This window comes from Pseudomonas sp. DE0010 (assembly GCF_007680745.1).
Classification (GTDB): domain Bacteria; phylum Pseudomonadota; class Gammaproteobacteria; order Pseudomonadales; family Pseudomonadaceae; genus Aquipseudomonas; species Aquipseudomonas parafulva_B.
The window spans coordinates 1-57,671 of sequence record NZ_VEJQ01000017.1 but is presented as its reverse complement, the minus strand read 5'-3'; the positions used below and the strand labels follow the sequence as shown (position 1 = coordinate 57,671).

At 62.2% G+C, this 57,671-nt stretch carries 42 protein-coding genes (1 of these 42 running past the window's edge); 26 read left to right on the top strand and 16 right to left on the bottom strand.

Annotated elements, in window-relative coordinates; translation table 11 throughout:
- On the bottom strand, window positions 1-1,656 hold the 5' portion of the coding sequence (locus FS767_RS14200) for a molybdopterin-dependent oxidoreductase (RefSeq protein ID WP_144966359.1). Its footprint begins 453 nt before the window's first position; only the first 1,656 of its 2,109 coding nucleotides appear in the window; it begins with the start codon at window positions 1,654-1,656; its stop codon lies off the left edge, out of view.
- A 369-nt stretch (window positions 1,657-2,025) separates the two neighbouring features.
- Between FS767_RS14200 and argF the strand changes: the two genes are divergently transcribed.
- Both argF and FS767_RS14190 read left to right on the top strand, forming a co-directional pair.
- Window positions 2,026-2,946, top strand: coding sequence for an ornithine carbamoyltransferase (argF, locus tag FS767_RS14195; protein ID WP_058605178.1), 921 nt, complete (start codon window positions 2,026-2,028; stop codon window positions 2,944-2,946).
- The gene (locus tag FS767_RS14190; RefSeq protein ID WP_058605179.1) at window positions 2,943-4,052 is read left to right on the top strand and encodes an ABC transporter ATP-binding protein; all 1,110 of its coding nucleotides are present in this window, start codon (window positions 2,943-2,945) and stop codon (window positions 4,050-4,052) included. The genes argF and FS767_RS14190 overlap by 4 nt, the downstream gene beginning before the upstream one ends.
- 80 nt (window positions 4,053-4,132) lie before the next feature.
- Here FS767_RS14190 and ybaK read toward each other — a convergent pair whose 3' ends face one another.
- Window positions 4,133-4,603: a Cys-tRNA(Pro) deacylase gene (gene ybaK / locus FS767_RS14185; RefSeq protein WP_144966357.1), complete on the bottom strand. Its 471-nt coding sequence runs from the start codon at window positions 4,601-4,603 to the stop codon at window positions 4,133-4,135.
- A 298-nt stretch (window positions 4,604-4,901) separates the two neighbouring features.
- Between ybaK and FS767_RS14180 the strand changes: the two genes are divergently transcribed.
- The 4 genes from FS767_RS14180 (at window position 4,902) to glpD (ending at window position 9,917) form a co-directional block, all read left to right on the top strand.
- Entirely contained in the window at window positions 4,902-5,753 is an 852-nt protein-coding gene (locus FS767_RS14180) for an MIP/aquaporin family protein (protein ID WP_144966355.1), read from the top strand.
- A 48-nt stretch (window positions 5,754-5,801) separates the two neighbouring features.
- Window positions 5,802-7,301: a glycerol kinase GlpK gene (gene glpK, locus FS767_RS14175; protein ID WP_144966353.1), complete on the top strand. Its 1,500-nt coding sequence runs from the start codon at window positions 5,802-5,804 to the stop codon at window positions 7,299-7,301.
- 128 nt (window positions 7,302-7,429) lie between these two features.
- Window positions 7,430-8,185: a DeoR/GlpR family transcriptional regulator gene (locus FS767_RS14170; RefSeq protein ID WP_144966351.1), complete on the top strand. Its 756-nt coding sequence runs from the start codon at window positions 7,430-7,432 to the stop codon at window positions 8,183-8,185.
- 202 nt (window positions 8,186-8,387) lie between these two features.
- On the top strand, window positions 8,388-9,917 hold the full coding sequence (gene glpD, locus FS767_RS14165) for a glycerol-3-phosphate dehydrogenase (RefSeq protein ID WP_144966349.1): 1,530 nt from the start codon (window positions 8,388-8,390) through the stop codon (window positions 9,915-9,917).
- Window positions 9,918-9,945: 28 nt separating this feature from the next.
- On the opposite strand, the gene FS767_RS14160 is transcribed toward glpD, so the two are convergent.
- Window positions 9,946-14,004, bottom strand: a complete 4,059-nt coding sequence (locus FS767_RS14160) for an NEL-type E3 ubiquitin ligase domain-containing protein (protein WP_256674271.1) — start codon at window positions 14,002-14,004, stop codon at window positions 9,946-9,948.
- 383 nt (window positions 14,005-14,387) lie between these two features.
- Here FS767_RS14160 and FS767_RS14155 point away from each other — a divergent pair, with 383 nt between their 5' ends.
- The 7 genes from FS767_RS14155 (at window position 14,388) to metR (ending at window position 21,935) form a co-directional block, all read left to right on the top strand.
- Entirely contained in the window at window positions 14,388-15,305 is a 918-nt protein-coding gene (locus FS767_RS14155; RefSeq protein ID WP_144966345.1) for a glutamate/aspartate ABC transporter substrate-binding protein, read from the top strand.
- Between the two features lie 142 nt (window positions 15,306-15,447).
- Window positions 15,448-16,194, top strand: coding sequence for an amino acid ABC transporter permease (locus FS767_RS14150; protein WP_058605186.1), 747 nt, complete (start codon window positions 15,448-15,450; stop codon window positions 16,192-16,194).
- Window positions 16,195-16,866: an amino acid ABC transporter permease gene (locus FS767_RS14145; protein ID WP_023535230.1), complete on the top strand. Its 672-nt coding sequence runs from the start codon at window positions 16,195-16,197 to the stop codon at window positions 16,864-16,866. It abuts the gene before it with no gap.
- Entirely contained in the window at window positions 16,863-17,597 is a 735-nt protein-coding gene (locus tag FS767_RS14140; protein WP_058605188.1) for an amino acid ABC transporter ATP-binding protein, read from the top strand. Before FS767_RS14145 ends, FS767_RS14140 begins: the two co-directional genes overlap by 4 nt.
- 73 nt (window positions 17,598-17,670) lie before the next feature.
- A complete protein-coding gene (locus FS767_RS14135) occupies window positions 17,671-19,575 on the top strand; it encodes an ATP-binding protein (protein ID WP_144966343.1) in 1,905 nt (634 codons plus the stop codon).
- A complete protein-coding gene (locus FS767_RS14130; RefSeq protein WP_144966341.1) occupies window positions 19,572-20,900 on the top strand; it encodes a sigma-54 dependent transcriptional regulator in 1,329 nt (442 codons plus the stop codon). The genes FS767_RS14135 and FS767_RS14130 overlap by 4 nt, the downstream gene beginning before the upstream one ends.
- Before the next feature lie 117 nt (window positions 20,901-21,017).
- On the top strand, window positions 21,018-21,935 hold the full coding sequence (metR, locus tag FS767_RS14125) for a transcriptional regulator MetR (RefSeq protein WP_023535218.1): 918 nt from the start codon (window positions 21,018-21,020) through the stop codon (window positions 21,933-21,935).
- On the opposite strand, the gene FS767_RS14120 is transcribed toward metR, so the two are convergent.
- Entirely contained in the window at window positions 21,919-22,332 is a 414-nt protein-coding gene (locus FS767_RS14120) for an NUDIX domain-containing protein (RefSeq protein WP_144966340.1), read from the bottom strand. The genes metR and FS767_RS14120 overlap by 17 nt on opposite strands.
- Before the next feature lie 132 nt (window positions 22,333-22,464).
- Here FS767_RS14120 and FS767_RS14115 point away from each other — a divergent pair, with 132 nt between their 5' ends.
- The 5 genes from FS767_RS14115 (at window position 22,465) to FS767_RS14095 (ending at window position 33,104) form a co-directional block, all read left to right on the top strand.
- On the top strand, window positions 22,465-26,805 hold the full coding sequence (locus FS767_RS14115) for a DNA glycosylase AlkZ-like family protein (protein WP_144966338.1): 4,341 nt from the start codon (window positions 22,465-22,467) through the stop codon (window positions 26,803-26,805).
- A gap of 29 nt (window positions 26,806-26,834) precedes the next feature.
- The gene (locus tag FS767_RS14110) at window positions 26,835-28,454 is read left to right on the top strand and encodes an FMN-binding glutamate synthase family protein (RefSeq protein ID WP_144966336.1); all 1,620 of its coding nucleotides are present in this window, start codon (window positions 26,835-26,837) and stop codon (window positions 28,452-28,454) included.
- 125 nt (window positions 28,455-28,579) lie between these two features.
- On the top strand, window positions 28,580-31,729 hold the full coding sequence (locus tag FS767_RS14105; protein WP_144966334.1) for a transglycosylase domain-containing protein: 3,150 nt from the start codon (window positions 28,580-28,582) through the stop codon (window positions 31,727-31,729).
- 84 nt (window positions 31,730-31,813) lie between these two features.
- Complete coding sequence (locus FS767_RS14100; protein WP_058605194.1) at window positions 31,814-32,350, top strand: PadR family transcriptional regulator; 537 nt, start codon at window positions 31,814-31,816, stop codon at window positions 32,348-32,350.
- On the top strand, window positions 32,343-33,104 hold the full coding sequence (locus FS767_RS14095; protein ID WP_144966332.1) for a siderophore-interacting protein: 762 nt from the start codon (window positions 32,343-32,345) through the stop codon (window positions 33,102-33,104). Before FS767_RS14100 ends, FS767_RS14095 begins: the two co-directional genes overlap by 8 nt.
- A gap of 98 nt (window positions 33,105-33,202) precedes the next feature.
- On the opposite strand, the gene FS767_RS14090 is transcribed toward FS767_RS14095, so the two are convergent.
- On the bottom strand, window positions 33,203-33,826 hold the full coding sequence (locus FS767_RS14090) for a Pr6Pr family membrane protein (RefSeq protein WP_058605196.1): 624 nt from the start codon (window positions 33,824-33,826) through the stop codon (window positions 33,203-33,205).
- Window position 33,827: 1 nt separating this feature from the next.
- A complete protein-coding gene (locus FS767_RS14085) occupies window positions 33,828-34,049 on the bottom strand; it encodes a VF530 family DNA-binding protein (RefSeq protein WP_027915371.1) in 222 nt (73 codons plus the stop codon).
- A gap of 160 nt (window positions 34,050-34,209) precedes the next feature.
- On the opposite strand from FS767_RS14085, the gene FS767_RS14080 reads away from it, so the two are divergent.
- From FS767_RS14080 to cmoB, 7 genes are all read left to right on the top strand, one after another.
- Window positions 34,210-36,255, top strand: coding sequence for a TonB-dependent receptor (locus tag FS767_RS14080; protein WP_144966330.1), 2,046 nt, complete (start codon window positions 34,210-34,212; stop codon window positions 36,253-36,255).
- Window positions 36,256-36,494: 239 nt separating this feature from the next.
- Entirely contained in the window at window positions 36,495-37,829 is a 1,335-nt protein-coding gene (locus FS767_RS14075) for a carbohydrate porin (RefSeq protein WP_144966328.1), read from the top strand.
- A 27-nt stretch (window positions 37,830-37,856) separates the two neighbouring features.
- The gene (locus tag FS767_RS14070; protein ID WP_144966326.1) at window positions 37,857-40,268 is read left to right on the top strand and encodes a glucose/quinate/shikimate family membrane-bound PQQ-dependent dehydrogenase; all 2,412 of its coding nucleotides are present in this window, start codon (window positions 37,857-37,859) and stop codon (window positions 40,266-40,268) included.
- 134 nt (window positions 40,269-40,402) lie between these two features.
- Entirely contained in the window at window positions 40,403-42,823 is a 2,421-nt protein-coding gene (lon, locus tag FS767_RS14065) for an endopeptidase La (RefSeq protein ID WP_144966324.1), read from the top strand.
- A 110-nt stretch (window positions 42,824-42,933) separates the two neighbouring features.
- Window positions 42,934-43,326, top strand: coding sequence for a protease inhibitor I42 family protein (locus tag FS767_RS14060; protein ID WP_144966323.1), 393 nt, complete (start codon window positions 42,934-42,936; stop codon window positions 43,324-43,326).
- Window positions 43,327-43,463: 137 nt separating this feature from the next.
- Complete coding sequence (gene cmoA / locus FS767_RS14055; RefSeq protein WP_058639311.1) at window positions 43,464-44,207, top strand: carboxy-S-adenosyl-L-methionine synthase CmoA; 744 nt, start codon at window positions 43,464-43,466, stop codon at window positions 44,205-44,207.
- A complete protein-coding gene (cmoB, locus tag FS767_RS14050) occupies window positions 44,204-45,160 on the top strand; it encodes a tRNA 5-methoxyuridine(34)/uridine 5-oxyacetic acid(34) synthase CmoB (protein WP_144966321.1) in 957 nt (318 codons plus the stop codon). The genes cmoA and cmoB overlap by 4 nt, the downstream gene beginning before the upstream one ends.
- A gap of 8 nt (window positions 45,161-45,168) precedes the next feature.
- Here the strand turns inward: cmoB and pdxJ are convergent, their stop codons facing one another.
- The 10 genes from pdxJ to rpoE all read right to left on the bottom strand — a co-directional run bounded on the left by pdxJ (window position 45,169) and on the right by rpoE (window position 55,088).
- Window positions 45,169-45,891, bottom strand: a complete 723-nt coding sequence (gene pdxJ / locus FS767_RS14045; protein ID WP_205885257.1) for a pyridoxine 5'-phosphate synthase — start codon at window positions 45,889-45,891, stop codon at window positions 45,169-45,171.
- Between the two features lie 60 nt (window positions 45,892-45,951).
- Window positions 45,952-46,635 carry a DNA repair protein RecO gene (gene recO / locus FS767_RS14040; RefSeq protein ID WP_144966317.1) on the bottom strand — a complete coding sequence of 228 codons (684 nt, stop codon included), beginning with the start codon at window positions 46,633-46,635 and terminating at the stop codon, window positions 45,952-45,954.
- A gap of 81 nt (window positions 46,636-46,716) precedes the next feature.
- A complete protein-coding gene (gene era / locus FS767_RS14035; protein ID WP_058605208.1) occupies window positions 46,717-47,619 on the bottom strand; it encodes a GTPase Era in 903 nt (300 codons plus the stop codon).
- The gene (gene rnc, locus FS767_RS14030; protein WP_023535270.1) at window positions 47,612-48,301 is read right to left on the bottom strand and encodes a ribonuclease III; all 690 of its coding nucleotides are present in this window, start codon (window positions 48,299-48,301) and stop codon (window positions 47,612-47,614) included. The genes era and rnc overlap by 8 nt, the downstream gene beginning before the upstream one ends.
- A gap of 157 nt (window positions 48,302-48,458) precedes the next feature.
- On the bottom strand, window positions 48,459-49,313 hold the full coding sequence (gene lepB, locus FS767_RS14025; RefSeq protein WP_023535203.1) for a signal peptidase I: 855 nt from the start codon (window positions 49,311-49,313) through the stop codon (window positions 48,459-48,461).
- Window positions 49,314-49,318: 5 nt separating this feature from the next.
- The gene (gene lepA / locus FS767_RS14020; RefSeq protein ID WP_023535281.1) at window positions 49,319-51,118 is read right to left on the bottom strand and encodes a translation elongation factor 4; all 1,800 of its coding nucleotides are present in this window, start codon (window positions 51,116-51,118) and stop codon (window positions 49,319-49,321) included.
- A 182-nt stretch (window positions 51,119-51,300) separates the two neighbouring features.
- Window positions 51,301-52,686: a DegQ family serine endoprotease gene (locus FS767_RS14015; RefSeq protein WP_371921595.1), complete on the bottom strand. Its 1,386-nt coding sequence runs from the start codon at window positions 52,684-52,686 to the stop codon at window positions 51,301-51,303.
- A 226-nt stretch (window positions 52,687-52,912) separates the two neighbouring features.
- A complete protein-coding gene (locus tag FS767_RS14010; protein ID WP_144966315.1) occupies window positions 52,913-53,872 on the bottom strand; it encodes a MucB/RseB C-terminal domain-containing protein in 960 nt (319 codons plus the stop codon).
- A 12-nt stretch (window positions 53,873-53,884) separates the two neighbouring features.
- A complete protein-coding gene (locus FS767_RS14005; protein WP_023535291.1) occupies window positions 53,885-54,475 on the bottom strand; it encodes a sigma-E factor negative regulatory protein in 591 nt (196 codons plus the stop codon).
- 31 nt (window positions 54,476-54,506) lie between these two features.
- The gene (rpoE, locus tag FS767_RS14000) at window positions 54,507-55,088 is read right to left on the bottom strand and encodes an RNA polymerase sigma factor RpoE (protein WP_003252049.1); all 582 of its coding nucleotides are present in this window, start codon (window positions 55,086-55,088) and stop codon (window positions 54,507-54,509) included.
- A gap of 433 nt (window positions 55,089-55,521) precedes the next feature.
- Here rpoE and nadB point away from each other — a divergent pair, with 433 nt between their 5' ends.
- Window positions 55,522-57,126, top strand: coding sequence for an L-aspartate oxidase (gene nadB / locus FS767_RS13995; protein ID WP_144966313.1), 1,605 nt, complete (start codon window positions 55,522-55,524; stop codon window positions 57,124-57,126).
- Window positions 57,127-57,671: the final 545 nt, after the last annotated feature.

Sequence of the window (57,671 nt, the reverse complement as noted above, 5' to 3'; positions counted from 1 at the left end):
CTCGACGGTTTTGCTCGCCGTGCCCAGGCGATGGGTAAGGTTGGCCTGCAAGGGGCCCAGGTCCAACCCATGAGGGTGTGCATCGAGGGTTTCGAGAGACAGCTGCCAGGGCGTCGCCTGTCCATAACGCCCAATGCGCAAGGCTTTGTCGATCATCTGCGCTGGCGCTACGGTCGGCGGCAGCTCACGCCCGGCACGGCGCGCATACGCCTTGGCCAGGCCGACGAAGATTTCCCAGTCGTGCAGGGCGCCCTCGGGCCTGGGCAAAATCGCTCGGTTGAACCGGCTCACATTGCGCACCGCCAGCAGGTTGAAGGTGGTGTCGTAGTGATCGTTTTCCAGGGCTGAAGTCGATGGCAGGATCAGATCGGCATGGCGCGTGGTTTCGTTGATGTACAGGTCGATGCTGAGCATGAAGTCGAGCGCCGACAGTGCCCTGTCCAATTGCTGCCCGTTGGGCGTCGACAGTACGGGATTGCCCGCGACCGTGACCAGGGCGCGGACCTGCCCCTCACCCGGGGTCAGCATCTCCTCGGCAAGCGCCGCCACCGGCAGTTCTCCGGCGTACTCTGGCAGGCCCGAGACCCGACTCTGCCAGGCGTTGAAGTGGCCACCCGAAGTGCTCGCCACCACGTCCACCGCAGGTTCGGTGCACAGTGCCCCGCCCTTGCGATCAAGGTTACCGGTGACCAGGTTGATCAGTTGCACCAGCCAGTGACAGAGCGTGCCGAACACTTGGGTCGATACCCCCATGCGCCCGTAACACACCGCCTTGTCGGCGGCGGCGAAATCACGCGCCAACTGGCGAATGGCCTGCGCCGGGATGCCGCACAGGCCGCTCATGGCCTCGGCCGTCATGGGGGCCAGGGCGGCGCGGACATCGGCCAGCCCTGTAATCGGCAGATGCGAGCCGCGTGCCAGGCCCTCCTCGAACAGGGTGTTGAGCAGCGCGCACAACAAGGCCGCGTCGCCGCCCGGCCGAATGAATAAATGGTTGTCTGCGATGAGCGCAGTTTCAGTGCGCCGCGGATCGATCACCACCAGACGTCCGCCCCTGGCCTGCAAGGCCTTGAGGCGTTTTTCCACATCGGGAACCGTCATGATGCTGCCGTTCGAGGCCAAGGGGTTGCCGCCCAGCACCAGCATGAAATCGGTGTGGTCGATGTCCGGAATCGGCAGGAGCAGCCCATGGCCATACATCAGGTGGCTGACCAGGTGCTGGGGCAGTTGGTCCACAGATGTGGCGGAATAGCGATTGCGGGTCTTCAACAGCCCTAAAAAGTAGTTGCCATGGGTCATCAACCCATAGTTGTGCACACTCGGGTTGCCTTGATACACGGCAACCGCATTGTTGCCGTGGGCCTGCTGCACGCGCCAAAGGCGCTCGGCGGCCAGCTCAAATGCCTCCTCCCAGCCAATCGCCTGCCACTGGTCGCCCACGCGCCGGTGGGGTTGGCGCAGCCGGTCAGGATCATTCTGGATATCCTGCAGTGCCACCGCCTTGGGGCAGACATGGCCGCGGCTGAAGGGGTCCTGAGGATCGCCCTTGATGGACTCGATCCGGGCAGGTTCGCCAGGCGAGTGGCTCAGCACGATGTTCAAACCACAAATGGCTTCACACAGGTGACAAGCACGGTGGTGCAGGGTACGGGTCATGGCCGCATGCCTCATTGTATTGATGGCTCGACTATGGACTCAGCCCTGTACAGGAGCCAGCGTGCTTTGCGGTGTGAATTGGTCTTTATCACTCATACGGCAGGCCCTGCCTGTTTGCCAATGTGCCCTCAAGCCGTGTACAAACAGCCGTAGCAAATAAAACACAGCGATACAGTGCCCTGCGAAACCCCTTGCAACATCGCCGGGGGTGCCAAGTGGTTTCACCCCTTGGTTTCAGGCGACATTTAATTATAGTATTGCGCCTTTCCCTATTCGTCCGCCCCGTGCGGCTTACGCCGCAGGTCACCGCCGTTGTCAAAAAAAACCGCACGGTCGGCCTGCATACTGTTGCAGATAAGGTAGTCAATCATGAGCGCTAGGCACTTTCTCTCCCTGCTGGACTTCACCACCGACGAATTGCTCGGGGTGATCCGCCGCGGCATCGAGCTGAAGGACCTGCGCAAGCGCGGCGTGCTGTTCGAGCCGCTGAAGAGCCGTGTGCTGGGCATGATCTTCGAAAAATCGTCGACCCGTACCCGCGTATCGTTCGAAGCCGGGATGATCCAGCTTGGCGGCCAGGCCATTTTCCTGTCCCCGCGCGATACCCAACTGGGCCGGGGCGAGCCGATCGGCGACAGCGCCATTGTCCTGTCGAGCATGCTCGACGTGGTGATGATACGGACCCACGCCCACAGCACCCTGACCGACTTTGCCGCCAAGTCCCGCGTACCGGTGATCAACGCCCTGTCGGACGAGTCGCACCCCTGTCAGCTTCTGGCCGACATGCAGACGTTCCTTGAGCACCGTGGGGCAATCGAGGGCAAGACCGTCGCGTGGATCGGCGACGGCTTCAACATGTGCAACTCGTACATCGAAGCGGCCCGGCAGTTCGGTTTCCAGCTGCGCATCGCCTGCCCCGAGGGGTATGAGCCCGACCCACGGTTCCTGGCCATCGGCGCTGAGCACGTGCAGATCGTGCGCGATCCCCGTGAAGCGGTAAAAGGCGCCCACCTGGTGACCACCGACGTCTGGACTTCCATGGGCCAGGAGGAGGAAACTGCTCGTCGCCTGGCGCATTTCGCGCCGTACCAGGTCACCCGCGACATGCTCGACCTGGCAGCACCCGACGTCTTGTTCATGCATTGTCTGCCCGCCCACCGTGGCGAGGAAATCAGCCATGATCTGCTCGATGACCCCCGTTCGGTCGCCTGGGATCAAGCTGAGAACCGTCTGCATGCACAAAAGGCACTTCTGGAATTTCTTGTCGAACCGGCTTACCACCACGCATGAGTCAACCTCTACTGCTCAACCTGCGCAACCTTGCCTGCGGCTATGGCGACCAGCGCATCGTCCAGAACCTGAACCTGCATCTGAATGCAGGCGACATTGGCTGCCTGCTGGGCTCGTCCGGCTGCGGCAAGACCACGACCTTGCGGGCCATCGCAGGTTTCGAGCCGGTGCACGAAGGCGAAATCCAACTGGCCGGCAACGTCATTTCCAAGGCCGGTTTTACCCTGGCGCCGGAGAAGCGCCGCATCGGCATGGTCTTTCAGGACTATGCCCTGTTCCCCCATCTGACGGTGGCGCAGAACATCGCCTTCGGCATCGCCAAGCACCCGCGCCAGGCGGCGGTCATCGACGAGATGCTGGACCTGGTCAAGCTGGGTGGGCTTGGTGGCCGTTACCCTCACGAGCTGTCCGGCGGCCAGCAGCAGCGGGTGGCACTGGCACGGGCGTTGGCGCCAGAGCCGCAATTGCTGCTTCTGGACGAGCCGTTTTCCAACCTTGACGTGGAGCTTCGTCGCAGGCTCAGCCACGAGGTGCGGGATATCCTCAAGCAGCGCGGCACCAGCGCCATCCTGGTCACCCATGACCAGGAAGAAGCCTTCGCGGTCAGCGATCAGGTTGGGGTGTTCAAGGAAGGCCGGCTTGAGCAGTGGGATACACCCTACAACCTGTACCATGAACCGCAGACACCTTTCGTGGCCAGTTTCATCGGCCAGGGCTATTTCATCCGTGGCCAGATGACCAGTGTGGAAGCCGTCAGCACCGAGCTGGGCGAGCTGCGAGGCAACCGCGCCTATCGCATGGCTGCCGGCAGCTCGGTGGATGTGTTGCTACGTCCGGATGACATCGTGCATGCCCCCGACAGCCCGTTGCGCGCAGTGATCGTGGGCAAGAGTTTTCTCGGCGCCTCGACCTTGTACCGCCTGCAACTCCCCACCGGCAGCCAGCTCGAAGCGATCTTCACCAGCCATGTGGATCGTCAGCCAGGAGAAGAGGTGGGCATCGCAGTAAAAGCCGATCACTTGGTGGTGTTTCCGGTGCCAGGCAGCATTGCAACCCAGACGGTGCAGCAGGCAACAGGCGTTCGTCGCCACAGTGGGCCGAACTGACGCCAGGCCCGGGCTACGTCTTGAGCGGGCCCGCTACCGGCTCAACCCGAGCCGGTAGCAAGGATGAATGGGCACTTGCATCACGCTCTGCCAATGCTGGCAAAGGTGGCCTGGGTATGCTCGGCCAGGGTCGTTGCCGCCAGTTCCACCTCCAGCCCACGCCGTCCAGCGCTCACATGGATAGTCGCAAAACGCTGCGCCGCCTCGTCGATGAAGGTGCGCAGACGTTTCTTTTGCCCTAGCGGGCTGATTCCTCCTACCAGATAGCCTGTTGCCCGCTGCGCCTTGACCGGGTCGGCCATCTCGCACTTTTTCACCCCCGCCGCATGCGCCAAGGCCTTGAGATCAAGCGTACCCACCACAGGCACCACCGCCACCAGCAACTCCCCTTTCTCGCTACAAGCCAGCAGCGTCTTGAATACCTGCTGCGGGTCCAGGCCGAGCTTATCTGCAGCTTCCAGTCCATAGGACGCTGTCTTGGGGTCATGCTCGTAGCTGTGAACGTGATAGTGCGCGTGATGCTTTTTCAGCAGGTCCAGAGCGGGCGTCATACGAAGTTCCGGTGTAAGACAGATCGGCAGCTACTTTAGGTCAATTCCCACATCCCAGCCAAGAAGCCCGTGCGCCCCGCTCTACAATGGGGCGTCACGCTGGCGACCGTTGCCCAAAACGTGACTGACCGTTCACTTTCGACCTTTGACATCAGCGTTTCTTGTCTATATTTTTTCGTTTCTGAATGCCGGGGGTGCACCGTCACGGTGCACCTCATTTCCGCCCAGGACCATCCGGAAGGTCCGGGCCTTGCTGTCGAGCCCCGCGCGACTCACAACAAAAACAACGAGGTCATACATGACAATTGCCCAAGGCCAACCCACGCTGTCCAGTCAGTGCCTGGCCGAATTCCTCGGTACTGCGCTGCTGATCTTCTTCGGTACCGGCTGCGTCGCCGCGCTCAAGGTCGCAGGCGCAAGCTTCGGACTCTGGGAAATCAGCATCATTTGGGGGGTGGGCGTCAGCATGAGCATCTACCTCACCGCCGGGATCTCCGGTGCTCACCTGAACCCTGCCGTCAGCATCGCGCTGACCCTGTTCGCCGGCTTCGAGCGGCGCAAGCTGCCTTTCTACATGCTTGCCCAAGTGTGTGGTGCCTTCAGCGGCGCGGCGCTGGTCTACACCCTCTATAGCAGCCTGTTCTTCGATTTCGAACAAGCGCACGCCATGCTGCGCGGTAGTGAATCCAGCCTGGACCTGGCAGCGGTTTTCTCGACCTATCCCCACCCTTCCTTGTCTACGGCGCAAGCGCTGCTGGTGGAGGTGGTGATCACGGCGATCCTCATGGCCGTCATCATGGCCCTGACCGACGATAACAACGGCCTGCCCCGCGGCCCGATGGCGCCGCTGCTGATCGGCCTGCTGATCGCGGTGATTGGCAGTGCCATGGGGCCCTTGACTGGCTTCGCCATGAACCCGGCACGCGACCTGGGCCCGAAAATCATGACGTTCCTGGCAGGCTGGGGCGAAATCGCCTTTACCGGCGGCCGAGCTGTGCCTTACTTCCTGGTGCCGATATTCGGCCCTATCATCGGCGCCTGCCTGGGTGCTGCCACCTACCGTGGCTTGATTGCCCGCAATTTGCCCGCAGCTCCAACGCCCACGCCTGCGGCAAGCGACGGTCGCCAAGGCGATACGCAAGTCAACTGAGCACGGCAGACAGACCCGCCACGACCCCTATTTTGCAAGGCCAACACCATGACAGACACTCAGGACAAGCAGTACATCATCGCCCTGGACCAGGGCACCACCAGTTCGCGTGCGATCATCTTTGACCGCGACGCCAATGTGGTCGGCACCTCCCAGCGTGAGTTCGTCCAGCATTATCCGCAGGCAGGTTGGGTCGAGCACGACCCCATGGAAATCTTCGCCACCCAGAGTGCGACCATGGTCGAAGCACTGGCCCAAGCTGGCATCAGCCATGCCCAGGTCGCGGCCCTGGGTATCACCAACCAGCGCGAGACCACCGTTGTCTGGGACAAGGAGACTGGCCGCCCGGTGTACAACGCCATCGTCTGGCAATGCCGGCGTAGCACCGAAATCTGCGCCCAGCTCAAGCGCGACGGCTTTGAGGACTACATCCGTGAAACCACGGGCCTGGTCACCGACCCGTACTTTTCCGGTACCAAGCTCAAGTGGATCCTGGACAATGTCGACGGTGCCCGGGAACGCGCCGAACGTGGAGAGCTGCTGTTCGGCACCGTCGATACCTGGCTGATCTGGAAGTTTTCCGGCGGCAAGGTGCATGTCACCGACTACACCAATGCCTCGCGAACCCTCATGTTCAACATCCACACGCTGCAGTGGGATGAAAAGCTGCTCGACATCCTGGGCATCCCTGCGCAAATGCTGCCAGAGGTGCGCTCCTCCTCCGAGGTCTATGGGCATACCAAAAGTGGCATTGCCATCGCCGGCATCGCCGGGGACCAGCAATCGGCCCTGTTCGGGCAGATGTGCGTGGAACCGGGGCAGGCGAAGAACACCTATGGCACTGGTTGTTTCCTGCTGATGAACACGGGCGACAAGGCCGTCACTTCCTCCCATGGCCTGCTGACCACCATCGCCTGTGGCCCGCGCGGTGAAGTGGCCTATGCCCTGGAGGGGGCCGTGTTCAACGGCGGCTCGACGGTCCAGTGGCTGCGCGATGAACTGAAGATCGTCAATGACGCGTTGGATACCGAGTACTTCGCCAGCAAGGTCAAGGACAGCAATGGCGTCTACCTGGTGCCTGCCTTCACTGGCCTTGGCGCCCCCTACTGGGACCCTTATGCCCGCGGCGCGCTGTTTGGCCTGACCCGCGGCGTCAAGGTGGATCACATCATCCGCGCAGCACTGGAGTCCATCGCCTACCAGACCCGCGACGTGCTCGATGCCATGCAGCAGGATTGCGGCCAACGCCTGTCTGAACTGCGGGTTGACGGCGGCGCCGTGGCCAACAACTTCCTGATGCAGTTCCAGGCCGATATCCTCGGCACGTGCGTCGAGCGTCCCAAGATGCGCGAGACCACGGCGCTGGGTGCAGCCTACCTGGCGGGCCTGGCTTGCGGTTTCTGGAGCAGCCTGGACGAATTGCGCAACAAGGCAATCATCGAGCGGGAGTTCAGCCCGCAACTGGATGAAGCGCAAAAAGAGAAATTGTACGGTGGCTGGAAAAAAGCCGTCGATCGCACCCGCGATTGGGAAGACCACGACGTCTGATCACCGTAGGCAATGGCGCAGTCCGCTTCAGGGTCTGCGCCGGATCCACCCTTCGGACTCCACGCTGGTCGTCATCCCCGTCCTACGGCATCATTGCAGCATTTGTCAGGCTGCTCCGAAGGACGTCCATGAATTTGCCTCCACGCCAACAACAAATCCTCGAACTGGTCCGCGACCGCGGCTACGTCAGTATCGAGGAAATGGCGCAGCTGTTCGTCGTTACCCCGCAGACGATCCGCCGCGACATCAACCAACTGGCAGAGCTCGACCTGTTGCGCCGTTACCACGGGGGCGCAGCCTACGATTCAAGCGTTGAGAACACGGCGTATGCCATGCGCGCCGACCAGATGCGTGATGAAAAGCAGCGCATCGCCGAGGCTGTCGCTCGGCAGGTGCCCGATCATGCCTCGCTGTTCATCAATATCGGCACCACCACCGAATCCATCGCGCGTGCCTTGCTCAACCACAGCCAACTCAAGGTCATCACCAACAACCTGCACGTCGCTTCCATCCTGGCGTCCAAGGATGACTTCGAGGTCCTGGTGGCAGGCGGTACCGTGCGCCGTGACGGCGGCGTCGTAGGCCAGGCCAGTGTCGACTTCATCAATCAGTTCAAGGTCGATTACGCCCTGGTCGGTATCAGCGGCATCGATGAAGACGGGAGCCTGCTGGATTTCGACTATCAGGAAGTGCGCGTATCCCAGGCGATCATCGCCAATGCTCGGCAGGTGATCCTGGCTGCGGACTCCAGCAAGTTCGGGCGCAATGCCATGGTGCGCCTGGGCGCCATCAGCCTGGTCGACTGCCTGGTGACTGATCAGACCCCAACCCCTGCCCTGGTACAACTGCTCAATGACCACAAGGTGCGTGTCGAAGTGGTTTAGGTTGACTCCACCGGCGCTGCCACCGTGGGTGTGTCACAAGCCCGCGCCCCTACGGGCTTTTTCGTTAATGTTCATTTGCTTGTCACCTGATCAGTATTTTCTATGAATACGGACTGGCGAGTCGCGTTCGCTTGCGCTAGTATTTTCGGAAACGAACATAAATGTTCACTTTCGATGCAAATTGCTCCAGGAGGCCTCCCCTGTGTCCCAGCCCGATTCGACCAGCGCTCCCGTCGCCGATTGCTATGACCTGGTGGTGATAGGCGGTGGCATCAACGGTGTGGGCATCGCCGCCGACGCTGCTGGCCGCGGCCTGAAAGTCTTTCTGTGTGAAAAAGACGACTTGGCGCGGCACACCTCGTCGGCCAGCAGCAAGCTGATTCACGGTGGTCTGCGCTACCTTGAGCATTACGAGTTTCGTCTGGTACGCGAGGCCCTGGCCGAACGCGAAGTCCTGTTGGCCAAGGCACCGCACATTGTTAAACCCATGCGTTTCGTGCTGCCCCACCGCCCCCATCTGCGCCCTGCCTGGATGATCCGTGCTGGCCTGTTCCTGTACGACCACCTGGGCAAGCGCAAGCGCCTGGGCGCCTCGCGCAGCCTGCGATTTGGCGCGGGCTCCGCGCTCAAGCCGGCCATCACCCGCGGTTTCGAATATGCCGACTGCTGGGTTGACGACGCTCGCCTGGTGGTCCTCAACGCCATGGCCGCCCGTGAACATGGCGCGCATATTCACACCCAGACACTGTGCCTGGGCGCCAGGCGTGTCGGCGCCATCTGGGAAGTGGATGTGCAGCACGCCGACGGCAGCACCCGGACGGTGCGGGCCAAAGGGCTGGTGAACGCCGCCGGCCCATGGGTTGCGCAGTTCATCAAGAACGACCTGAAACTGGACGCTCCTTACGGCATTCGCCTGATTCAGGGAAGTCACCTGATCGTCCCCCGGCTGTATGAAGGCGAGCACGCTTACATTCTGCAGAACGAAGACCAGCGCATCGTTTTCTGCATTCCGTATCTTGATCGTTTTACGCTGATCGGCACCACTGACCGTGAATACACAGGCGACCCTGCCAAGGTGGCGATCACCGATCAGGAAACCGACTATCTGCTGAAGGTGGTCAACGCCCACTTCAATCACCAGCTGCAGCGCGGTGACATCTTCAGCACCTATGCAGGCGTTCGCCCCCTGTGCAATGACGAGTCGGACAACCCGTCTGCCGTTACCCGTGACTACACCTTGGCACTGTCCGGCGCCCACGGTGAAGCCCCCCTGCTCTCGGTCTTCGGTGGCAAGCTCACCACCTACCGCAAGCTGGCTGAATCGGCCATGGCCGAACTCAAGCCGTTCTTCAGCCAGATGGGCGGCAGTTGGACAGCCGAAGCAACCCTGCCGGGCGGTGAGAACATGACCACGCCGCAGGCACTTGAAGAAGCCTTGCTTGCTCGGCATACCTGGCTCGCCCCGGCCATTGCCCAGCGCTGGGCACGCACCTATGGCAGCCGCGTCTGGACACTGTTGGCAGGCGTCGAAGGCCCGCAGGACCTGGGTCAGGCCATTGGTGCGGGGCTCTTTGCCCGCGAGGTGGATTACCTGTGCGAGCATGAGTGGGCAACCTGCCTTGAAGATATCCTGTGGCGTCGTACCAAGCTTGGGCTGTTTACCACGGAGGCGGAACAGAACACGCTCGCCCAGTACCTGGAAAAGGCAACGCAGCGCAGCCACGCCGCCTGACCCAGGTGCGCCGCCTGTCAGCCCATGCTCACAGGCGGTTGTAGGCCTCAATGGCGAGCTCATGGTAAAGCGCCTGCTCCTGGGCATCGAGTTCAGCCTTCAAGGCAGCAGCTTGCTGTAGATAGCCCTGCTCCCCGTGCTCGCCGGCGGTGCGCTCGGCGGCCTCAAGCCGTTCGTGAAACGGTGCCGCTAGCGCCTCGAAACGTTCGCGATAATAGCTGCGCACAAACGACTGCCAGAACTCGCGTTGCGCCAGCGCTGCGGCCAGCACATCCAGACTTTCGCCCGCCAGTACCTGGTCTGCGGCCAGCCTGACCTGCCGACTGCTGACATCGCTGAATTCCGGGTAGTTCATGTAGCTCGGCTGAGCCGGCAACCCCAAGCGACTCGCCAGATTGACCCGATAAGCCAGGTACACCTCGATGTCATCCACCATCGCATAGGGATCGCGTCGCATTTGCTCGATGTGCCGAGCGGCGATGCTATCCACTTGGTCCAGGCGGTACAGCGAACGACCAAGTCGCAAGAGTTCGCGCTCAGTCTGCCCGGCACTCGCCCCAGCCGTATGTATGGCGATATGCGCCCTCACCTCCAGTTGACTGAGCAGCAACAACAAGCGGTCTTCGCAGGTCTGTGGACCTTGGGTCTGAAGGTAGACCGATTCGCGGACATCCGTACTTTCAGCACACAACTCCAGAATGCGCCATATGCGTGCGCGGTAGTACTGCGGTCGCTCGTCGAAATCGTCAGACTCGGCAAAGTCGGCGAGGAATCGGAAGAGATCGGCCGACCCCTCATCGTCGAGCAGTGCGCTCCAGATGCGTTCATAGCGATGGCGTGTCGCTGGCTTGGCCGGCCCAATCCAGCTGTCTCGCAGCTCGTCGTCAATGGACAACTGGACATGGTTGCGCGGGGCGAGCGAGCCCTCGTTTGCAGTGGCGAGTGCTTGCTGACTGGCTTCGTCCAACGGATTGTCGTGCAGGGACAGTTGCTGGATACGGTCACCAAGTATCTGCAGATGCTCATTGACCTCACGAATCTGGTTTTCCCGGATGTCCATCAGGCCGCGCCACAGCAATTGATGGCGCTGCGGGATGTTCATCAGGCCCGTGTTGCGCAGTGAAATCGTACGTAGATGACGCAGGGCAGACAGGTTCGGTACTCGGCCGATCGGATTACCGCTCAAGCTAATGTGCTCCAGGTGGGTCAGCCTGCTCAGCACCGTCTCGCTGTCGAGTTGCAGTACGATCCGATTGTCATCAAGGCGCAGTATTCGCAACTGCTCCAGATCACCGAGGCTGGCCGGCAGCTGCGTCAACTGGTTGCCGCGCAAATCGAGCACCTGCACGTGCGGGAAACGCTTGAGAAATTCGTCGCTGACATGGGTAAGCGCCAGGTTGCGCAAGGCCAATTGCCTTACGTGATTGAAATCGATGTCATCAGGCAGGCCAGGTAGCGTGCCCACCTGCTCACCCTCTATCTGCAGCACATACTCATCGTTCTCGGACGCGACCGTCTTGCGTCGCCAAGCGCGTCGAATGTGGGTGGCCACCCTGCGTCGGCGGCGCCCCTCAATGAAGCCATTGCCCTGGCGCTCCCAGGAGGCGAGGGAGTGACGCAGACGTGCCAGCCGCCCTTCGAGATCGCTCAGGTGATCCCATAGATTAACGTCGTGCTCGGTCAACTGCGCCAGGTAAGCGTCCATCTGGCTCTCGGTCAGTGTCGGGTAGATGCGGTGTATGCCCCGGCGCAGTGCTTGCCGACTGCTCTCGCCCCGCCCGCTGAGGGGATAACCGATACGACCATCCTGGAGTCGGCCAGGCGGGTTGAAGCGACCACCCAGCGCTGTCATGCCCAGCGACTGGGCCGTTTTGCCCCGGTCGGCAGCCGCCTTGTGCAGCAGGTTTTCCCCTAATTCGGCTGTGGAAACCGATGAGCCGCCGAAAGCGGTTTTCTGGGATTCATCCAAGGTTTGCAGCAAACATGCCAGCAGCCCTTGGTCGCCGGCCTGTATAGGACGTGCCTGCAACTGATATCCCCCACTGGTCTGCACGATCACCTCGGTGCGCTGTGCGCCAGCCGGGCCGTGGGAGGCCACCAGCTGGCCCTGAGCCTCCCCCAAGCGTACTTCGATACGTGTCGACTTGGGCCATGGGGATGCTTCATCGATCAGCGCCAGCGCCAGGCGCAGTGTGTCCAGGTTGGCGGCATGCTCATGTTCGAACCCCAACAGCGCGCGATCGATGCGGCTTTCACGCACGGCCCAACGCGCTCGCTCAGCAAGCGGCAGGGGTACCTTGCCGCTCATCAGCGTCGCCAGTTGTTCGGTGGTCGCGCATTCCACGATTTCTTGCGCCAGTGGCACTGACAGGCCGGTGAAGTCGCGAGTGAGCGTATCCACGCCAACGCCTGGCTCGCCCACTGAAAGCGCCAGCGCTTGCTCGACCAACGGCTCGGATGTCGGCCCTTGGCCATGCAGCAGATGCCGTGCCTGCGCCTCCCTGAGCCGTGCTGGCGCCGGCTCCCCGTGCAAACGCAAGCTGCGCAAGTGTTCAGGCGACAGACCCGTGACCTGCATCAGCGCGTCGGCATCCAGGTTGGATACCTGCTCAAGATCGGCGCCAAAACTGCGCATCAATTCACCCGGATGCTCCAGGTTGTGGGCCGACACCGGCATCTTTTTCAGACGCAATCCCCTGTTGCCCACCATGACCGGCGTGAGACCGTCTACCAAACCGATGCGTTCGAGCGTGCCGCCGATCGAGGATTGCGCAGCACCCAGCACCGCGCCGGTGGCCACGACCTGCGCCACATTGAACACATGGGCCAGCGCTTGCTGCCTGTCGCCAATCTGCCAGGCCTCATAACCGTCATAGACTTCGCGCGCGACGTCCACGGCTGCGGCTACGCATAAGACTTCGCCCAAGCCGGGAACGAACAGCGCGGCCAGGGTGAGTACATCGAGGCCCGCCCCTTTCAAGGCAGCGATGCGCTCGTGCCGCTCAAGTTGGGTCAAGTCGCCCGTAGGGACGGCCAGCACTCGGGCATCGTCGATCATTGCATCGAGCAAGCGCTTGCGCAGGGAGGCAAAGACAGAGCCTTCTATTGCGAAATGTCGGCCATCGATAGCCAGCGGTGCAGATCCATCAGGGGATTTTTTCAACTGCGCCAACTGGGCCAGGAACGCGGGCCGCTCGCGCTGGGCAATCAAGCTGGCGAAATACTGTGTGTATCTACGCTCCCGCAGCCGCTTGCCGAGATGCTCGTACAACCCGGTCCAGTCCGCATGCCGCCCGATGGGCTCGGCCGGGTCATCGGAAAACCAGCTTATCAAGCCGTGCATGGGCCCATTGGCCGCTGCGCGAAGCTCAATGACCAGGCAACGCTGAACGGGCTTGCCCAGGACAAATAGCTCGAACGGCTGGAACCCCTGAGTCACGGCCGGTACGGTCGGCTTCTGGGCTATCAGTGGCAGAAGTGCCAGGTAGTCTTGCTCGGTCAACTGCCCTTTGAGCCTGGCCATCCTGACTGCAACATCGAGTGCCGCACGTAGACGCTCCTCGAAAATCTGTTCTACCGCACGCTGGCCAAAATCGGCGGGTGCCGGGGGGCGCGCCTTGGGGAACAAGCACGTACGCAGCTGCTGCTGGTACTGCCCGCCCAGGTCCAACTGCCGGCAGAGGCGAGCAAACGCTTCGAAGGAGAGCGGCAGTACAGTGCCGTTTGCCTCTTGCAAGTGAGCGCGCCGGTGCAGGCCGGGAAAGGTCTCGCTTTCATGAAAGTTATGCAGCGCGGCCACCAGCAGCGATTCTTTGCTGTAAAGCGCCCTCATGGGGGTCTGTAGCCGAGGCGCGGCACTGGGCATCGCAACCTTGTCATGCAGCGCTACCTGGGCGGTGTCTATATTCACCTCACCCAAGCCCCTGGCTCGCAGCGCCTCCTGAAGTAAAGGGCGCGCGAAGGTCTCCAGCCCGGGCAGCGTTTTCAAACGCGCCTTGACCGCCTCGCTCGACAACTGTTCAAGATCGAGCGCCCGGTGGAATGTGCTCAGCAGGTCTGGGTCAGCGCTGGTTAGCCAAGCCGGCAAGGCGTTCGCCACAAATGCATCAACGCAAACGTGAGGTAGTGCATTATCTGCCACGGATCTTCCTCTAGTCTGGAAAATGGCGCAGCAGAACATCGGGCTGTCATGGGCAGGTGTTACATATGGCTAGGTGTACAAAGGTGAGCACTCATTCGGATAACCGAACATAAAAATGAGGGTCATTCGAATTTCCGACCCTGTTGAAAAACTCGAATTAGTTGAACAAGGCTAACGCCCTCGCTTTCAGCGGGGCTAACATGCTTCACGGACCTTGGCACGACTTCTGCTCATATTCATTCAACCGGATGCAACAGCTGCCGTATCCGTTGAACGAAAGAGTCCGCCAACGGCTCCATAAAAAAAACAAACACGTCGAGGAAAATTTGATGCGTATCGTTCGTCAATTGCTGGGCGCCGCCATCGCGGCTGCTGTAATCGCTTCGCCGGCCATGGCCGAAGAACTCACCGGCACCCTGAAGAAGATCAAGGATTCAGGCACCATCACCCTGGGCCACCGCGACTCCTCCATCCCGTTTTCCTACTTGGCTGGCAAGCCAGAGCCTGTAGGCTACTCCCACGACATCCAGCTGGCCGTCGTCGAGGCCCTGAAGAAGCAACTGGGTACCGACATCAAGGTCCGCTACAACCTGGTCACCTCCCAGACCCGCATCCCGCTGGTGCAGAACGGCACCGTCGACCTGGAGTGCGGCTCCACCACCAACAACGTCGAGCGTCAGCAGCAAGTCAGCTTCTCGGTGGGTATCTTCGAGGTTGGCACCCGTCTGCTGACCAAGGTCAAGGACGGTCAGCCGTCCTACAAGGACTTCGCAGACCTGGCTGGCAAGAACGTAGTGACCACCGCAGGCACGACCTCCGAGCGCATCCTCAAGGCCATGAACGCCGACAAGCAGATGAAGATGAACGTGATCTCCGCCAAGGACCACGGTGAAGCCTTCAACATGCTCGAGAGCGGCCGCGCCGTGGCCTTCATGATGGACGACGCGCTGCTGGCTGGCGAAATGGCCAAGGCTCGCAAGCCGTCGGACTGGGTCATCACCGGTACGCCGCAATCTTATGAAATCTACGGTTGCATGGTGCGCAAGGGTGATGAGCCCTTCAAGAAGGCCGTGGATGACGCGATTGTTGGCTACTTCAAGTCCGGTGAAGTCAACAAGAGCTACGACAAGTGGTTCCAACAGCCAATCCCACCAAAAGGGCTGAACCTGCAGTTCCCGATGAGCGACGAGCTCAAGAAGCTGATCGCCGAGCCGACCGACAAGGCGGCGGACGAGAAGAAATCCTGACCCCCAGCCTGGAGCCTGCCGCGCTGCAAGGCGCGAATTAAACCGGCAGGCTCCCCGTTAGTGTCTAACCTTTCATCCGAGGGCAGTTTGCCCTCGGAAGCTGGAAGGTGCCCGTGAAACAATCGTCTGAGGGGAAATCCCGATGAATTACAACTGGGACTGGGGCGTATTCTTCAAGTCCACTGGCGTGGGCAGCGAAACCTATCTGGACTGGTACATCACCGGCCTGGGGTGGACCATCGCCATCGCCATTTCCGCCTGGATCATCGCCTTGCTGCTGGGGTCGATCCTGGGCGTGATGCGTACCGTGCCGAACCGGCTCGTTTCCGGTATCGCCACCGCTTACGTCGAACTGTTCCGCAACGTGCCTTTGCTGGTGCAGCTGTTCATCTGGTACTTCCTGGTGCCGGACCTGCTGCCAGAGGGGCTGCAGGAATGGTTCAAGCAGGACTTGAACCCGACTACGTCGGCCTTGATCAGTGTGGTCGTGTGCCTGGGCCTGTTCACCGCCGCACGGGTTTGCGAACAGGTACGCACCGGCATCCAGGCCCTGCCACGTGGCCAGGAATCGGCAGCGCGGGCGATGGGCTTCAGCCTGTCGCAGATCTACACCAATGTGCTGCTGCCACAGGCCTTCCGCATCATCATCCCGCCACTTACCTCCGAATTCCTGAACGTGTTCAAGAACTCCTCGGTGGCGTCGCTGATCGGCCTGATGGAACTGCTGGCGCAAACCAAGCAGACCGCCGAGTTCTCGGCCAACCTGTTCGAAGCGTTCACCTTGGCCACGTTGATCTACTTCACCCTCAACATGGGCCTGATGCTGCTCATGCGCGTCGTCGAGAAGAAAGTGGCCGTACCTGGCCTGATCTCTGTAGGGGGCAAGTAAATGGACCTGGATTTCAGCGAAATCATCCCCGCCCTGCCCGCCCTCTGGGATGGCATGGCCATGACCCTGCAACTGATGGTGATGGGCGTCATCGGCGGCATCGTGCTGGGCACCCTGCTGGCGCTGATGCGCCTGTCGTCAAATAAACTGCTGTCCAGGTTGGCCGGCGCCTACGTCAACTATTTCCGCTCTATCCCCTTGCTGCTGGTGATCACCTGGTTCTACCTGGCGGTGCCGTTCGTGCTGCGCTGGATCACCGGACAGGACACGCCTGTGGGGGCCTTCACCTCCTGCGTGGTCGCCTTCATGATGTTCGAGGCGGCCTACTTCTGCGAAATCGTGCGTGCCGGTGTGCAATCGATCTCCAAAGGCCAGATGGGCGCAGCCCAGGCATTGGGCATGACTTATGGCCAGACCATGCGCCTGATCATCCTGCCCCAGGCGTTCCGCAAGATGACACCGTTGCTGCTGCAGCAAAGCATCATCCTGTTCCAGGACACGTCCCTGGTCTACACGGTAGGCCTGGTCGACTTCCTCAACTCGGCACGCTCCAACGGCGACATCATCGGGCGCTCCCATGAGTTCCTGATCTTCGCCGGCGTCGTGTACTTCATTATCAGCTTCTCCGCTTCGTGGCTGGTCAAGCGCCTGCAAAAAAGGATCACCGTATGATTTCCATCAAGAACGTCAACAAGTGGTACGGGGACTTCCAGGTGCTGACCGACTGCAGCACCGAGGTCAAGAAAGGTGAGGTGGTGGTGGTGTGCGGGCCTTCGGGGTCGGGCAAGTCCACCCTGATCAAGTGTGTGAACGCGCTGGAGCCTTTCCAGAAAGGTGACATCGTGGTCGACGGCACTTCGATCGCCGATTCCAAGACCAACCTGCCCAAACTGCGCTCGCGCGTGGGCATGGTCTTCCAGCATTTCGAGCTGTTCCCCCACCTGACCATCACCGAAAACCTGACCATTGCCCAGCGCAAGGTATTGGGCCGCAGTGAAGCCGAAGCCACCAAGAAGGGCCTGGCCCTGCTCGACCGCGTCGGCTTGAGTGCCCACGCCAAGAAGCACCCCGGTCAGTTGTCCGGCGGCCAGCAGCAACGGGTCGCCATCGCGCGGGCATTGTCCATGGACCCGATCGTCATGCTGTTCGACGAACCCACTTCGGCCCTGGACCCGGAGATGGTCAACGAAGTGCTGGACGTGATGGTCGAGCTTGCCCACGAAGGCATGACCATGATGTGCGTGACCCACGAAATGGGCTTTGCCCGCAAAGTGGCCAACCGCGTGATTTTCATGGACAAGGGGCACATCATCGAGGATTGCCAGAAGGAAGACTTCTTCGGCAACCCCGAAGGCCGTCACGAACGCACCCAGCACTTCCTGAGCAAGATCCTTCAGCACTGATCCTGCCTCATCGAGCCGCTCGGCCCCGCCGCCCTACCGGGCAGCGGGCGCTGGCCGTGACGAGGTCACTGTGATGAAATGCGACCCCTCGCTCTTGTTACCTGCCAAGCCTGCCGTGAAAGCCCGCCTTGTTCGCCAACTGCTGTTACCCCCGCTGGTCATCCTGCTGATGATCGGGCTGGGCATGGCCGGGTTCCTGATCAGCGAGAGCAACGGCATACGCGTGCTCAGTGAAAATGGCGAGCGCCAGTTGGAATTGCATGCGCGTACGGTCGAAAGCGAGATCAGCAAGTACACCTACCTTCCCAGCCTGCTGGAACTCGAAGACAGCGTGTCGCACCTGCTGACCGACCCTGATGGTGGCTCACGGCAAACCGTCAACGAATACCTCGAAGGCCTCAACCGGCGCAGCCGCAGCCGTGCGATCTTCGTGCTCGATACCCAAGGGCGGGTGCAGGCCACCAGCAACTGGCGCGATACCGACTCGTTCCTGGGCGAGGACCTGTCGTTTCGCGCGTATTTCCAGACCGCCGTGCGTGGCGAACCTGGGCGCTTCTACGGCATCGGCAGCACCACGGGCGAAGCCGGCTACTACCTGGCCCATGGGCTCGAGGAGCACGGCAAAATCATCGGCGTGGCCGTGATCAAGGTGCGTCTCGATACCTTGGAGGAACGTTGGCAGCGCGCCCGCCTGGAAGCGTTCGTCAGCGACGAGAACGGGATCATCATTCTTTCCAGCGATCCGGCTCGACGCCTGAAGTCGGTGCGTCCACTGACCCCGCAAACCAAGGAGCGCCTGGCGCGCAGCCTGCAATACTACTGGTGGCCGCTTAATGAGCTAGAACCGCTGGGGCGCGAGACCCTGGCCGACGGGGTAGAAAAGCTGACCTTCCCGGCCAACAGCGAAACGGCCCAGGGCAACCCCCATGAGGTGGCCTACCTGGCCCAGACACGTCGCCTGGTCGATACACCCTGGCACTTCACGCTGCTCACGCCGCTTCAGGACCTGCGCCGCGAGTCCATGGTGCAGGGCATCCTGGTCGGTGTGGCGTTTGCCTTGCTGACCATTCTGGGCATCGCCTGGAACGAGCGACGCAAAGTCATCGCTACCCGCCTGGCAGCCCGCGAGGCGCTGGAGCAAGCCAATAGCCAGCTCGAGCGCCGCATCGCCGAGCGTACGGCCGACCTGCGGGCCAGCAACGAACGGCTCAAGGGGCAGATACGCGAGCGCCGTCATGCCGAGCAGACCCTGCGCCAGGCGCAAGACGAACTGGTTCAGGCTGGCAAGCTGGCAGCCATCGGGCAGATGTCCACCAGTATCGCCCACGAACTCAATCAACCCTTGGCGGCGCTGCGTACCTTGTCGGGCAACACCGTTCGGTTCATCGAACGCGGCGCACTGGAGACCGCCAGTACCAACCTGCGTACCATCAATGGCCTGGTCGACCGCATGGGCCGCATCACCGCCAGCCTGCGTTCATTCGCCCGACGCAGTGACGACAGCGGCCAGGCCGCGGTGGCCAAGGCGGTCGAAGCCAGCCTGCAGGTGCTGGCAGAACGGATCAACAGCAGCCACCTGCAGGTGCACCGCCATTACCAGGACCTGCAGTTGGCCATCGACCAGACCCGGCTGGAGCAGATCCTGGTCAACCTCATCGGCAACGCCTTGGATGCCATGGCTGTCCAGCCTCAACCAGCCTTATGGCTCGAAGGTGAACTGCAGGGGGACAAATACCGCTTGCAGGTGCGCGACAACGGCCATGGCATCGATCCAGAGGCACGCAAGCATCTTTTCGAACCGTTCTTCACCACCAAGCCGGGCGACAATGGCCTTGGCCTGGGCCTGACCCTTTCGGCCAGCCTTGCTGCGGCCGCCAAGGGCAGCCTCAGTGTCGAGCACCCTGCCAGCGGCGGCACAGCTTTCGTGCTGATCCTGCCCTTGGCCTCCACCCCCAGCGAATCGGCAGACTCTCCATGACCCAAGTGCCCCTTACCGTTCTGATCGTCGAAGACGACCCCCATGTCCTTCTTGGCTGCCAGCAGGCACTGGCGCTGGAGGACATCGGTTGCGAAGGCGTAGGCAGTGCCGAACAGGCGCTCGAGCGCATTGGCGATGACTTTGCCGGCATCGTGGTCAGCGACATTCGCCTGCCGGGTATCGACGGCCTGGAACTGCTCAACCGTCTCAAGGCGCGTGACCGCAGCCTGCCGGTGGTATTGATCACCGGGCACGGTGATATCGACATGGCCGTCGGCGCCATGCGCAACGGCGCGTATGACTTCATGGAAAAGCCCTTCTCCCCCGAGCGGCTGGTCGATGTGGTGCGCCGTGCGCTCGAGCAACGCGGCCTGTCCCGCGAAGTCTCGGCGCTGCGCCGCCAGCTTGCCGGACAGAGCAGCCTGGAGGGGCGCATCATCGGTCGTTCGCCCGCCATGCAGCACCTGCGCGAACTGATCGCCAACGTGGCCGATACCTCCGCCAATGTGCTGATCGAGGGTGAGACAGGCACCGGCAAGGAACTGGTGGCCCGCTGCCTGCACGACTTCAGCCGTCGCCAGGGCCAGCCCTTCGTGGCATTGAACTGCGGTGGCTTGCCGGAGAACTTGTTCGAAAGCGAGATTTTCGGCCATGAAGCCAACGCCTTCACCGGTGCTGGCAAACGGCGTATCGGCAAGATCGAGCACGCCAACGGCGGCACGCTGTTTCTCGATGAAGTGGAAAGCATGCCGATCAACCTTCAGATCAAACTGTTGCGGGTGCTCCAGGAGCGCACCCTGGAACGGCTCGGCTCGAACCAGAGCATTCCAGTGGATTGCCGGCTCATCGCGGCGACCAAGGCCGACCTCGACAGCCTGGGTCAGAGCGGGCAGTTTCGCAGCGACCTGTATTACCGCCTGAACGTGGTGACCCTCGAACTGCCACCGCTGCGCGAACGCCGCGAAGACATCCTGCAGCTGTTCGAACACTTCCTGCAGCAATCGGCGCTGCGGTTCGACCGGGAGACGCCCACCCTGGACAGCCAGACACTGTCACGGCTGATGGCCCATGACTGGCCGGGCAACGTGCGCGAACTGCGCAATGTGGCCGAACGCTATGCACTAGGGCTGCCCGCGTTCAAGAAAGGCCCCACGGGCACCAGCAGCCAAGGGCTGGGCTTTGCCGAGGCCGTGGAGGCCTTCGAGCGCAACCTGCTCAGTGACGCCTTGCAGCGCACCGGGGGCAACCTGAGCCAGGCGAGCCAGGAGTTGGGCATGGCGAAGACCACGTTGTTCGACAAGGTCAAGAAATACGGTCTGGGTTGATGGACCGAGGCGCCGCAATGGATCAGTCAATGGGCAAGGCACAGTCGACAGCGGCGGTAACATGAGGGAAACTCAACTCCAAGATATTTACCCTCAGCCCTACCCTCGGAGTTAGCTGTGCTGGAGATCCGCCACCTGAAAACCCTTCATGCCCTGCGTGAAGCAGACAGCCTGGTCGAAGCGGCCGAGCGGCTGCACCTGACCCAGTCGGCCTTGTCCCACCAGTTCAAGGAACTGGAAGAGCGCCTGGGCCTGACGTTGTTCGTGCGCAAGAGCAAGCCCATTCGCTTCACCAGCGCCGGGCTGCGCCTGCTGCAACTGGCCGACGCCACGCTCCCCCTGCTGCGTGGCGCCGAGCGGGATATCGCCAGACTGGCCGGGGGCACTGCCGGTCGCTTGCATATGGCCATCGAATGCCACAGCTGCTTCCAGTGGCTGATGCCCACCATCGATCAGTTCCGTGATGCCTGGCCTGAAGTGGAGCTGGACCTGGCCTCAGGCTTCGCGTTCGCGCCCCTGCCCGCCTTGGCCCGTGGTGACCTGGACCTGGTGGTGACCTCCGATCCCCTGGACCTGGCCGGCATCACCTACGTTCCCCTGTTCACCTACGAAGCCATGCTGGCGGTGGCCAACCAACATCCGTTGGCCAGCAAACCCTACATGGTGCCCCAGGACCTGGCAGACCAGACGCTGATCACCTACCCGGTGGAGCGTGACCGTCTGGACATCTTCACCCGCTTCCTGGAGCCAGCCGACATCGAGCCTGCGGCAGTACGCACCTCGGAGCTAACGGTCATGATGATGCAGTTGGTGGCCAGCGGCCGCGGCGTGTGCGGCATGCCCCATTGGGCCTTGCACGAATACAGCTCGCGCGGTTACGTCAAAGGCAAGCGCCTGGGCGAAAAAGGCCTGTTCGCGACACTCTACGCAGCCGTGCGCACCGACATGCTAGATGCACCCTATATGCGCGATTTTCTGCTGACGGCCAAAGACACTTCATTCGCCACCCTCGACGGGGTCAGTGCGGTGCGCTGAGCAACTGGCGGTACAGTGGCAGGATCAGGTCACGGGTCAGGGGCGCCAGGGGCATTTCTGGCGTCTGGTCAGCGGCCAACCAAGTGATCTCCTCGATTTCGGCCGCCGGCACTACCGATGCCGCGCAGTCCACCCGGAACAACTCGGCCTGCACCTCGAACCCTGGCTCATTGGCTGCCGGGGCGCTGAACTGACCAAGGCGCACGGCCTTGGCGGGGTCGATCTGCAGGCCCAGTTCCTCGTGCAGCTCACGGGCCAACGCTTGAACCGGGGTTTCTCCGGCATCGATCTTGCCGCCCGGCTGCATGAATGCCTGAGTGCCGCGCTTGCGCACCAGCAGCGTGCGACCTTGCGAGTCCAGCAATAAGGCGGCGGCAATGCGGATGATATTGGCCATGGGTGATCTCCCTGAAAATGGGCGGCGAGCATCCCATGCCTCCCCAGTCGTGACAAGGCCACTGCCAGGTTTGGACGTGGGCAGACGAATGGCCACTTGCCAACCCGGCCGGGACCCTTCATAACCTTCCCAATGACGCTTCCTGCCGCCAACCATCCCGTATTCGAGCTGTTCCATCCAGGCGTTGCGGCCTGGTTCTCAGGCCGTTATCCGTCGGTGACCGATGCCCAGGCTCAGGCCTGGCCGCTCATCCAGGCCGGTCAGTCCGTGCTGCTGGCAGCGCCGACCGGCTCAGGCAAGACGCTCAGTGCGTTTCTGGCGGTGCTCGACGGGCTGTTTCGCCAGGGGCTGGAGCAGGGCGGCACATTGCCCGCCCACACGCAGGTCGTCTACGTATCGCCCTTGAAAGCCCTGTCCAACGACATCCGTTTGAACCTGCAAATACCGCTGGAGGGCATCGAGCGCACGCTCCAGGCGCAAGGGCACGCAGCCCCCACCATCACCACGGCGGTGCGCACTGGTGATACGCCCCAGAAAGAACGCATCGCCATGCGCAAGCAGGCACCGCATGTTCTGGTCACGACCCCTGAGTCCCTGTACGTGCTGATGGGTTCGGCCTCTGGACGTGAAGGCCTGCGTACGGTGCACACCGTCATCGTCGATGAGATCCATGCCCTGGCCGGCAACAAGCGCGGTTGCCACCTGGCGCTGACCCTCGAACGCCTGCAAGCGTTGTGCGACCGTCCGCTGCGACGCATCGGCCTGTCTGCTACCCAGCGTCCGGTCGAGCGGGTGGCGCAGTTTCTGGTGGGCAGCGGGCGCGCCTGTGCCATCGTCGATGTAGGGCACGCCCGCCAGCGTGACCTGGCCATCGAAATCCCACCCGTGCCACTGCGGGCGGTGCTCGACCAGGATGCCTGGGGGCTGGTGTACGATCGTCTGGCCGAACTGGCCCGTGCGCATCGCACCACCTTGGTGTTCGTCAACACCCGGCGGCTGGCCGAGCGCATCACCCGTCACTTGAGCGATCGGTTGGGCGTGGCTGCGGTGGCCGCTCACCACGGCAGCCTGTCCAAGGAAAGGCGCCTGAGCGCCGAGCAGCGCCTGAAGGCGGGCGAGCTGCAGGTACTGGTGGCCACGGCCTCGCTGGAACTTGGCATCGATATCGGCGACATCGACCTGGTGTGCCAGATCGCCTCACCCGGCTCGATCGCAGCGTTCCTGCAGCGCGTGGGGCGTGCAGGGCATCAGGTGGACGGGGTGCCCAAAGGACGGCTGTTCGCGACATCGCGAGACGACTTGATCGAGTGCGTGGCGCTGCTCGATTGCGTGCGCCGCGGCGAGTTGGATGAAGTGCAGGTACCAAAGGCCCCGTTGGATGTGCTGGCCCAGCAGATCGTCGCCGAGGCCAGCAACCAGCCCTGGCACGAGCAAGCGCTGTTCGACTGCCTGCGCCAGGCCATGCCGTTCGAAACGTTGGCGTACGAACATTACGACGCCTTGCTTGGCATGCTTGCCGAAGGCTACAACGGCCGTCAGGGCGTGCGCGGCGCCTACCTGCACCGCGATGCCGTCAGCGCCATGGTGCGAGGGCGCCGTGGCAGCCAACTCACCGCCTTGACCAGTGGCGGGACGATTCCCGACAACGCCGACTACGCCGTCGTGCTCGAACCTCAGGCGCTGAACATCGGCAGCGTCAACGAAGACTTCGCCGTGGAGAGCATTGCTGGCGACATATTCCAGCTAGGCAACGCGTCTTATCGCATCCTGCGCGTGGAGGCCGGGCGGGTCCGGGTCGAAGACGCCCACGGCCAGCCCCCCACGATTCCCTTCTGGCTGGGCGAAGCCCCTGGCCGCAGCCGCGAGCTCAGCGCCGCCGTGGCCAGGCTGCAAGGGCAGATCGATGAGCGCCTGCAACACGCCGATGGCTCGCTGGCGCATGTGCTGGCCTGGCTGCAAGCCACGTTCGAACTGGATGCCAGCTGTGCCGAGCAGTTGCTGGACTACCTGGCCCGCACCCAGCAGGTATTGGGTGCCCTGCCCTCCCAGGACACCTTGGTGATGGAGCGTTTCTTCGACGAGTCAGGCGGCACGCAGCTGATCATTCATTCGCCGTTCGGTAGCCGCATCAACCGCGCCTGGGGTCTGGCCCTGCGCAAGCGGTTCTGCCGTACCTTCAATGTCGAGCTGCAAGCGGCAGCCAGTGAAGATGCCATCGTGCTGTCGCTGTCTACCAGCCACAGCTTTGCCCTCGACGAGGTGTGGCGCTACCTCGACAGCCGCAGCGCCGAGCAGGTGCTGATCCAGGCTGTGCTCGATGCCCCGCTGTTCGGTGTCCGCTGGCGCTGGAACGCGGGTGTGGCCATGGCCTTGCCGCGCTTTGCTGGGGGTCGCAAGGTTGCCCCGCAGATCCAGCGCATGAAGAGCGAAGACCTGATCGCCTCGGTGTTTCCCGATCAGATCGCCTGCCTTGAAAATCTGTCCGGCGAACGGCAGGTACCGGACCACCCGTTGGTTCGTCAGACCCTCGACGATTGCCTGCACGACGCCATGGATTGCGACGGTTGGCTGGCTTTGCTGCGGCGCATGGAAAGCGGTGCCGTGCGCCTGCTGGCGCGCGACCTGCCGGCGCCCTCGCCGCTGGCGTCAGCCATTCTCAATGCCAGGCCCTACACCTTTCTGGATGATGCCCCGCTCGAAGAGCGCCGTACCCAGGCGGTGCTCAATCGCCGCTGGGCGGATGTGCAGTCAGGCGATGAGCTGGGTGCGCTGGATGCGGACGCCATTGCGTCAGTGGCAGCCGAGGCCTGGCCGCAGCCGGTCAACGCGGATGAAATGCATGAAGCGCTGATGAGCCTGGGCGCCATCAGCCAGCCAGAAGCTCAGGCAGGCGCACGCTGGCGTACGTTGCTTGATCAGCTTGCCAAGCGGGGCCGAGCCGTCTACCTGCCCGAGCAGAAGTTGTGGCTGGCCCGTGAGCGCCTGACGCTGTTGCAAGCCGTCTACCCCGATTGCCGCCTGTCGCCCGTGGTCGAGCCACTGCCAGGCTTCGATCAGCCAGTGGACCACGACCTGGCGCTGCCCGAACTGCTGCGTGCCCGGCTCAGCGGTCATGGGCCTGCCACCGTTGCCCAGCTTGCGGCGCCGCTGGCCAAGTCCATCGCTGATGTGGAGCAGGCATTGGCCCGGCTCGAGGCCCAAGGCCATGTGCTCAGGGGGCATTTCAGCCCAGATGCAATTGACACTCAATGGTGCGAACGCCACCTGCTGGCGCGTATTCACCGCTATACCGTCAAACGTCTGCGCCGGGAGATCGAGCCGGTCAGCCTGCAGGACTTCATGCGTTTCCTGTTCCACTGGCAACACCTTGATCCGGGGCAACGGTTGCAAGGGCCGCAGGCGCTGCCTGTTGTGCTGGCCCAACTGCAGGGGTTTCCAAGTGCGGCCGGGGCGTGGGAAGCCGAAGTGCTGCCTGCACGCGTGCGCGATTACAGCCCCAGCTGGCTCGACGAGGCCTGCCGCAGCGGGCAGTTCGCCTGGAGCCGGTTGGCAAGTACCGTGTCAGCCAGCACGGTGGCCAGCACGCCCGTGGTGTTGCTGCCTCGCGAACACCTGCAGCTGTGGCGAAGCCTGGCCCCACCCCCGTGCCTCGACACCTTGGGACCACGTGCCCAGCGGGTGCATGACGCCCTGAAAACCCGGGGTGCACTGTTTTTCGACGAGCTGGCCCAAGAGGCCCGTCTGCTCCCCAGCGAACTGGAAACGGCCTTGCAGGCGCTGGTTGGCGCTGGCCTGGCCAATGCCGACAGCTTCACCGGGCTGAGTAGCCTGATCGCGCCGGCCGCCCGGCGCACCGCGCGTCGGCCGCGCTTCGGTCACCTGCCCTTGTCCAGCAGCATGGCTTATGCAGGGCGCTGGGCCCTGCTGCCGCGCAGCGAAGCCGCGCCGGATCAGGATCAGGATCAGGATCAGCACATCGAAAGCATCGCTCGCCTGCTGCTGCAGCGCTACGGGGTGATGTGTTGGCGCCTGCTGGCGCGTGAGAGCGATGTGTTGCCGCCCTGGCGTGACCTGCTGCGCTGCTACCACCGCCTGGAGGCGCGTGGGGAAATACGGGGTGGGCGCTTCATTGCCGGGTTGTCCGGCGAGCAGTTCGCCTTGCCCGAGGCCGTGGCCATGCTGCGCCAGGTTCGCCGGCAAGCGGCGGACGGCACGTTGGTGCTGGTCAGTGCCAGCGATCCGCTGAACCTGATCGGCACGTTGCTGCCGGGGGCCAAGGTACCGGCCACCAGCGGCAACCGCCTGCTCTACCGCGACGGCGTACCGGTGGCTGCGCGGGTGGGCAAGCGCTACGACTATCTGGTCGAAGCTTGCGCGGCGCAGCAGACGCAGTGGCGACAGCTGCTGCTGCGCGACACGGCCTTTGCAGCGACGGACAAGTTGGCTATGGTCGGGGCTCACCCCAGGCCGTGAGCCTGACCGAGCCATCGCAAGGACCCTGTATGAGCCTGTCACTTCTCAGCCGTTATGCGGTGTTTGCCGTCTGCATCGTGTTTACCCTGGCCACCCTGCCATTGATTCATCACCACTGGCTTTGGCCGTTCACCCTGACAACAGGCTTGCTCAGCCTGATAGGCCTGTTCGACCTGTTGCAAAAACGCCACGCCGTGCGTCGCAACTACCCGATCCTGGGCAATATTCGCTACCTGGTGGAAACCATTCGCCCGGAAATCCGCCAGTATCTGCTCGAAGCAGACAGCGACGCCCTGCCCTTCTCCCGTGCCCAGCGCTCGCTGGTCTATTCCCGGGCCAAGAACCAGGTCTCGGACAAGCCGTTCGGCACCCTGATCGACGTCTACGCGTCGGGCTTCGAGTTCATCGGTCACTCCATGCGCCCGGCGCCTCTGGCTGACCCGGCGAGCTTTCGCATCACCATCGGCGGCCCGCAGTGCAGCCAGCCGTACTCAGCCTCGATCTTCAACATCTCCGCCATGAGTTTTGGCTCGCTCAGCGCCAACGCTATTCGCGCGTTGAACCAAGGCGCGAAGCTGGGCAACTTTCACCACGACACCGGTGAAGGCAGCATCAGCCCCTACCATCGCGAGCACGGCGGCGACCTGGTATGGGAACTGGGCAGCGGGTATTTCGGGTGCCGTACCTCGGACGGTCGTTTCGATCCGCAGGCATTTGCCGCGCAGGCGCGCAGCCCGCAGGTGCGCATGATCGAGGTCAAGATGAGCCAGGGCGCAAAGCCTGGGCATGGCGGCATTCTGCCCAAGCACAAGGTCACCCAGGAAATTGCCGAAACCCGCGGCGTCCCGCTGGGCGAAGACTGCATCTCGCCGTCGCGGCACAGCGCATTTTCAACACCCATCGAAATGATGCAGTTCATCGCCCAACTGCGTGAGCTGTCGGGCGGCAAACCGGTGGGTTTCAAGCTCTGCCTGGGTCACCCGTGGGAATTCATGGGCATTGCCAAAGCCATGCTGGAAACCGGCATCCTACCCGACTTCATCGTGATCGATGGCAAGGAAGGCGGCACCGGGGCCGCCCCCGTGGAGTTCACCGACCATATCGGTGTGCCGCTGCGCGAAGGCCTGTTGTTCGTGCACAACACCTTGGTGGGCTTGAACCTTCGCGACAAGATCAAGCTCGGTGCCAGCGGCAAGATCGTCAGCGCCTTCGACATTGCCAGCGTCCTGGCCATCGGTGCGGACTGGGCCAATGCTGCGCGGGGGTTCATGTTCGCCATCGGCTGCATCCAGTCCCAGAGTTGCCACACCAACAAGTGCCCCACCGGCGTGGCCACGCAGGATCCGTTGCGCCAGCGTGCCCTGGTGGTGCCGGACAAGGCCGAACGGGTACTGAACTTCCATCGCAACACCCTGCGTGCCTTGGCCGAGATGCTGGCTGCTGCCGGGCTGGAACACCCGTCGCAGCTCGAAGCCAAGCACTTGGTGCGCCGCATTTCAGCCACCGAGATCAAGCTGTTCTCGCAAATGCATGTGTTCCTAAAGCCCGGCGAGCTACTGACCGGCGAGGTCGATGGGCAATTCTATTCGCGCATGTGGCAACTGGCCCGAGCGGACAGCTTCGAGCCCAACAGCGAGGTAGCCGCCTGAATGCTTGAGCGCGGCCAAGCCGCGCACCCGCTTTATTGCGCAGTTTCCACAAAATTTTCACATACCCGGCGCAACGTCTAAGCTCCAGGCAAGCAAGATGAAAATACCTGGTTGGATAGACGATTATGGGCGCACTGTGGCAAACGGAACCAAATACCAAGCAAGCACCCGAACAAACGCCTGCCGAGACGCCAGAACCCAAGTCCCCTCGTCAGCGCCGGCTATGGTGGCGCCTGATTATCCTGATTCTGCTGGTGGCAGCTGGCGCGGTCGGCTTCGCGGCCTATGAAGAGTTCCGCACCTCCGAGCTGCAATCGCGCGAGTTCAGCAAGCTGGCGAGCACCTTGACCTACTCGCTGCAGCCCGGCCCCAGCGATTCAATCGTGTACCCAGGCGAAGGACCGTTCGACAAGCGCCTGGGCTACAGCTCGCTCGGCGAGTTCCTGCCCCGCCTGCTCAAGCGCGATTACCTGATCAGCCAACAAGTGCGGTTCTCGCCGGCGCTGGTCAACTACGTCGATCATGGGCTGTTCGCGCCCTACATCGAAAAGGTCCAGGCAGGCCTGGCGATAACCGATTGCCGGGGCGACATGCTGTACCAGTATCAGTATCCCCAGTACCTGTACCCGGACTTCGCCTCGATTCCCTCGGTGGTGGTCAACAGCTTGCTGTTCATCGAGAACCGCGACCTGCTCGATACCCGTGATCCGCGGATTAACCCGGCGGTGGACTGGCCCCGTTTCGCCAAGGCGGCCTACAGCCAGATCGCGCGCTACCTGGCCCTGCCTGGCCAATCTGCCGGTGGCAGTACCCTGGCTACCCAGCTGGAGAAGTATCGCCATTCACCTGACGGGTTGACCGTGTCGGGCGCCGAGAAGATCAGGCAGATGATTTCTGCCAGCGTGCGCGCCTACCAGGGCGGGCCGGACACCACCGAGGCGCGCCAGCGTATCGTGCGTGACTACCTCAACAGCGTGCCGCTGTCCGCCGTGCCGGGTCATGGCGAGGTGCACGGCATGGCCGAAGGCCTGCGCGTGTGGTACGGGGCAGACTTCGAGCAAGTCAACAAAGCGCTCAATGACACCGCCACGGACGCACAGAGCCTGGCGGCCCGTGGCCTTGCGCTGCGTCAGGTGCTGTCGTTGATGATCGCCCAGCGCCGGCCCTCGCACTACCTCTCCAAGGGGCGTCTCGAACTCGCCGAGCTGACCGACGCCCATGTCCGGGTGCTGGCCGCGAACCAGATCATCCCTCAGGCGCTGGCCGATGCCGCATTGGCCAGCAAGGCCGTCTACCGTGACTGGGTCGCGCAGCCAACCATCGTGCCGATCGTCACCAACAAGGGCATCAGCCTGGCTCGCAACCGTCTTTCGGCCATGCTCAACCGCCCGCTGTACGACCTCGATCGCCTGGACCTTTCTGCCACCAGCACCTTGCAGGCTGACTTGCAGCTGCAAGTCAGCGAGTACCTCAAGCATCTGGCCGACCCGGCCTTTGCCGCGCAGATCGGCCTGATCGGCGAACGTCTGCTGACCGCCAAAACCACCGACCAGGTCAGCTACAGTTTCACCCTGTTCGAACGCACGGCCGATGGCTCACGCGTGCGGGTACAGACGGACAGCACTGACCAGCCCTTCGACATCAACGAAGGCAGCAAGCTGGAACTGGGGTCCACCGCCAAGCTTCGGGTGCTGACCACCTACCTGGAAATCGTCGCCGAGCTGCATGACAAGTACGCCGGCAAGCCTGTGGCCGAGCTGAAGAACGTCGAGGTCGCCGACCTGGATGTCATCAGCCGCTGGTCACTGGGCTGGCTGATGCAAAACAGCAAAAACCAGAGCCTGGACGCCATGCTCGATGCCGCCCTTGAGCGCAAGTACTCGGCCAGTACCGGAGAATCGTTCTTCACCGGGGGCGGTATGCACGTATTCAACAACTTCCGCAAGGAAGACAACGGCCGCAACCCTACCCTCAAGGACGCCCTGCGCGAATCGATCAACCTGCCGTTCATCCGCCTGATGCGCGACGTGGTGCGCTACGTCACCTATCAGCAGCCACTGAACAGGGTGCCGCTGCTCAAGGACGATGCTGACCCGCGCCGGCAGGAGTACCTGGCAAAGTTCGCCGACAAGGAGGGGACCAGCTACCTGATGCGTTTCTGGCGCAAGTACCAGCGCAAGACCTCGCAGCAGCGCCTGGACACCTTCCTCGACAGCATGCGCGTGACACCCCAACGTCTGGCGGCCGTGCACCGCTACCTGTTCCCCGAGGCCGGCCAGGCCACGTTCAATGCCTTCGTACGGGCCCATAGCAAAGACAGCAAGCTCGCACAAAGCAAACTGACCGACGACCGCCTGGTACAGATGTACGATGCCTACGGCCCGGGGCGGTACAACCTGCCTGACCAGGGCTTCATCGCCAAGGTCCACCCGCTGGACCTGTGGCTGCTGGGTTATTTGCTCAAGCATCCGGCATCGACCTTGAGCGAAATGATCAACGCCAGTCGCTTCGAGCGCCAGGAAGTCTACAGCTGGCTGTTCAAAAGCCGCCACCAGGGTGCACGGGACAGCCGCATCCGGACCATGGTGGAAATCGAGGCGTTTCTCGACATTCACCAGCGCTGGAAGCGGGTCGGCTATCCCTTCGATCACCTGGTCCCGTCGCTGGCGACCGCTATTGGCAGCTCCGGTGACCGGCCTGCCGCGCTTTCCGAACTGGTGGGCATCATCCAGAACGACGGAGTACGGCTGCCGACACTGCGCATCGATACCCTGCACTTTGCAGCGGACACGCCCTATGAGACCAAACTGATCAGCGACCCGGACCGTGGTGTGCGGATACTGCCGGTCGAAGTGGCGCGAGCCCTCAAGGGCGCCATGTCGCAAGTGGTGGACGCGGGTACCGCGCGGCGCATCTCCGGCAGCTTCATGCTCAAGGACGGCACGCCCCTGGTCATGGGCGGCAAGACCGGAACGGGCGACAACCGCATCGAAAGCTTTGGCGCCGGGGGCCGCCTGATAGGCTCACGGTCGCTGAACCGCACCGCGACGTTCGTGTTCTTCCTGGGCGACAACCACTTCGGCACCTTGACCGCCTTCGTGCCTGGGCGCTCGGCGGAGGCCTTCAAGTTCACGTCTGCATTACCGGTGCAGGTGCTCAAGGGCATGGCGCCGATCCTCATGCCGTACTTGCAGCCTGGCAACCCTAACGAATGCCTCCCTCCACAGCGGTCAAACGCCGTCGCGGGTTCACCTGAGGATATATCGAACGGGTAGATAAGAATCATCAGCATTTGTGGCTTGCCGAAGAGACATCTTGAGTACTATCTTGAGATATATCTTAAACAGGCACTTTCCAGCATGCGCGATTCTGAGTACTTCGAACGCAAACCCGGCCGCGGCGAACGCGGCCCTCGGGTGTTCGCCCCGGGCGATCTGAAACTACTGCTGCTCTCACTGTTGGGCGAACAGCCAGGACACGGTTACGACCTGATCAGGCAAATCGAAAAGCGCTTCGACGGCAGCTATACGCCAAGCCCAGGTGTGATCTATCCCACGCTCAACTTTCTGGAGGAGGCCGAACTCATCCAGGGCCAACCTCAAGGCAGCAAGCGGCTGTACACCATTACCGACACGGGTCGCAGCGCCTTGACCGAGCAGGCCGTGGCACTGGACGGGTTACGCGTGCGTATCGAAGTCAGCAAGCATGCCCTGCGGGGTCACGACCGCCCTGCTGAGATTCACGAGGCCGTGGGCAATCTGCGCCACGCCTTGCACATGCACCATGGCCGCTGGACACCCGAGGAAATCGAGCGAGTCCGCGACCTGCTCAACGTGACCGCCAAGGCCATTGCTGGCGGCCCCCATGCCCCTGACCAGGAGAGCGTCGATGAGTGAAGCCATCCACCGCGTCAACCACGAGATTCGCCAGCGCCGCCTGAACGTGCTGCGCGTGACCGACCTGACCCCGCGGATGCGGCGCGTGACATTGGGCGGCCCGGAGCTGCAGGGCTTCATCAGCCTGGGCACGGATGACCATATCAAGCTGCTGTTTGCCGAGACTGCCGAGCAGCAGCAAGCCATTGATGCTCGGGCACTGGGTCGGGAAGGTGGCGAGCGGCCCATCATGCGCGAATACACCCCCCGGCGCATCGACTTGCAGGCCAACGAACTGGACATCGACTTCGTGCTGCACGGCGATGGCCCTGCTTCGACCTGGGCGGCGCAGGCGGCACCGGGGCAAACCCTGGATATCGCCGGGCCGCGCGCCTCGATGGTGGTCCCGGACATCTTCGATGCCTACCTGCTGATCGGCGATGAAACCGCCTTGCCCGCCATCGGCCGCCGTCTTGAAGCCCTGCCTGCGGGGCGACGGGTGGTGGCCGTCATCCAGGTTCACGATGAGCAGGAGCGTCAGCCCTTGCCGAGCCAGGCGCAGGTGGACGTGATCTGGTCGGTACGGGGGCGGGACGACCTGGTGGCCACGGTCGAGGCTTTGCCATTACCCGAAGGCACCTCGTACGCCTGGGTGGCGCTGGAAAAGAGCCTGACACGTGAGGTCAAGACGCTGTTGATCAGCAAAGGCGTAGCCCAAGACGCCCTCAAAGCCGCCGCCTACTGGCGCGCGGAAGGTTCAGCGAGCGATGACTGAAAGGGGCCGGGGCGGCCGGTCCGGCGCCTCGGCACTGTTCATTGCGAAGCTCAAATCCCAGGGCAGCCTGAGAAGCTTGAATGACGGCACGCCCTTCCTCACCCCGCCCGCCACCTGTCCAGAATGAGCAGCACCCCGGCGATTGCCCAAAACCCTGCCAGCACACCCAGCGCATTGATCATCACCTGGCCGTACCCCAAGGTGGCGACGTCGATGAAAGGATAGGCGTAGACGCCAATCTCACTGCCGCGCCACAACGCATAGGCGAAATAGACGGCAGGATAGAACGCCCATAGCCCAAGGTGGTGCAGCCGCAACCGCCCCTTGGGCACCTCGAACCACCAATACAAGACATAAAGCGCTGGCATGACGTCATGCAGCAGCTCGTCTGCCAACCATTGCCAACCCTCCGGCTGCCACAGATGGCGCAACAACAGGCTATACGCCAGCGCCACCAGCACGATGCTCGCCGCCACCGCCGAGCTGACCACAGGAGACAGGAAAAAGCGCTTGCTCGCCCCTTCCCGGCCAAATGCGGCGTAGCTCAGGACAGTAGCCACCAGCGTATTGGTCAGCACCGTGAAGTAGCCGAACACGTTGATCAGCCCACCTATCAGGCTCGCCTGCTCCTGCCATCGCCCCCACAACACCAGGTACACCTGCACGCTCAGGCCCAGCCAGCCCAGCATGGCCAGGGTGCTCAACCACGGGTGACGCCGCATGTCAGGCCTGGCGCTGCAGCTTGATGTACAGCTGCTCGACCTTCTCGCGGGCCCATGGGGTCTTGCGCAAAAAGGTAAGGCTCGACTTGACCGTCGGGTTGCTCTTGAAGCAGCGCACATCGATGCGCTCGGCCAGCCCCTGCCATTGATAGTGGGCGACCAGCTCGGTCAGGATCTGCTCGAGGGTCTTGCCGTGCAACGCGTTGTGTTGGGCAGTGCTCATGCCAAGGCTCCGGTACAAAGATGCGCACCTTACACCAGTGCAGGCATCGTCGCGCACCCTGCGCTGGACAAATAAGGCTGGCGGCGTGGGACACGGCTGTGCTGAAATAGAGATGTTATATTGTAACAATTAACATCTCTGCCAAGGATCGCTACAGCTCATGGTGCACTCACCGCTTCGCCTGTCTCCGCTCGCACTCGCACTTTGCATGGTCACCTCCTACAGCCAGGGGGTTGAACTTTCGCCCCAGGTCATCACTGCCAACCCGTTGGGCAGCGCCCAGTTGGCCAGCCCCAGCACGGTGCTGGAAGGCCCCGACCTGCTGCAACAACAGCACAGCAGCCTGGGGGAAACCCTGAACCGACAGCCAGGTGTGGCCTCCACCTGGTTCGGGCCAGGGGCCAGCCGCCCGATCATCCGGGGCCTGGACGGGGATCGCATTCGCCTGTTGCGCAATGGCGTCGGCGCGTTGGACGCCTCGTCGTTGTCCTACGACCACGCCGTGCCCCTTGACCCCGTCACCGTCGAACGCATCGAGATCGTCCGGGGCCCCGCTGCCCTGCTATATGGTGGCAATGCCATTGGTGGCGTGGTGAACACGTTCGACAACCGCATTCCCGATACCCCTATCGACGGCATCCAGGGAGCCGGCGAGTTGCGCTACGGTGGCGCCGACACCACACGCAGCAGTGCCGGCAAGCTGGAGGCCGGCAACGGCGCCTTCGCCCTGCACGTGGATGCCAATGCCCGTCAGTACAATGACTTGCGCATCCCAGGCTTTGCTCGCAGCGCCCAGGTACGCGATGCCGACGCCCCAGGCAGCAAGCATCGCCTGGAAAACAGCGACGGTCGCCAGGACGGCGGCGCGCTGGGCGGTGCTTACCACTGGGACCACGGTTATGCTGGCCTGTCCTACAGCCGTTATGACAGTAACTACGGTTCGGTGGCCGAGCCCGGCGTTCGGCTGGACATGGAGCAGGACCACTATGCTTTCGCCTCGCAGTTTCGCGACCTGGACGGCCCGTTCAGTTCGGTGAAGCTCGATGCCGGGTATACCGATTACCAGCACCGTGAAATCGAGGAAGGCGAAGTCCATACCACGTTCAAGAACAAGGGCTACGAGGCCCGTGTCGAGGCCCGCCACCAACCCCTGGGTCCCGTCGAAGGCGTGCTGGGTGCGCAGCTCAGCCGCAACGAATTCTCAGCCCTGGGCGAAGAAGCGTTCGTGCCGCATACCGATACCGACACCCTTGCACTGTTCCTGCTGGAGCAATGGCACGCCACTGATCGGTTGGACTTGAGCCTCGGGGCTCGGATGGAACACACCCGCGTCGACCCGGACGGCAAGGGTAACGCGCAGTTTGCAGACGCCGACAGCGCCAGTAGCTTCAATGCCTTTAGCCTGTCGTCGGGTGCCGTGTATCAACTTGACTCGATCTGGTCGCTCGCCGCCAACCTGGGCTACACCGAGCGGGCGCCCACCTTTTATGAGCTCTATGCCAACGGCGCGCATGTGGCCACCGGTGCCTATGAAGTGGGCGATGCCAGCCTGAGCAAGGAAAAGGCGGTCTCGGGGGACTTGGCACTGCGCTTTGACAACGGCACGCACAAAGGCAGCGTGGGCGTTTTCTACAGCCATTTTCGCAACTATATCGGCCTGATCGGCACCGGCAACCTGCGCGAAGGTCACGATCATGAGCATGAAGGCGAAGACCATGATCATGACCACGACCATGACGGCATTCCCGAATACCAGTACCAAGGTGTTCGAGCCCGCTTCTACGGCATCGAAGCGCAAGACCGGTGGCAGCTGGCGCAGAACCGCTATGGCAGCTTTGCGCTTGAGCTATCGGGTGACTATACCCGTGCCAAGAACCTCGATTCCGGCGAGCCCCTGCCACGAATCGCGCCGTTGCGCCTGAACAGCGGGCTGGTCTGGGAGCTTGACCGCTGGCAGGCGCGGGTGGACGTTGAGCACGCCGCCGCTCAACACCGCAAGCCGGCCAATGAAACCCGCACCGATGGCTATACCACCCTGGGCGCCAGCGTGGGGTATCGGTTCGACGTGGGCCACAGCCAGTGGCTGGCGTTCGTGCGTGGCGAGAACCTGACGGATCAGACGGTGCGTTACGCCAGCTCGATCCTGCGCGATATCGCACCTGCGCCGGGACGAAGCGTGGAAGTCGGCCTGCGCACCACCTTCTGAGGTAGCCCGCTCGCCATGACGGGACACATGGGGCGTCATCCGCCCCATTCAGCCGCACTGTTACCCAAGGGGTAACAATGCACTGCGACATTTTGTCTTTTTTTCCCGCGCTTTACCCTATATCCTCCCCGCCCCAAGCTGAATCGCTTCACCCAACCCCCTTTTTCGTCAACCCATTGCCAGGGCTGCCTGTCGATGCGCTTGCCGTTTTTCCAACAACCAGAAGATAGCGCTACCTCATGCTTCAACTGCCAAAATCCTGCTACCTCGGCCTCGCCCTGGCGACCCTGGCCAACGCGGCCCATGCCAACGAGCCATTTGCCAGTGACTCTCCCTGGATGTTCGGTGACTGGGCCGGGCACCGTACCGCCTTGCTTGACCAGGGTTACGACTTCACCTTGGGCTACACAGGCGAAATGGGTAGCAACCTGCGCGGTGGCTACGACCACGACCGCACTGCCCGCTACAGTGATCAGTTCACCTTCGGCAGCCACATGGACCTGGAAAAGATCTTCGGCTGGCACGACGCCGAATTCCAGCTCACGGTCACCGAGCGCCACGGCCAGAACATCAGCAACGACCGCATCAATGACCCCCGCGTGGGTGGCTTTACCTCGGCGCAGGAAGTATGGGGCCGCGGCCAGACTTGGCGCCTGACGCAGCTGTGGGTCAAGCAGAACTATTTCGACGGCGCGCTGGACGTCAAGTTTGGCCGCTTTGGCGAAGGCGAAGACTTTAACAGCTTCCCCTGCGACTTCCAGAACCTGGCCTTCTGTGGCTCTCAGGTGGGCAACTGGGTAGGCGGCATCTGGTACAACTGGCCCGTCAGCCAGTGGGCCTTGCGCGTGCGTTACAACCTCAGCGACAGCCTCTTCGCCCAGGTTGGCGTATTCGAGCAGAACCCGTCCAACCTGGAGTCGGGCAACGGCTTCAAGCTCAGCGGCAGCGGCACCCAGGGCGCGGTCATGCCAATCGAACTGGTGTGGAGCCCGCGCATCAAAGGCATGAAGGGGGAATATCGCGCCGGGTACTACTACAGTAATGCCAAGGCAAGCGATGTACTCAAGGACAACGACGGACAGTCGGCAGCGATCAGCGGTGCCGCCTACCGCAGCAGCTCAAGCAAGCACGGCGTGTGGCTGGGCGCCCAGCAGCAGGTGACTGCGCTGGCATCGGACGCCTCGCGTGGCTTGAGCGTATTCGCCAACGCCACGATGCATGACAAGAAAACCAATGCCATCGACAACTATGTGCAGGCTGGACTGGTATTCAAAGGGCCGTTCGACAGACGGGCCAAGGACGACATCGGCCTTGCAATCGCCCGTGTACATGTCAACCCGGCCTATCGCAAGAATGCTCGGCTGGCCAACCAGGCCGCGGGGCTTTACGACTATGACAACCCAAGCTTCTTGCCCGTACAGGACACCGAATACAGCGCCGAGCTGTATTACGGCATCCACTTGGCCGACTGGCTCACGGTACGACCTAACCTGCAATACATCCGCCACCCCGGAGGCGTGTCGCAGGTCGACAACGCCCTGGTCGGCGGCTTGAAGATTCAAAGCACTTTCTAAAAACACATATCAAACGGAGAACATGCGATGAGCACTGAAGGTGCCAAAACGGGAAGCCGCTGGCTCCCCCGCCTGATCGGCGTCCTGCTGTTATTGATGGGGCTGGGACTGCTTGCCGGCGGCATCAAGTTGAGTCAGGTGGGCGGGTCGCTGTATTACCTGATCGCCGGCATCGGGTTTGCCGTGTCTGGCGCCCTGCTGCTGGCCCAGCGCCGTATCGGCCTGGGTGTCTACGCCGTCGTATTGTTGGGCAGTACGGTCTGGGCACTGCTCGAAGTGGGCCTGGACTGGTGGCAACTGGTGCCGCGCCTGGCCCTCTGGTTCGCCATCGGCGTGGTGCTGTTGCTGCCCTGGTCGCGCCGCCCGTTGATCGGGCCAGCCAGCAAAGCCAACACGGCGCTGCTCACCGTTGCCGTGGTGGCTTCGGGTGCCTGCGCCGTCGCCAGTCAGTTCACCCACCCCGGTGAGGTGTATGGCGAACTGGGTCGCGACACCAGCGAAATGGCCAGCACCGCCCCGGCCATGCCCGACGGCGAGTGGCATGCCTACGGCCGCACCGAGCACGGCGACCGTTACTCACCGCTGCGCCAGATCACCGCGCAAAACGCCCACCGCCTTGAAGAGGCCTGGCGTATCCGCACCGGCGATTTGCCCAGTGACAACGACCCGGTGGAACTGACCAACGAAAACACGCCGCTCAAGGCCAACGGCATGCTCTATGCCTGCACCGCGCACAGCCGCGTGCTGGCCTTGGATCCGGATACCGGTGCTGAAATCTGGCGCTACGACCCGCAGATCAAGAGCCCGGTAGGCACCTTCAAGGGTTTCGCCCACATGACTTGCCGTGGCGTTTCGTACTATGACGAAAACCGCTACGTAAGCCGTGACGGTAGCCCTGCGCCTACTATCAGCGAGGCTGGCAAGGCCGTGGCTCAGGCCTGCCCGCGCCGTCTTTATCTGCCAACTGCCGACGCACGCCTGATCGCCATCAATGCCGACAACGGCAAGGTCTGCGAAGGCTTTGCCAACCAGGGCAGCGTCGACCTGACCACCGGCCTTGGGCCATTCACGCCAGGTGGCTACTACTCCACGTCGCCTGTGGCCATCACTCGCGACCTGGTAATCATTGGCGGTCACGTGACCGACAACGAATCGACCAGCGAGCCGTCCGGCGTGATCCGCGCCTACGACGTACACGACGGCCGCCTGGTGTGGAACTGGGACAGCAACAACCCCGACGACACCGCGCCACTGGCACCGGGCAAGATGTACAGCCGCAACTCGGCCAACATGTGGTCGATTGCCAGCGTCGACGAAGACCTGGGCATGATCTACCTGCCGCTGGGCAACCAGACGCCGGACCAATGGGGTGCTGACCGTACGCCAGGCGCCGAGAAATACAGCGCCGGTGTGGTCGCACTGGACCTGGCAACCGGCAAGGCACGCTGGAACTACCAGTTCACCCACCATGACCTGTGGGACATGGACGTGGGCAGCCAGCCTACCCTGGTATCCCTGAAGACCGACGATGGCGTCAAGCCAGCGGTCATCGTGCCGACCAAGCAGGGCAGCCTGTACGTGCTGGACCGTCGTGACGGTACGCCGATTGTGCCGATCCGTGAAATCCCGACGCCACAAGGCGCGGTCAAGGGCGATCACACCTCGCCAACCCAGGCCCGTTCGGACCTCAACCTGCTCGGCCCTGAGCTGACCGAACAGGCCATGTGGGGCGCCACGCCGTTCGACCAGATGCTGTGCCGCATCCAGTTTCGCGAACTGCGCTACGAAGGCCAGTACACCCCGCCGTCCGAGCAGGGCTCGCTGATCTACCCAGGCAACGTAGGTGTGTTCAACTGGGGCAGTGTCTCGGTCGACCCGGTGCGCCAACTGCTGTTCACATCGCCCAACTACATGGCGTTCGTCTCCAAGATGATCCCCCGTGAGCAGGTTGCCGACGGTAGCAAGCGTGAGAGCGAGACCAGCGGCGTGCAACCGAACACCGGCGCACCTTACGCAGTGACCATGCACCCGTTCATGTCGCCGCTGGGCGTGCCGTGCCAGGCGCCTGCCTGGGGCTATGTAGCCGCCATCGACCTGTTCACCAACAAGGTGGTCTGGAAGCACAAGAACGGCACCACCCGCGACAGCACGCCCGTGCCGATCGGCCTGCCGGTTGGCGTACCTAGCATGGGCGGCTCGATCGTCACCGCCGGCGGCGTAGGCTTCCTGAGCGGCACGCTGGACCAGTACCTGCGCGCCTATGACGTCAACAACGGCAAGGAATTGTGGAAAGCCCGCCTGCCAGCAGGCGGCCAGGCCACGCCAATGACCTACACCGGCAAGGACGGCAAGCAGTACGTGCTGATCGTGGCCGGCGGTCACGGCTCGCTGGGCACCAAGATGGGCGACTACATCATCGCCTACAAACTCGCCGAGTAACCGGCACGGTGTCACCCAAAGCGGAGCCTGACGGGCTCCGCTTTTTCATGCCCGCGCGCCACTGCCCGGCAGCGGCTTGAAACCCTTCCTGCCTTGCCCCATCTAAGCACCATAGTCATTCACGCAGGTGCCCCATGAGCGACCAGCAGGATTACCCTGAACACGCCGACGATTCCAACGAAGTCGAACACACCAGTAGCCAGCCGATTACCGGCCATGCCTTGGCCCTGCCTGGACAGCAACTGCCGGACAAGGTCTATGTGATCCCCATTCACAACCGCCCATTCTTCCCGGCACAGGTACTGCCGGTCATCGTCAACGAAGAGCCGTGGGCCGAGACGCTGGACTTGGTGGCCAAGTCTCCCGACCACTGCCTGGCGCTGTTCTTCATGGACACGCCGCCTGAAGATCACCGCCATTTCGACACCAAGGCCCTCCCGGAGTACGGCACCCTGGTCAAGGTGCACCATGCCAGCCGGGAAAACGGCAAGTTGCAGTTCGTGGCCCAGGGCTTGACGCGGGTACGTATTCGGACCTGGCTCAAGCACCATCGTCCGCCCTACCTGGTTGAAGTCGATTACCCGCGCCAACCGGCCGACCCCACCGACGAGGTCAAAGCCTATGGCATGGCCCTGATCAACGCGATCAAGGAGCTGCTGCCCCTCAACCCGCTGTACAGCGAAGAGTTGAAGAACTACCTCAACCGCTTCAGCCCCAACGACCCCTCCCCGCTGACCGACTTCGCCGCCGCACTGACCTCGGCGACCGGCAGTCAGCTTCAGGAGGTGCTCGACTGCGTGCCCATGCTCAAGCGCATGGAAAAAGTGCTGCCCATGCTACGCAAGGAAGTCGAAGTCGCTCGCCTGCAAAATGAAATTTCCGCCGAGGTGAACCGGCAGATTGGCGAGCATCAGCGCGAATTCTTCCTCAAGGAACAACTGAAGGTCATCCAGCAGGAACTGGGGTTGACCAAGGATGATCGCAGCGCGGATCTGGAGCAGTTCGAGCAGCGGCTCGAAGGCAAGACCCTGCCGGATCAGGCACGCAAGCGCATCGATGAAGAGATGGGCAAGCTGGCGATCCTGGAAACAGGTTCGCCCGAATACGCGGTGACCCGGAACTACCTGGACTGGGCGACAGCCCTGCCCTGGGGTATCTACGGCGATGACAAGCTCGACCTCAAGCACGCTCGCAAGCTGCTCGACCAGCATCATGCGGGACTGGACGATATCAAGGAACGGATCCTCGAGTTTCTGGCCGTTGGGGCATGGAAAGGCGAGATCAGTGGCTCGATTGTGCTGCTGGTAGGCCCGCCAGGGGTGGGCAAGACCAGCGTAGGCAAGTCCATTGCCGAATCGTTGGGCCGCCCATTCTATCGCTTCAGCGTGGGCGGCATGCGCGACGAAGCCGAGATCAAGGGGCATCGCCGCACCTACATCGGGGCCCAGCCCGGCAAGCTGGTACAAGCCCTGAAGGATGTGGAGGTGATGAACCCGGTCATCATGCTCGACGAAATCGACAAGATGGGACAAAGCTACCAGGGCGACCCGGCCTCGGCGCTATTGGAAACCCTGGACCCCGAGCAGAACGTCGACTTCCTCGATCACTACCTGGACCTGCGCCTGGACCTGTCCAAAGTGCTGTTCGTGTGCACCGCCAATACCCTGGACTCGATCCCCGGCCCACTGCTGGATCGCATGGAGGTCATTCGCCTGTCCGGGTACATCACCGAAGAAAAACTGGCCATCGCCAAACGCCACCTCTGGCCCAAGCAACTGGCCAAGGCGGGTGTGGCCAAAACCAGCCTGAGCATCACCGACAGCGCCTTGCGCCTGGTGATCGAAGGCTATGCCCGGGAAGCCGGTGTACGACAGCTGGAGAAACAGCTGGGCAAACTGGTGCGCAAGGCCGTGGTGAAGCTGCTTGAAGACCCCACCGCCAAGCTCAAGATCGGACCAAAGGATCTTGAAGGTGCACTGGGCATGCCGGTGTTCCGCAGCGAGCAGGTGCTGGCGGGCAAGGGTGTGATCACGGGCCTTGCCTGGACCAGCATGGGCGGTGCGACCCTGCCGATCGAAGCGACGCGCATCCACACGCTCAACCGCGGTTTCAAACTGACCGGCAAGCTCGGCGACGTCATGAAGGAATCGGCTGAAATCGCATACAGCTATGTCAGCTCCAACCTCAAGCAGTTTGGCGGCGACCCGGCGTTCTTCAACGAAGCGTTCATTCACCTGCATGTGCCGGAGGGCGCCACGCCGAAGGACGGTCCGAGCGCCGGCATCACCATGGCCAGCGCGCTGCTGTCCTTGGCAAGGGATCAGGCACCGAAGAAAGGCGTGGCCATGACCGGCGAGCTGACCTTGACCGGGCAGGTGCTACCCATCGGTGGGGTGCGTGAAAAGGTCATCGCGGCCCGTCGGCAGAAGATCCACGAGCTGATCCTGCCCGAACCCAATCGCGGCGATTTCGAGGAGCTACCCGAATACCTGCGTGAAGGGTTGACGGTGCATTTCGCCAAGCGCTTTGCGGATGTGGCGAAAGTGCTTTTCTAAAGCCCAGGACCAGGGGCTGTGCTACAGCCCCTGGTTCATTCGTACCTCGGTATGACTGCCGTGGCGCTTAATCGGTTATTCTCGGGCAGTCGACAACCCGTGGAGCCCCTATGTCCACCTCACGCCTTCTTGCCCCGTTGGGGCTGACCCTGCTAACCGCCTGCGCCCAGCATGGGTTCGAGCCCGTCACCCTGGATGCTGACAGTGAGTGCCCGGTCTACCTTGAAAAAAGGCAGGTGTTGAACTTGACCCTGCCCAGCAACCCTTCCACTGGCTACCGCTGGCGCGTGGAAGCCGCAGCCACGCCTGTGCTCGTCAGTCTCGGGCCTGAGGTCTACAGCGCGCCTGATCAGGAGGATGTGGTCGGCAACGAAGGCCTCTCGACGTGGCGCTATCAGGCCGATCAACCCGGCAAGGCAGCGTTGAAGCTGGTCTACCAGCAGCCCTGGGCTACACAGGTAGCGCCTGTGCAAACCTTCGATTGCACTGTCGTCGTGCGCTAACGCTCTGCGCTGACGTACTTGGGCGTGCCTGCTCATACATACGGATGGTTCAGGCCAATCGGCGCCAAGCTGGCATGGCAAGATCAACCGCCATTCGATAAAATGCGCGCCCCGTTTTACCCAGCCCCGAGCCCGCCGTGACCACAGATCCCGATCGTCTTTTCGCCCAACCGTTGGCGCAGGTCCCTGACTTCGTTTTCAACGAGGATGTGGTGCGCGTGTTCCCGGACATGATCAAGCGCTCCGTGCCGGGCTACCCCACCATTGTCGAAAATGTGGGCGTACTGGCCGCACGCTTCGCCAAGCCCGGTACGGCGCTGTATGACCTGGGCGCCTCGCTCGGTGCGGTAACGCAGGCCTTGCGCCGGCACGTGCGCGGGGAAGGTTGCCGAGTCATCGCCGTGGACAATTCCGCTGCCATGGTCGAGCGCTGCCGTGAATACCTCGCGGCCCAGGACTCGATGTTCCAGGAGTTGTTGCCTGTCGAGGTGCTGGAAGCGGACATCCTCAACCTGGCGTTCGAACCGGCCTCGGTGGTAGCGATGAACTTCACCCTGCAGTTCATCGCACCTCCACAGCGCCTGGCGCTATTGACGCGCATCCGCCAGTCACTGCTGCCCGGCGGTGCCCTGATTCTTTCGGAAAAGCTGTGCTTTGCCGACACCACCGCGCAGGCACTGCTCAATGACCTGCACCTGGACTTCAAGCGTGCCAACGGCTACAGCGAACTGGAAATTGCCCAGAAGCGCAGCGCCATCGATAACGTGATGAAGCCCGACACCCTGGAAACCCACCGCCAGCGCCTGCTCGATGCAGGGTTCTCGACCGTGGTGCCCTGGTTCCAATGCCTAAACTTTGCCTCGTTGATAGCCCTACCATGATCGACCTTTCACCTCTAGTACGCCGCCTGGCGGGCACCCCCCTGGCTGCATGGTCGCAAGGCCTGCAGGCGCAGCTCGATACCAAGCTGGAAAAAGGTCATGGCGACCTGGACCGCTGGCGTGGTGCGCTGGACGCGCTTCCGGCGCTGCAACCGAGCGAAATCGACCTGGTAAATGGATTGCGCCTGGACTGCGACTGCGATGACGCCAGCCGCGTGCAGATGCGCCAGGCATTGATGGGGCTGTCGCCCTGGCGCAAGGGCCCCTTCCATCTGTTTGGCGTGCACGTCGATACCGAATGGCGCTCGGACTGGAAGTGGTCGCGCGTCGCACCGCACCTGGACCTCAAGGGCAAGCGGGTACTGGATGTTGGCTGCGGTAATGGCTATTACCAGTGGCGCATGCTAGGCGCCGGCGCCGACATGGTCATCGGGGTCGACCCGAACTGGTTGTTCTTCTGTCAGTTCCAGGCGGTGCAACGGTACTTGCCGGACCTGCCCGCCTGGCACCTCCCCTTCGCCCTGGAAGACCTGCCTTCCAGCCTCGAAGGCTTCGACACGGTGTTTTCGATGGGGGTGTTTTATCACCGTCGCTCGCCTATCGAGCACCTGCTGGCGCTCAAGGACTGCCTGGTAAAGGGCGGCGAGCTGGTGTTGGAAACATTGGTGATCGAAGGCGACACACAACAGGTGCTGGTGCCCGAGGACCGTTACGCGCAGATGCGCAACGTGTGGTTCCTGCCCTCGGTCCCAGCCTTGGAGCGCTGGCTGCGCCGGGCTGGGTTCAGCGATGTGCGCTGCGTGGATGTCAGTGTCACGAGCCTGGAAGAACAGCGCAGCACCGAATGGATGCGCTATCAGTCGCTCAGCGATTTCCTCGACCCCAGCGATTCAGGCAAAACCATCGAGGGTTTGCCTGCCCCCCGTCGCGCCACGCTGGTGGCGCGCAAGTAACCATTGGCTCAACGCGAGGCCGCGAGGATCAACGCCTTCATTTCTGAAACGGCGGCCTTGAAGCCCACGAACAATGCGTGGGCGACCAGTGCGTGGCCGATGTTCAGTTCGTTGATGCCCTTGATGGCCGCCACGGCCTCGACGTTATGGTAGTGCAGACCGTGACCGGCATTGACGATCAGGCCCTGCCCGACGCCAAACGCCACGCCATCGACAATGCGCTTGAGCTCCTCAGCCACTTCGGTAGGTGACTGCGCGTCGGCATAACGGCCGGTGTGCAGCTCGATGGCCGGCGCGCCTACCCGGTGCGAGGCCTCGATCTGGCGCTCGTCGGCATCGATGAACAGCGACACCTCTGCGCCGATCCGCGACAGGCGCTCGACGGCCGCCTTGATCCGCGCTTCCTGGCCTGCCACATCCAACCCACCTTCTGTGGTGAGCTCCTGACGTGTTTCAGGTACCAGGCAGATGTGCGCAGGGCGGACCTTTTCGGCAAAGGCCATCATCTCTTCGGTGACGCCCATTTCGAAGTTCATGCGCGTCTGCAACACATCCTTGAGCAGCAGCACGTCGCGCTCCTGGATGTGGCGGCGATCCTCGCGCAGGTGCACGGTGATGCCGTCGGCACCCGCCTCTTCAGCATCCAGCGCCGCCTTGACAGGGTCTGGGTAGCGTGTACCCCGGGCCTGGCGCAGGGTGGCCACATGGTCGATGTTCACGCCGAGAAGCATGCGGTTGCTGTGAGTCACGAAAGGCTCTCCTTGGATTGAGCCCTACAGCATACGTCGTGATCAGCGCTTGCGAAACAGTTCGCGGCTGACCAGCGGCTTGCCGCCCAGATGAACGGCCAAGGCCTGGCGCATCAGGCGCTTGGCAGCCAGCAAAGCACCTGGCGTTTCCCAGTCGGCCTCGGCCAAAGCCAGCAACTCGGTGCCACCGAACAGCCCAGGCTGGGACAGTTCGACCCGCTCCAGCCCAGCGTCCACGCGCAGGCGGTACCGCCCTTCGGCGGCAATGGGCTGCTCATTGACATCCCTGTGCAGCGAGAAGGCGTAACCTAGCTCATCGAGCAGCCGCCATTCGAATGCCCGCAACAGCGGCTCAAGCGGACGGCCGGCGAGTAGGGCTTGCAAGGTTTGTGCGTAATGATCGAACAATCCAGGCGAAGGTACCTCTGCCGGGAGCAGGCGCATGAGCAACTCATTGAGGTACAAACCGCTGAAGACAGCGTCCCCGTGCAGCCAGGGTGCCATGCCGACCGTTTCCAGCCTGCCAACGTTCTTCAGCTCCCCTCGCCCGCGCAGCTCAAGCTCCAGTGGCACGAAGGGGCGCACAAGGCTGCCACCCTTGCCACGCGCGCGGCGCAATACGGCACGTACGCGCCCCTGGGGGGTGAAGAAGTCCACAAGCGCGCTGGTTTCTTTATAGGCGCGGCTGTGCAGCACATAGGCTGGCTGACCGACAGGTTGTTCCATGAAATTCACCAGCCCGCGTGAGGCAGACGCTGGCGAGAACGCCCCGATTCCGGGGCGCACTCGCATCAGGCCGCGTGAGCCTTAGAGGTCGCCGTAACCCAGCGAGCGCAGGGCGCGCTCGTCATCGGACCAGCCGCCTTTGACCTTGACCCACAGGTTGAGCATCACCTTGGCGTCGAACAGCACTTCCATGTCCTTGCGCGCATCGGAACCGATGCGCTTGATGCGCTCACCCTTGTCGCCGATGATGATTTTCTTCTGCCCGTCGCGTTCGACCAGGATCAGTGCATGGATATGCAACACATGCCCTTGCTGCTTGAACTCCTCGATCTCGACCGTGATCTGGTAAGGCAGCTCGGCGCCCAGTTGGCGCATGATCTTTTCGCGCACCAGCTCGGCAGCCAGAAAGCGGCTGCTGCGATCGGTGATCTGATCTTCCGGGAAGAAATGCTCGTTTTCCGGCAGGTGCTTGGCAATCAGCGCTTCGAGCGACTCGAGGTTGTGGCCCTGCTGTGCGGAAATGGGCACGATCTCGGCATTGGGCAGCTGGCCTTGCAGCCACTGAAGGTGCGGAATGAGCTCGGCCTTTTCATCCATGCGGTCAGTCTTGTTCACCGCCAGGATCACCGGGCCGGTCACATACTGGACGCGCTCGAGCACCAACTGGTCCTCATCCGTCCAGCGGGTGCGGTCCACCACGAAGATCACCACGTCGACGTCCTTCAAGGCCGCCGAGGCGTTGCGATTCATGTAGCGGTTCAGGGCCTTGTCGTTGGCTTTGTGCATGCCGGGGGTATCGACGTAGATGGCCTGCACCTGGCCCTCGGTCTTGATGCCGAGCATGTTGTGGCGCGTGGTCTGTGGCTTGCGCGAAGTGATGGCCAGCTTCTGACCGAGGATGTGGTTCAACAGGGTGGACTTGCCGACGTTGGGGCGACCGACAATGGCGACGTAGCCGCAACGGGTGGTGGTGTTCTCAGTCATTGCCATTCTCCACGCCCAGGGCGATCAATGCGGACGCAGCGGCTACCTGCTCGGCGATACGCCGGCTGACACCCTGACCACGACTCTTGTTGTTCAGCAGCACCACTTCGCATTCGACGAAGAACGTACGGCAGTGAGGTTCGCCCTGGATATCCACCACTTCGTAACGCGGCAGCTCGCAACTGCGCGATTGCAGGAACTCCTGCAGGCGCGTTTTAGGATCTTTGTTGGTATCGACCAGGGTCAACCCTTCGAACTCGTTGGCCAGCCAGGCAAGCACGCGTTCGCGGGCCGTGTCCATGTCGGCGTCCAGGTAGATGGCCCCGATCAAGGCCTCCAGCGCATCGGCCAGAATGGACTCGCGGCGAAAGCCCCCGCTTTTGAGCTCGCCGGAACCCAGGCGCAGGTATTCGCCCAGGTCGAACCCCCGGGCCAGACGGGCCAGGGTCTCGCCCTTGACCAGGCGGGCGCGCAGCCGTGACAGCTGCCCTTCACGGGCCTGGGGGAAGCGCTCGAACAGCGCCTCGCCGGCGACGAAGTTGAGAATGGCGTCACCGAGGAATTCCAGACGCTCGTTGTTGCGCCCGGCATAGCTTCGGTGGGTCAACGCCAGGAGCATCTGGTCCTGGTCCTTGAAGGTGTAACCGAGCTTTCGCTCCAGGCGGGTAAGGGAAGCAGTCATGCGGCCACCCGATCGTTGTTAAACGCGTTGTTCAAATCAGCATCCTGAAAGACGGTTTGGCCATGGTCACCGCACGCTGGGCGGCGAATCTCCCATCCCTGAGACACAGCCTATGTCAGAAAAGCATTCGGCGCTGTATGGACAGCGCCGAAGGGTATCAATGGATCAGTCCGACCCGCGACAAGTTAGGCAGGTGGCTGAGTTTCGGCTCAGGCCAGCTCATCCATACGGCGAAGGCCTTGCCGACGATGTTGCGGTCCGGAACCATGCCGTGCAGTTCCTTGGGAATATTGGGGTCATCCCAGTAGCGGCTGTCGTTGGAGTTGTCGCGGTTGTCGCCCATCATGAAGTAATGGCCGGCTGGCACCGTCCATTGCTGGTCCGGCGGCATGCGATAACGGCTCATCTCCTTGCGAATCAGGTGCTCTGCAGCACCGAGCTTCTCCTTGTACAGCTGAGCGCTGCCCAGGGTCCCGGGCTCGGTACCCACCAGTTGCTCGGCGACCCGCTGACCATTGACGAACAACTGCTTGTCGTTGGTGTAGCGGATCTGATCACCGGGCAAGCCGACGACGCGCTTGATGTAGTTGACGTTCGGGTCGCTGGGATAGCGGAACACCATGACGTCGCCGCGCTGCGGGTCGCCCACCTCGATGACCTTCTTGTCGATCACCGGCAGGCGGATGCCATAGGAGAACTTGTTCACCAGGATGAAGTCACCCACTTCCAGCGTGGGTTTCATCGACCCCGACGGAATCTGGAACGGCTCGACCAGGAACGAGCGCAGCACCAGCACGATGAACAGTACCGGGAAGAACGACTTGCCGTATTCGACCAGCAAGGGTTCCTTGTTCAAGCGCTCGACCACCGCCGGTTCCGGCTGGCTGACACTGCCCTGGTAAGTGGCGATCGCCGCACGTCGGCGCGGCGCCAGGAACAAAAGGTCGATCAGGCCCAACAGACCGCACACGAACACGGCAATGACGAGCAACAGCGGGAAATTTAGCGACATAGGACCTAACTATCCAACCTGAGCACGGCGAGGAAGGCTTCTTGTGGAATTTCCACGTTGCCCACCTGTTTCATGCGTTTCTTACCGGCCTTCTGCTTCTCGAGCAGCTTCTTCTTACGGCTGACGTCGCCGCCATAACATTTGGCCAGTACGTTCTTTCTGAGCGCCTTGACAGTGGTACGCGCGATGATCTGGCCACCAATGGCTGCCTGGATCGCCACATCGAACATCTGCCGCGGGATCAGCTCCTTCATCTTCTCGGTCAACGCGCGGCCTTTGTACGCAGCGTTGTCGCGGTGCACGATCAATGCCAGGGCATCGACCTTGTCGCCATTGATCAACACATCCAGCTTGACCAGGTTGGCCGACTGGTAACGATCGAAGTGATAGTCCAGCGAAGCATAGCCACGGCTGGTGGACTTCAAGCGGTCGAAGAAGTCCAGTACCACTTCGTTCATCGGCATGTCGTAGCGCACTTGCACCTGGCTGCCCAGGAACTGCATGTCGCGCTGAACGCCACGCTTCTCGATACACAAGGTGATCACGTTACCCAGGTGTTCTTGCGGCACCAGGATGGTCGCGGTCACGATCGGCTCGCGGAAGTCGGTGACCGACGAGACGTCTGGGAGCTTCGACGGGTTGTCGACGACAATGGTTTCACCCGTCTTGAGTTCCAGCTCGTAGATCACGCTGGGCGCGGTGGTGATCAGGTCCAGGTCGTACTCGCGCTCCAGGCGCTCCTGGATGATCTCCATGTGCAGCATGCCCAGGAACCCGCAGCGGAAGCCAAAGCCCAGGGCGTCGGAGCTTTCGGGCATGTACTGCAGGGACGAATCGTTGAGGGTCAGCTTCTGCAGGGCATCGCGGAAGTCTTCGAAGTCATCGGAACTGACCGGGAACAGGCCGGCGTATACCTGCGGCTGGATCTTCTTGAACCCAGGCAGCACTTCGACTTCCGGAGTGGACGACAGGGTCAGGGTATCGCCAACCGGGGCACCGTGGATGTCCTTGATGCTGGCAATGATGAAGCCTACTTCGCCGGCCTTGAGGTCGGCGGTCTGGGTGTGCTTGGGCGTGAACACGCCCACACTGTCGACCAGGTGCAGCTTGCCGGTGGACTTGACCAGAATCTTGTCGCCTTTCTTGACGCGACCGTGGCGCACGCGCACCAGCGAGACCACCCCCAGGTAGTTATCGAACCAGGAGTCGATGATCAGGGCTTGCAGTGGCGCGTCGATATCGCCAGTCGGGGCGGGAATGGTATGCACCAGGCGCTCGAGCACCTCGTCCACCCCCATGCCGCTCTTGGCACTGCAGGCCACAGCGTCGGTGGCATCGATGCCGATGATCTTCTCGATCTCGTCCTTGACGCGATCGGGATCGGCCTGTGGCAGGTCCATCTTGTTCAGGACCGGCATGACTTCCAGGCCTTGCTCGATGGCCGTGTAGCAGTTGGCGACCGACTGAGCCTCGACGCCCTGACCGGCATCGACCACCAGCAACGCCCCTTCGCACGCCGCCAGCGAGCGCGAGACTTCATAGGTGAAGTCGACGTGGCCGGGGGTATCGATGAAGTTGAGCTGGTAGACCTTGCCGTCCTGGGCCTTGTAGTTGAGCGTGACGCTGTGGGCCTTGATGGTGATCCCGCGTTCGCGCTCCAGGTCCATGGAGTCGAGCACCTGGGCTTCCATTTCGCGCGCTGTCAGGCCACCGCACATTTGAATGAAACGGTCGGCCAGCGTCGACTTGCCATGGTCGATGTGGGCGATGATGGAGAAATTGCGGATATGACTCAAATCACTCACGGGTCAACACTCGGAAAAGGCTGCGAGCCGGACGCCCGCCGAAAAATAGCCGGCAATTGTACCTGAAGCTGCCAGGATGTGGGAGATTCCTCTGTCCGGCCGTCACCTGCAGCTTGGCAGGGAAGTGTCACTGCACATGAAAAAGGGCAGCTGTCGCTGCCCTCCTCCCGTATCCGCCGCGCTTACTCGGCGAGCTTGAAGGTGATGAAGCTGGCGCGCCCCTGGCGCAACACGCGCATGGACACAGAGCGGTTCTTCGGCAGCTCCTTGGCGATCTGCGTGAATTCCTTGGCCGAACCGATGGCCTGGTTGTTCAGGTGACTGATGACGTCACCCGGACGCAGGCCGATCAGCGCGGCCGGACCATCCTGCACTTCCTTGATGACCACGCCGCCCTTCAGTTCCAGGGACTTCTTCTGCTCGGCAGTTAGGTCGGCCACCGAGACGCCCAGGCGATTGCTGCTGCGCTCGACATTGCTGTCGCCGGCACCGGCGCCGATGTCGGCATCGTCGTCTGGCAGTGCGCCAACGCTGACATCGAGGGTCTGACGCTTACCGTTGCGAATGATGTCCAACTTGGCCTTGGCACCATCCTTCAGGCCACCTACCAGGTGCGGCAGGTCGGCCGACATGATGATCGGCTGGCCATTCATGCTCAGGATGACATCACCGACCTGCAGGCCGCCTTTGGCAGCAGGCCCATTTTCAAGCACCTGGGCGACCAGCGCACCGGCCGGCTTGTCCAGGCCGAAGGACTCAGCCAGGTCCTTGTTGACCTCCTGGATGACAACGCCCAGCCAGCCGCGGCTGACCTTGCCGTCCTTCTTCAACTGATTCGAGACGTCGATGGCCACGTCGATCGGGATCGCGAACGACAGGCCCATGAAGCCACCGGAGCGCGTGAAGATCTGCGAGTTGATCCCCACCACTTCGCCGTTCATGTTGAACAGCGGCCCCCCGGAGTTACCCGGGTTGATCGCAACGTCGGTCTGGATGAATGGTACGTAGGTGTCGTTAGGCAGCGTGCGGCCCTTGGCACTGACGATACCTTTGGTCACCGAGTGGTCGAAGCCGAACGGCGAACCGATGGCCAATACCCATTCGCCGACCTTGAGCTTTTCCGAATCCCCCAGCTTGACGGTAGGCAGGTTCTTGCCCTCCACCTTCAGCAGCGCGACGTCGGTGCGCGGGTCGGTACCGACCAGCTTGGCTTGCAGTTCGCTACGATCGGACAGGCGCACGATGATTTCGTCGGCGTCGGCGATTACATGGTTATTGGTCAGCACATAGCCGTCGCTGGAGATGATGAAGCCCGAGCCCAGTGATTGCGCCTCACGCTGGCGATCACCACGCGGCGCACGCGGTTGCTGCGGAAGGTTGCGCTCGAAGAATTCGCGGAACATTGGCGGCAGACCTTCGAGATCCGGCATTTGACCCGCAGCGATGCGACGGTCCGGAAGCTTCTGCTTGGTACTGATGTTGACGACCGCAGGCGAGGCTTGCTCGACCAGTGTCGTGAAATCCGGCAAGGCTTCTTCAGCCTGGACCGTCAGCACTTGCCCGAGCATCAGCACGGCCGCGAAGAACGATAGATAGGGTTTCAAGCGAGGTATTGACATACGGCTCCCGTCACAACGAGCGGTAATTAAAAAACGACCCTGCACAACGCAGCAATGGCCAGACTCCCAGAAGCCTGACCTATAGAAAATTTGCCGTCAGATTGCAAATGACAATGCTTTAATTTCATTTCAAAAAGCCACGCTCTGCACAAGAACGCTCGCCATCAGCCTTCGATCAATGACTCGCCTGGGCATCTTGAGGACGCATCGACAAGGCGATGCGTTCGGCCGTGCCGAGGGGGATCTCGCCAACGACGGTCACCATCATCTGGCCCTTGGGTGTACTCAGACGCCTTGATACCGCCGATGTGGGGCCCAACTGGGTACGCACATCGGCGCCAGCCTCGCCTTTCACAGGCTCGATGAAAACAGAGAACCGCGCCAGACCGTCGTCATACATCAAGGTGCTGACCGGGCCACCCTGCCCAGGTACGCGGCGGATGGTGCTATTGACCACTTCGAACCCCGAAGGCAGCCAATCGGAACGCCACCCAGACACAGCGCCGCCGGCAGGGGCTGCCGCCACCACGGGCTTGCAGGCCGAACTTGGGCGCAGATCGTCGTCGGTTGGCACACGCGCTTCGAGCCGAGTCATCTGGAAGCGCTCCAGCAACTGACCTTTCTCGTTGAGCATCAGCGAGCGCAGCGGCAAGCCCGTTACACGGTCCAGGTGCAGCTCGTAGCCATAGCGGTGCTGATCACGCGGCGAGAGTGACACGACCACCGCGTCCCGGCCTGCAACACGAGATTTGCCGGACACGGACAGGTCATACCAACTCATGAGCTTGAGGGGGTCAAGGCGGCGTGGCGCACTGTCGGGCGGCGCCGAGATACCCTCGGCAAGCCCGCCACTGACACACTGTACCTTGCCATCGACGCGCACGATTTCCTGGGCGGTGCCATCGAGCTGCAGCAGCCGCTCGCTGACCTTGCCCTCTTGGACACGGTGCCATATATCGTGGGTTGAAAAGCTGCCGTTACGTTCGTAAACGAAGGCGCCCAGGTAGCTCTGTCGTTGCTCGGCCTGTGCCAGCTTGTTCAGCCACTCGTTCGCCTCGGGCGAAGAGTTAGCTGCCAATGCTGGCACCGTCATGCAGCTGCCGAGCAGCAGCGACAGGAGAGGTAGCGCGCGCATGAGCCTCCCTAATTAGCGGTTTTCCAGGCTGGCGGCGCGGGCGTAAGGCAATGCGGTTTCAGAACCCTTAAGAGCGGACTCCTGGGCATGTTGACGCAGGTAACCTGGCAGGCGCTGATCCCAGCCAGCCTGGTTCTGCAGCACGCCGTTGGCCATTGGGCCGGTCGGCTGATCGCTGCTCTCGCTGTAGCCGGCCAGTACGGCAGGGCCTTGGGCCTGAGGCACGGTCACACCCTGCTGAACAGGCTGCTGGGCAGCCAGCTGAGCACCGGTGATATCGTCCTGGTTGTACAGGCGCACACCTGCCAGCACGGCGAGGGTAACCGACGCGGCAACGGCCACACGGCTTACGGTGCGCCATGGGCCTTGCTTGGCCTTGGCAGGTACGGCCTCATCGGCCAGTGCCGCGGATACCGCCGAGGCGATGTCCAGGTTAGGCAGCAGCAGCTCCTTGTGCATGGCTGCGCGGGCTACCTGGTAACGCGACCAGGTGGCACGGGTTTCGGCATCGTCGACGGCGTTCAATACCCGACGCAATTCCAGTTGGTCCGCTTCGTTATCCATTACCGCGGACAGCGATTCCTGCAAAGCTTCACGACTCATGGCGGTTCCTCTTTTGGCTGTAGCCGCTGTCTCAGGTTTCCTGCAGCAAAGGCTGCAAGGCTTTGTCAATGGCCTCCCGAGCGCGGAAGATCCGAGAGCGCACGGTACCCACTGGACATTGCATGACGCTGGCAATGTCTTCGTAACTCAGGCCATCGAACTCTCGCAGGGTCAGCGCCGTACGCAAGTCTTCTGGCAGTTGCTGAATGGTGCGATGGACAGTGCCTTCGATCTCATCCCGCAACAACGAGCGCTCCGGGGACTCAAGATCCTTGAGGCCATGATCGCCGTCGTAAAACTCCGCATCCTCAGAGCTCACATCGCTGTCTGGCGGCCGTCTTCCACGGGACACCAGGTAGTTCTTCGCCGTGTTGATGGCGATGCGGTACAGCCACGTGTAAAACGCACTGTCACCGCGGAAATTGCCAAGCGCACGGTACGCCTTGATGAACGCTTCCTGTGCTACGTCCTGGGCTTCGTGGGTGTCATGGACAAACCGCACGATCAACCCGAGAATCTTGTGCTGGTACTTCAGCACCAATAGATCGAAAGCTCGCCTGTCGCCGCGCTGTACGCGCTCGACCAGTTGCTGATCTTCTTCCTGGGTTAGCATGAACACTCCTCGGTGAACTCGAAGGAGTGTTGCAGCGGCCATTGCTCAGGCTTGCAACCATAGACTCGGGCTTTGCGCAAAAGTTCTCCCCTCCAAGCAAGTTTCCTGCAGACCTTGAGCGGCGTGCACGGAAGACGCGGTACGGCAGCAGCCGACAACGTCGATAATCAGGTTACGAATACGCAGGTGAGCCCAATGTCGAGCTACCGCCCTGCGTCGCCGCGGCAAATTGTTGGCGTGCGGGCAGCCTTCATAGGATTTCCAGGCACGCTGGAAAGTTCCCACAATGCCTGCCGTTACCGGGCGAGCGGCATGGAAAAGGGCCACCCGAGGCTGCTATAAAGGCCACCCGGCCAATAAACGATAGTTTCACAATGCCATCGACGCGTGGCTATTGTGCCGTGCCCCTTCCGAAGATTACTAGTGTCCTGACATGAGCCAACAATTCCAACATGATGTCCTGGTTATCGGCAGCGGCGCAGCGGGCCTTAGCCTGGCCCTGAACCTGCCTGCGAATCTGCGCATTGCGGTGCTGAGCAAGGGTGACCTGGCCAGCGGTTCGACCTACTGGGCCCAAGGGGGCGTAGCGGCGGTGCTCGATGGCGCCGATACGATTCAGTCCCATGTGGAGGACACCCTCAATGCCGGCGGCGGCCTGTGCCACGAAGACGCCGTTCGCTTTACCGTTGAGCACAGCCGCGAAGCCATCGAGTGGCTGATCGAGCAAGGCGTGCCGTTCACCCGGGATGAGCCTCACGGCGTCGTCGACGCAGGCTTCGAATTTCATCTAACGCGTGAAGGTGGCCATAGCCACCGGCGCATCATCCATGCCGCCGATGCCACGGGCGCGGCCATCTTCAACACCTTGCTGGCCCAGGCCAGGCAGCGCCCGAACATCGAGCTGCTGGAGCAGCGTGTGGCCGTGGACCTGATCACCGAGCGGCGCTTGGGCTTGGACGGTGAGCGCTGCCTGGGCGCCTATGTGCTGGACCGCAACACGGGCCAGGTGGACACGTTCGGTGCGCGGTTCACGGTGCTGGCCACGGGGGGTGCGGCGAAAGTGTACTTGTACACCAGCAACCCGGATGGCGCGTGCGGCGATGGTATCGCCATGGCCTGGCGGGCCGGCTGCAGGGTTGCGAACCTTGAGTTCAACCAGTTCCACCCTACGTGCCTTTATCACCCGCAGGCCAAGAGCTTTTTGATCACCGAGGCCCTGCGTGGCGAAGGCGCCCTGCTTCGCCTGCCCAACGGCGAGCGCTTCATGCCCCGCTTCGACCCGCGCGAGGAGCTTGCCCCGCGCGACATCGTGGCGCGGGCGATCGACCATGAAATGAAGCGCCTGGGGGTGGACTGTGTCTACCTGGACATCTCGCACAAGCCTGTCGAGTTCATCAAGAGCCACTTCCCCACCGTTTACGAGCGGTGCCTGAGCTTTGGCATCGACATCACGCGCCAGCCAATACCTGTCGTGCCGGCAGCGCATTACACCTGCGGTGGCGTCATGGTGGACGACAGGGGACACACGGATGTGCCGGGGCTGTATGCGATTGGTGAAACCAGCTTCACGGGGCTGCATGGCGCCAATCGCATGGCCAGCAACTCGCTGCTGGAGTGCTTCGTCTACGGCCGGGCGGCGGCGGCCGACATCCAGGCGAACCTCGAAAATGTGGGCATGCCTGAGGCCTTGCCTGGATGGGACGCCAGCCAGGTCACGGACTCGGACGAGGATGTGATCATCGCGCATAACTGGGATGAGCTACGGCGCTTCATGTGGGATTACGTTGGGATCGTGCGGACCAGCAAGCGGTTGCAACGGGCCCAGCATCGCGTGCGGTTGTTGCTCGATGAAATCGATGAGTTCTACAGCAACTACAAGGTCAGTCGGGATTTGATCGAGTTGCGCAATTTGGCGCAGGTGGCGGAGTTGATGATTCGCTCGGCGATGCAGCGCAAGGAGAGCCGTGGGTTGCATTACACGCTGGATTATCCGGCGATGCTTGGTGAGGCCAGGGACACGGTGCTTCAGCCCGATTGAATAGAGGGTACCAGGGACTGCTGAGGCGGTTTCAGGGACTGGCCCTGCAACGTCAAGCGTCCTTGGCTTAATTACATGGGTGCGGCATTGCCGGGGCCGAACAGGTCCCGAAGAGTTCGGCAGCGGTCTAAGGGTTTTAGCTTCGCAGCCCGCATTGTCGGGGCCGCTGCGCGGCGCATCGCGGCACAAGACCGCTCCTACGCGAAATTCGTTGGCTTTTGAGGGCGGTGCAAGACGTATTTCTCCATGCACCATGAAACAGCTTGCCAATGTCTATGAGATGCAAGTTGTGTAGCATTACTAGTTCACACAACCTCTTCTTTTGATAATACTCGTTCATGACATTCAAGCTCGTAGCATCGCCCAGGACAAGATGCTCGATGCGTGTTGCTGCTGTTGATCTTGATCTTGATCTTGATCTTGATCTTGATCTTGATCTTGATCTTGATCTTGATCTTGATCTTGATCTTGATCTTCGCGACTTCAGAAGGCCGAACGCAGGTCTTGCGGAGGGAGGTGACAGGCATGGATGCCTGTCAAGCGCT

What these genes read in the sequence shown, in the direction of transcription:
- argF (WP_058605178.1), top strand. Translation starts at nt 2,026, where the DNA reads ATGAGCGCTAGGCACTTTCTCTCCCTGCTGGACTTCACCACCGACGAA.
- FS767_RS14190 (WP_058605179.1), top strand. Translation starts at nt 2,943, where the DNA reads ATGAGTCAACCTCTACTGCTCAACCTGCGCAACCTTGCCTGCGGCTAT.
- ybaK (WP_144966357.1), bottom strand. Translation starts at nt 4,603, where the DNA reads ATGACGCCCGCTCTGGACCTGCTGAAAAAGCATCACGCGCACTATCAC.
- FS767_RS14180 (WP_144966355.1), top strand. Translation starts at nt 4,902, where the DNA reads ATGACAATTGCCCAAGGCCAACCCACGCTGTCCAGTCAGTGCCTGGCC.
- glpK (WP_144966353.1), top strand. Translation starts at nt 5,802, where the DNA reads ATGACAGACACTCAGGACAAGCAGTACATCATCGCCCTGGACCAGGGC.
- FS767_RS14170 (WP_144966351.1), top strand. Translation starts at nt 7,430, where the DNA reads ATGAATTTGCCTCCACGCCAACAACAAATCCTCGAACTGGTCCGCGAC.
- FS767_RS14155 (WP_144966345.1), top strand. Translation starts at nt 14,388, where the DNA reads ATGCGTATCGTTCGTCAATTGCTGGGCGCCGCCATCGCGGCTGCTGTA.
- FS767_RS14150 (WP_058605186.1), top strand. Translation starts at nt 15,448, where the DNA reads ATGAATTACAACTGGGACTGGGGCGTATTCTTCAAGTCCACTGGCGTG.
- FS767_RS14145 (WP_023535230.1), top strand. Translation starts at nt 16,195, where the DNA reads ATGGACCTGGATTTCAGCGAAATCATCCCCGCCCTGCCCGCCCTCTGG.
- FS767_RS14140 (WP_058605188.1), top strand. Translation starts at nt 16,863, where the DNA reads ATGATTTCCATCAAGAACGTCAACAAGTGGTACGGGGACTTCCAGGTG.
- FS767_RS14135 (WP_144966343.1), top strand. Translation starts at nt 17,671, where the DNA reads ATGAAATGCGACCCCTCGCTCTTGTTACCTGCCAAGCCTGCCGTGAAA.
- FS767_RS14130 (WP_144966341.1), top strand. Translation starts at nt 19,572, where the DNA reads ATGACCCAAGTGCCCCTTACCGTTCTGATCGTCGAAGACGACCCCCAT.
- FS767_RS14120 (WP_144966340.1), bottom strand. Translation starts at nt 22,332, where the DNA reads ATGGCCAATATCATCCGCATTGCCGCCGCCTTATTGCTGGACTCGCAA.
- FS767_RS14115 (WP_144966338.1), top strand. Translation starts at nt 22,465, where the DNA reads ATGACGCTTCCTGCCGCCAACCATCCCGTATTCGAGCTGTTCCATCCA.
- FS767_RS14110 (WP_144966336.1), top strand. Translation starts at nt 26,835, where the DNA reads ATGAGCCTGTCACTTCTCAGCCGTTATGCGGTGTTTGCCGTCTGCATC.
- FS767_RS14105 (WP_144966334.1), top strand. Translation starts at nt 28,580, where the DNA reads ATGGGCGCACTGTGGCAAACGGAACCAAATACCAAGCAAGCACCCGAA.
- FS767_RS14100 (WP_058605194.1), top strand. Translation starts at nt 31,814, where the DNA reads ATGCGCGATTCTGAGTACTTCGAACGCAAACCCGGCCGCGGCGAACGC.
- FS767_RS14095 (WP_144966332.1), top strand. Translation starts at nt 32,343, where the DNA reads ATGAGTGAAGCCATCCACCGCGTCAACCACGAGATTCGCCAGCGCCGC.
- FS767_RS14090 (WP_058605196.1), bottom strand. Translation starts at nt 33,826, where the DNA reads ATGCGGCGTCACCCGTGGTTGAGCACCCTGGCCATGCTGGGCTGGCTG.
- FS767_RS14085 (WP_027915371.1), bottom strand. Translation starts at nt 34,049, where the DNA reads ATGAGCACTGCCCAACACAACGCGTTGCACGGCAAGACCCTCGAGCAG.
- FS767_RS14080 (WP_144966330.1), top strand. Translation starts at nt 34,210, where the DNA reads ATGGTGCACTCACCGCTTCGCCTGTCTCCGCTCGCACTCGCACTTTGC.
- FS767_RS14075 (WP_144966328.1), top strand. Translation starts at nt 36,495, where the DNA reads ATGCTTCAACTGCCAAAATCCTGCTACCTCGGCCTCGCCCTGGCGACC.
- FS767_RS14070 (WP_144966326.1), top strand. Translation starts at nt 37,857, where the DNA reads ATGAGCACTGAAGGTGCCAAAACGGGAAGCCGCTGGCTCCCCCGCCTG.
- lon (WP_144966324.1), top strand. Translation starts at nt 40,403, where the DNA reads ATGAGCGACCAGCAGGATTACCCTGAACACGCCGACGATTCCAACGAA.
- FS767_RS14060 (WP_144966323.1), top strand. Translation starts at nt 42,934, where the DNA reads ATGTCCACCTCACGCCTTCTTGCCCCGTTGGGGCTGACCCTGCTAACC.
- cmoB (WP_144966321.1), top strand. Translation starts at nt 44,204, where the DNA reads ATGATCGACCTTTCACCTCTAGTACGCCGCCTGGCGGGCACCCCCCTG.
- pdxJ (WP_205885257.1), bottom strand. Translation starts at nt 45,891, where the DNA reads ATGCTTCTCGGCGTGAACATCGACCATGTGGCCACCCTGCGCCAGGCC.
- recO (WP_144966317.1), bottom strand. Translation starts at nt 46,635, where the DNA reads ATGGAACAACCTGTCGGTCAGCCAGCCTATGTGCTGCACAGCCGCGCC.
- era (WP_058605208.1), bottom strand. Translation starts at nt 47,619, where the DNA reads ATGACTGAGAACACCACCACCCGTTGCGGCTACGTCGCCATTGTCGGT.
- rnc (WP_023535270.1), bottom strand. Translation starts at nt 48,301, where the DNA reads ATGACTGCTTCCCTTACCCGCCTGGAGCGAAAGCTCGGTTACACCTTC.
- lepB (WP_023535203.1), bottom strand. Translation starts at nt 49,313, where the DNA reads ATGTCGCTAAATTTCCCGCTGTTGCTCGTCATTGCCGTGTTCGTGTGC.
- FS767_RS14015 (WP_371921595.1), bottom strand. Translation starts at nt 52,686, where the DNA reads ATGCTCGGGCAAGTGCTGACGGTCCAGGCTGAAGAAGCCTTGCCGGAT.
- FS767_RS14010 (WP_144966315.1), bottom strand. Translation starts at nt 53,872, where the DNA reads ATGCGCGCGCTACCTCTCCTGTCGCTGCTGCTCGGCAGCTGCATGACG.
- FS767_RS14005 (WP_023535291.1), bottom strand. Translation starts at nt 54,475, where the DNA reads ATGAGTCGTGAAGCTTTGCAGGAATCGCTGTCCGCGGTAATGGATAAC.
- rpoE (WP_003252049.1), bottom strand. Translation starts at nt 55,088, where the DNA reads ATGCTAACCCAGGAAGAAGATCAGCAACTGGTCGAGCGCGTACAGCGC.
- nadB (WP_144966313.1), top strand. Translation starts at nt 55,522, where the DNA reads ATGAGCCAACAATTCCAACATGATGTCCTGGTTATCGGCAGCGGCGCA.